The 57,671-nt window shown below is 57.9% G+C and carries 48 protein-coding genes and 1 pseudogene (2 of these 49 cut by a window edge); 12 read left to right on the top strand and 37 right to left on the bottom strand.

Annotated features, from left to right (window positions below):
* Nucleotides 1-661: the start of an MFS transporter gene (locus AB4P90_RS26010; RefSeq protein ID WP_130926026.1), read on the bottom strand. Its footprint begins 980 nt before the window's first position; only the first 661 of its 1,641 coding nucleotides appear in the window; the start codon lies at nucleotides 659-661; the stop codon falls past the left edge of the window.
* Nucleotides 658-1,710 (bottom strand): HlyD family secretion protein, encoded by a 1,053-nt coding sequence (locus AB4P90_RS26015; RefSeq protein WP_010562373.1) that lies wholly within the window; start codon nucleotides 1,708-1,710, stop codon nucleotides 658-660. The genes AB4P90_RS26010 and AB4P90_RS26015 overlap by 4 nt, the downstream gene beginning before the upstream one ends.
* A 982-nt stretch (nucleotides 1,711-2,692) precedes the next feature.
* On the opposite strand from AB4P90_RS26015, the gene AB4P90_RS26020 reads away from it, so the two are divergent.
* The 3 genes from AB4P90_RS26020 (at nucleotide 2,693) to istB (ending at nucleotide 5,421) form a co-directional block, all read left to right on the top strand.
* Entirely contained in the window at nucleotides 2,693-3,022 is a 330-nt protein-coding gene (locus tag AB4P90_RS26020; RefSeq protein WP_395605476.1) for a hypothetical protein, read from the top strand.
* Between the two features lie 103 nt (nucleotides 3,023-3,125).
* Nucleotides 3,126-4,625, top strand: coding sequence for an IS21-like element ISPman1 family transposase (istA, locus tag AB4P90_RS26025; RefSeq protein WP_170040466.1), 1,500 nt, complete (start codon nucleotides 3,126-3,128; stop codon nucleotides 4,623-4,625).
* A complete protein-coding gene (istB, locus tag AB4P90_RS26030; RefSeq protein ID WP_010466203.1) occupies nucleotides 4,618-5,421 on the top strand; it encodes an IS21-like element helper ATPase IstB in 804 nt (267 codons plus the stop codon). The genes istA and istB overlap by 8 nt, the downstream gene beginning before the upstream one ends.
* 157 nt (nucleotides 5,422-5,578) lie before the next feature.
* Here istB and AB4P90_RS26035 read toward each other — a convergent pair whose 3' ends face one another.
* From AB4P90_RS26035 to AB4P90_RS26090, 12 genes and pseudogenes are all read right to left on the bottom strand, one after another.
* Nucleotides 5,579-6,136: a nuclease-related domain-containing protein gene (locus tag AB4P90_RS26035; RefSeq protein ID WP_395605477.1), complete on the bottom strand. Its 558-nt coding sequence runs from the start codon at nucleotides 6,134-6,136 to the stop codon at nucleotides 5,579-5,581.
* Nucleotides 6,137-6,573: 437 nt separating this feature from the next.
* The gene (locus AB4P90_RS26040; protein ID WP_395605478.1) at nucleotides 6,574-8,886 is read right to left on the bottom strand and encodes a DUF1998 domain-containing protein; all 2,313 of its coding nucleotides are present in this window, start codon (nucleotides 8,884-8,886) and stop codon (nucleotides 6,574-6,576) included.
* 153 nt (nucleotides 8,887-9,039) lie between these two features.
* Complete coding sequence (locus AB4P90_RS26045; RefSeq protein ID WP_004577240.1) at nucleotides 9,040-10,002, bottom strand: IS30-like element ISPpu17 family transposase; 963 nt, start codon at nucleotides 10,000-10,002, stop codon at nucleotides 9,040-9,042.
* A gap of 91 nt (nucleotides 10,003-10,093) precedes the next feature.
* Nucleotides 10,094-13,906: a DEAD/DEAH box helicase gene (locus AB4P90_RS26050; RefSeq protein WP_395605479.1), complete on the bottom strand. Its 3,813-nt coding sequence runs from the start codon at nucleotides 13,904-13,906 to the stop codon at nucleotides 10,094-10,096.
* 9 nt (nucleotides 13,907-13,915) lie between these two features.
* Nucleotides 13,916-17,215 carry an STY4851/ECs_5259 family protein gene (locus tag AB4P90_RS26055; RefSeq protein ID WP_010562361.1) on the bottom strand — a complete coding sequence of 1,100 codons (3,300 nt, stop codon included), beginning with the start codon at nucleotides 17,213-17,215 and terminating at the stop codon, nucleotides 13,916-13,918.
* 68 nt (nucleotides 17,216-17,283) lie between these two features.
* Nucleotides 17,284-20,472, bottom strand: a complete 3,189-nt coding sequence (locus AB4P90_RS26060) for a type I restriction endonuclease subunit R (protein WP_010562360.1) — start codon at nucleotides 20,470-20,472, stop codon at nucleotides 17,284-17,286.
* A 229-nt stretch (nucleotides 20,473-20,701) separates the two neighbouring features.
* A complete protein-coding gene (locus AB4P90_RS26065; RefSeq protein ID WP_010562359.1) occupies nucleotides 20,702-22,168 on the bottom strand; it encodes an ATP-binding protein in 1,467 nt (488 codons plus the stop codon).
* Nucleotides 22,169-22,238: 70 nt separating this feature from the next.
* Nucleotides 22,239-23,186: a GIY-YIG nuclease family protein gene (locus AB4P90_RS26070; RefSeq protein WP_010562358.1), complete on the bottom strand. Its 948-nt coding sequence runs from the start codon at nucleotides 23,184-23,186 to the stop codon at nucleotides 22,239-22,241.
* Entirely contained in the window at nucleotides 23,183-24,517 is a 1,335-nt protein-coding gene (locus tag AB4P90_RS26075; protein ID WP_236202538.1) for a restriction endonuclease subunit S, read from the bottom strand. Before AB4P90_RS26075 ends, AB4P90_RS26070 begins: the two co-directional genes overlap by 4 nt.
* Nucleotides 24,514-26,439, bottom strand: a complete 1,926-nt coding sequence (locus AB4P90_RS26080; protein WP_010562356.1) for a class I SAM-dependent DNA methyltransferase — start codon at nucleotides 26,437-26,439, stop codon at nucleotides 24,514-24,516. Before AB4P90_RS26080 ends, AB4P90_RS26075 begins: the two co-directional genes overlap by 4 nt.
* Nucleotides 26,440-26,600: 161 nt before the next feature.
* Complete coding sequence (locus tag AB4P90_RS26085; protein WP_010562355.1) at nucleotides 26,601-27,548, bottom strand: inovirus-type Gp2 protein; 948 nt, start codon at nucleotides 27,546-27,548, stop codon at nucleotides 26,601-26,603.
* 337 nt (nucleotides 27,549-27,885) lie between these two features.
* Nucleotides 27,886-27,984: pseudogene (locus AB4P90_RS26090) on the bottom strand (AlpA family transcriptional regulator); the annotation flags it as partial.
* A 51-nt stretch (nucleotides 27,985-28,035) separates the two neighbouring features.
* Between AB4P90_RS26090 and AB4P90_RS26095 the strand changes: the two are divergent.
* Complete coding sequence (locus tag AB4P90_RS26095) at nucleotides 28,036-28,260, top strand: helicase-related protein (protein WP_231998196.1); 225 nt, start codon at nucleotides 28,036-28,038, stop codon at nucleotides 28,258-28,260.
* On the opposite strand, the gene AB4P90_RS26100 is transcribed toward AB4P90_RS26095, so the two are convergent.
* The 3 genes from AB4P90_RS26100 to AB4P90_RS26110 all read right to left on the bottom strand — a co-directional run bounded on the left by AB4P90_RS26100 (nucleotide 28,179) and on the right by AB4P90_RS26110 (nucleotide 32,608).
* A complete protein-coding gene (locus tag AB4P90_RS26100) occupies nucleotides 28,179-29,606 on the bottom strand; it encodes a UvrD-helicase domain-containing protein (RefSeq protein WP_010562354.1) in 1,428 nt (475 codons plus the stop codon). The two genes, AB4P90_RS26095 and AB4P90_RS26100, sit on opposite strands and share 82 nt — an antisense overlap.
* On the bottom strand, nucleotides 29,596-31,323 hold the full coding sequence (locus tag AB4P90_RS26105; protein ID WP_010562353.1) for an ATP-dependent endonuclease: 1,728 nt from the start codon (nucleotides 31,321-31,323) through the stop codon (nucleotides 29,596-29,598). Before AB4P90_RS26105 ends, AB4P90_RS26100 begins: the two co-directional genes overlap by 11 nt.
* Nucleotides 31,324-31,457: 134 nt before the next feature.
* Nucleotides 31,458-32,608, bottom strand: a protein-coding gene (locus AB4P90_RS26110) for an IS3 family transposase (protein WP_395605474.1) whose coding sequence is annotated in 2 segments (ribosomal slippage) — nucleotides 31,458-32,374 and nucleotides 32,374-32,608 — 1,152 coding nt in all. Because the reading frame shifts where the segments join, the coding sequence is not laid out codon by codon here.
* A 768-nt stretch (nucleotides 32,609-33,376) separates the two neighbouring features.
* Here AB4P90_RS26110 and fic point away from each other — a divergent pair.
* A complete protein-coding gene (gene fic / locus AB4P90_RS26115) occupies nucleotides 33,377-34,498 on the top strand; it encodes a protein adenylyltransferase Fic (protein WP_032904192.1) in 1,122 nt (373 codons plus the stop codon).
* Nucleotides 34,499-34,562: 64 nt separating this feature from the next.
* On the opposite strand, the gene AB4P90_RS26120 is transcribed toward fic, so the two are convergent.
* Nucleotides 34,563-34,799, bottom strand: a complete 237-nt coding sequence (locus AB4P90_RS26120) for a hypothetical protein (RefSeq protein ID WP_003194531.1) — start codon at nucleotides 34,797-34,799, stop codon at nucleotides 34,563-34,565.
* A gap of 505 nt (nucleotides 34,800-35,304) precedes the next feature.
* On the opposite strand from AB4P90_RS26120, the gene ycaC reads away from it, so the two are divergent.
* Complete coding sequence (gene ycaC, locus AB4P90_RS26125; protein WP_014720109.1) at nucleotides 35,305-35,937, top strand: isochorismate family cysteine hydrolase YcaC; 633 nt, start codon at nucleotides 35,305-35,307, stop codon at nucleotides 35,935-35,937.
* A gap of 137 nt (nucleotides 35,938-36,074) precedes the next feature.
* On the opposite strand, the gene AB4P90_RS26130 is transcribed toward ycaC, so the two are convergent.
* From AB4P90_RS26130 to AB4P90_RS26170, 9 genes are all read right to left on the bottom strand, one after another.
* Nucleotides 36,075-37,232, bottom strand: a complete 1,158-nt coding sequence (locus AB4P90_RS26130) for a glutathionylspermidine synthase family protein (RefSeq protein WP_014720110.1) — start codon at nucleotides 37,230-37,232, stop codon at nucleotides 36,075-36,077.
* A gap of 11 nt (nucleotides 37,233-37,243) precedes the next feature.
* Nucleotides 37,244-37,951: a DUF1190 domain-containing protein gene (locus AB4P90_RS26135; RefSeq protein ID WP_198833161.1), complete on the bottom strand. Its 708-nt coding sequence runs from the start codon at nucleotides 37,949-37,951 to the stop codon at nucleotides 37,244-37,246.
* An 18-nt stretch (nucleotides 37,952-37,969) separates the two neighbouring features.
* On the bottom strand, nucleotides 37,970-38,398 hold the full coding sequence (locus tag AB4P90_RS26140; protein ID WP_003194539.1) for a DUF350 domain-containing protein: 429 nt from the start codon (nucleotides 38,396-38,398) through the stop codon (nucleotides 37,970-37,972).
* A 15-nt stretch (nucleotides 38,399-38,413) separates the two neighbouring features.
* Complete coding sequence (locus AB4P90_RS26145) at nucleotides 38,414-39,088, bottom strand: DUF2491 family protein (protein WP_020302431.1); 675 nt, start codon at nucleotides 39,086-39,088, stop codon at nucleotides 38,414-38,416.
* Nucleotides 39,075-40,109 carry an ion channel gene (locus AB4P90_RS26150; RefSeq protein ID WP_019818834.1) on the bottom strand — a complete coding sequence of 345 codons (1,035 nt, stop codon included), beginning with the start codon at nucleotides 40,107-40,109 and terminating at the stop codon, nucleotides 39,075-39,077. Before AB4P90_RS26150 ends, AB4P90_RS26145 begins: the two co-directional genes overlap by 14 nt.
* Nucleotides 40,110-40,181: 72 nt before the next feature.
* Nucleotides 40,182-40,742, bottom strand: coding sequence for a rhomboid family intramembrane serine protease (locus tag AB4P90_RS26155; RefSeq protein ID WP_019818836.1), 561 nt, complete (start codon nucleotides 40,740-40,742; stop codon nucleotides 40,182-40,184).
* 156 nt (nucleotides 40,743-40,898) lie between these two features.
* Entirely contained in the window at nucleotides 40,899-41,597 is a 699-nt protein-coding gene (locus tag AB4P90_RS26160; protein WP_014720114.1) for a PspA/IM30 family protein, read from the bottom strand.
* An 18-nt stretch (nucleotides 41,598-41,615) separates the two neighbouring features.
* Nucleotides 41,616-42,197 (bottom strand): YjfI family protein, encoded by a 582-nt coding sequence (locus tag AB4P90_RS26165; protein ID WP_019818839.1) that lies wholly within the window; start codon nucleotides 42,195-42,197, stop codon nucleotides 41,616-41,618.
* Between the two features lie 228 nt (nucleotides 42,198-42,425).
* Nucleotides 42,426-43,457, bottom strand: coding sequence for a YhcG family protein (locus AB4P90_RS26170; RefSeq protein ID WP_130175053.1), 1,032 nt, complete (start codon nucleotides 43,455-43,457; stop codon nucleotides 42,426-42,428).
* Between the two features lie 174 nt (nucleotides 43,458-43,631).
* On the opposite strand from AB4P90_RS26170, the gene AB4P90_RS26175 reads away from it, so the two are divergent.
* From AB4P90_RS26175 to AB4P90_RS26200, 6 genes are all read left to right on the top strand, one after another.
* Nucleotides 43,632-44,276 (top strand): NAD(P)H-dependent oxidoreductase, encoded by a 645-nt coding sequence (locus tag AB4P90_RS26175; RefSeq protein ID WP_014720117.1) that lies wholly within the window; start codon nucleotides 43,632-43,634, stop codon nucleotides 44,274-44,276.
* On the top strand, nucleotides 44,215-44,592 hold the full coding sequence (locus tag AB4P90_RS26180; protein ID WP_395605480.1) for a MerR family transcriptional regulator: 378 nt from the start codon (nucleotides 44,215-44,217) through the stop codon (nucleotides 44,590-44,592). The genes AB4P90_RS26175 and AB4P90_RS26180 overlap by 62 nt, the downstream gene beginning before the upstream one ends.
* Before the next feature lie 156 nt (nucleotides 44,593-44,748).
* Nucleotides 44,749-44,991, top strand: coding sequence for an exodeoxyribonuclease VII small subunit (locus AB4P90_RS26185; RefSeq protein WP_003194556.1), 243 nt, complete (start codon nucleotides 44,749-44,751; stop codon nucleotides 44,989-44,991).
* Nucleotides 44,988-45,875: a (2E,6E)-farnesyl diphosphate synthase gene (gene ispA / locus AB4P90_RS26190; protein ID WP_014720119.1), complete on the top strand. Its 888-nt coding sequence runs from the start codon at nucleotides 44,988-44,990 to the stop codon at nucleotides 45,873-45,875. The genes AB4P90_RS26185 and ispA overlap by 4 nt, the downstream gene beginning before the upstream one ends.
* A gap of 110 nt (nucleotides 45,876-45,985) precedes the next feature.
* Nucleotides 45,986-47,884 (top strand): 1-deoxy-D-xylulose-5-phosphate synthase, encoded by a 1,899-nt coding sequence (gene dxs, locus AB4P90_RS26195; protein WP_014720120.1) that lies wholly within the window; start codon nucleotides 45,986-45,988, stop codon nucleotides 47,882-47,884.
* A gap of 137 nt (nucleotides 47,885-48,021) precedes the next feature.
* Nucleotides 48,022-49,896 carry a TonB-dependent receptor domain-containing protein gene (locus AB4P90_RS26200; RefSeq protein ID WP_038451662.1) on the top strand — a complete coding sequence of 625 codons (1,875 nt, stop codon included), beginning with the start codon at nucleotides 48,022-48,024 and terminating at the stop codon, nucleotides 49,894-49,896.
* A gap of 90 nt (nucleotides 49,897-49,986) precedes the next feature.
* Here AB4P90_RS26200 and AB4P90_RS26205 read toward each other — a convergent pair whose 3' ends face one another.
* The 10 genes from AB4P90_RS26205 to ribD form a co-directional block, all read right to left on the bottom strand.
* Nucleotides 49,987-50,772, bottom strand: a complete 786-nt coding sequence (locus AB4P90_RS26205) for a cobalamin-binding protein (protein WP_020302437.1) — start codon at nucleotides 50,770-50,772, stop codon at nucleotides 49,987-49,989.
* Nucleotides 50,769-51,188, bottom strand: a complete 420-nt coding sequence (locus AB4P90_RS26210; protein WP_014720123.1) for a hypothetical protein — start codon at nucleotides 51,186-51,188, stop codon at nucleotides 50,769-50,771. The genes AB4P90_RS26205 and AB4P90_RS26210 overlap by 4 nt, the downstream gene beginning before the upstream one ends.
* Nucleotides 51,185-51,802, bottom strand: coding sequence for a GTP cyclohydrolase II (gene ribA / locus AB4P90_RS26215; RefSeq protein WP_005791841.1), 618 nt, complete (start codon nucleotides 51,800-51,802; stop codon nucleotides 51,185-51,187). Before ribA ends, AB4P90_RS26210 begins: the two co-directional genes overlap by 4 nt.
* A 129-nt stretch (nucleotides 51,803-51,931) precedes the next feature.
* Entirely contained in the window at nucleotides 51,932-52,654 is a 723-nt protein-coding gene (locus AB4P90_RS26220; RefSeq protein WP_019818851.1) for an ABC transporter substrate-binding protein, read from the bottom strand.
* Between the two features lie 54 nt (nucleotides 52,655-52,708).
* Complete coding sequence (gene thiL, locus AB4P90_RS26225) at nucleotides 52,709-53,674, bottom strand: thiamine-phosphate kinase (protein ID WP_395605481.1); 966 nt, start codon at nucleotides 53,672-53,674, stop codon at nucleotides 52,709-52,711.
* Between the two features lie 18 nt (nucleotides 53,675-53,692).
* The gene (gene nusB / locus AB4P90_RS26230) at nucleotides 53,693-54,193 is read right to left on the bottom strand and encodes a transcription antitermination factor NusB (protein WP_014720126.1); all 501 of its coding nucleotides are present in this window, start codon (nucleotides 54,191-54,193) and stop codon (nucleotides 53,693-53,695) included.
* Entirely contained in the window at nucleotides 54,190-54,666 is a 477-nt protein-coding gene (ribE, locus tag AB4P90_RS26235) for a 6,7-dimethyl-8-ribityllumazine synthase (RefSeq protein ID WP_003194576.1), read from the bottom strand. The genes nusB and ribE overlap by 4 nt, the downstream gene beginning before the upstream one ends.
* 88 nt (nucleotides 54,667-54,754) lie before the next feature.
* Complete coding sequence (gene ribBA / locus AB4P90_RS26240) at nucleotides 54,755-55,846, bottom strand: bifunctional 3,4-dihydroxy-2-butanone-4-phosphate synthase/GTP cyclohydrolase II (RefSeq protein WP_003194579.1); 1,092 nt, start codon at nucleotides 55,844-55,846, stop codon at nucleotides 54,755-54,757.
* Nucleotides 55,847-55,861: 15 nt separating this feature from the next.
* Nucleotides 55,862-56,524, bottom strand: a complete 663-nt coding sequence (locus AB4P90_RS26245) for a riboflavin synthase (protein ID WP_014720128.1) — start codon at nucleotides 56,522-56,524, stop codon at nucleotides 55,862-55,864.
* 49 nt (nucleotides 56,525-56,573) lie between these two features.
* Nucleotides 56,574-57,671 carry the 3' portion of a bifunctional diaminohydroxyphosphoribosylaminopyrimidine deaminase/5-amino-6-(5-phosphoribosylamino)uracil reductase RibD gene (ribD, locus tag AB4P90_RS26250; RefSeq protein ID WP_395605482.1) on the bottom strand. It continues 30 nt past the right edge of the window, so only the last 1,098 of its 1,128 coding nucleotides appear in the window; its start codon lies beyond the right edge, outside the window; the stop codon is at nucleotides 56,574-56,576.

A 57,671-nucleotide genomic window follows, 5' to 3' on the forward strand; every position in this document is an offset into this window, starting at 1 on the left:
GAAGCAAAGGCCGCAAACGCAGTCTTTCGCGCGGCAGACCATAGAAACCCGCGATCAATGCGAATATGCCAGGCAGTAGGTTTGCGAGAAACAGTGCGCGCCATCCCCAGTGGTCGAGCAGCCAGCCTGTGATTGCAGCGGCCAACTGCGGGGCCAGAGTCGAGGCGGAGGTATACAGTGCCAAAGCAAGAGCACGATGCCTAGCCGGTAGAGTTCGCAATAGCGCAACTATCGCCATCGGTAATAGGACCCCGCCGGCCATACCCTGTGCAAAGCGAACGATGACCTGAGCAGCATAAGGAGGGCTGAACGCCATTAATACCGAGGTAGCCATAAAGAGCAACGTTGCCCCTAACAACACCCGTCGAAGTGATAACGCAGTTGCCAACCAGCAGCCAATCACCACGCCGACGACATCTCCAGCGGCATAAGCTGAAGAAAGCAAAGTACCTTCGTCAACCCCCAGGCCTAAACCACCCCGTACATCGGCAAATCCCAGCACAACGTATCGGGCACCGAGCACGGTCATCCAGGCTGCAGCAATAGCGGCCACGCAGGCCGAAAAACGCCGACGATCCCATCGAATCAAAGATCCGGGAAAAAGTCGCGACTTCAGCCGACTATTCACTTCTGATACGGCAGGGCCTAAAGAGTCACTCACACCCGCCCTCGCAGCCAGCCGGTTAACCAATCAATAAAATTTCCTGAACTCAGTCCGGTTGATGTGTGAATGGTCGTAGTAACGGACATACCCGGGAGCAGAGAGGACTGCGAATCCTGACTCGGGTCAAGTGTGATCTTCACCGGAAAACGCTGAACTACCTTAGTGAAATTACCTGTCGCATTGTCGGCTGGAAGCAAAGCAAACTGCGCCCCGCTGGCAGGCTGAAGACTGTCAACCTTACCTTCGAATGCTTGGCCAGGCAGACTGTCAACCAAAATAGTAACGCGCTGTCCTGGGCGTATATGCGTTATCTCGCTTTCCCTAAAATTTGCGACCACCCAAACATGTGGCAGCGGAACTACATCGGCGATCAGCGTTCCGGTGCGCACATACATACCAGGACGCACATGACGCTCGCCAATGACGCCATCAACCGGAGACGTGATACGTGTCCAGCCAAGATCTATATTGCGCAGATTCAGACTCGACTGTGCAGCCTGAAGATTGGCTCTCGCCTTGTTTATACTCGCATTGCTCATTTTCTCCCGCTGTTGCGCCGCCATCCACTCGGCGCGCCTCTGGGCAAGATTAGCGCTCAAACGCTTAACGTCTGCATCAATACCATCAACCTGCTGGCGAGACACCGATCCACTTGGCAGTAAAGCATGATAGCGACTGTGATCAGCAACTGCGCGATCCAACTCAGCCTGTAAAGCCCGTAAGGATGCCGCAGCCGCTTCTACTTGAATCTGTTGATATTGCTTTTGGCTGCGAGATTCGACCAGCGCGGCAGCGGCTAAATCAGCCTTAGCCTGAGCTTCGGCAACCTTTTCTCGATAATCAGTATCCTGCACTAATGCCAACAAATCGCCAGAGCGCACTCTCTGATTGTCGCGGATCGGCACATCCACGAGATATCCTTCAACGTGTGATACTAGCGGGGTCAGATCGGCCCGGACGTAGGCATCATCAGTAGTCACACTATCCCTGTAAGGAATCGGGTACCAGACTGCCACCGCAGAAGCGAACAGCACGGACGATGCCATAGCAAAGCGCCTTGACATTCGCACTCTGGTTGTAACAAGCGGCCAACCCACTATTAACGCCCATCTACTTTTTATTCTGCGACGAGATCTGCACGTCGCATCCCCACTTTTTGCCGCAGATTGTCGGAGCATCTACAACCACCATTAATTACCATTTGGTAATTATAGGTCTTGAGATCGGCAAGTCAACCCAAGTTCAGTTACCGCAAGCACCAGCTGTTACCGATCGAAATCACATCCGAAAATATTTCAGATCTATTTCACCTCCGTGAACGCCCCACGGTATCGACTGCTGTCGGGGATTTGGCGTGCTCACTTTTGGCTCAGCACGCTCATCACTGGAGAGGATCTGCGTATGTATGGACACGCGAAAAATTCAGGCGCTGGACAGCGCTGAGTCGTTACCTGAACGACGGCACGGTGCCGATAGGCAACACACGACTGTAGACGGCTAGGACATAAGAATTGGTTTTGTGTGTCACGAAGGAGAAGTCATGACGGCATGAAAATGGTGGCGTGACAATCCATGTTCCAAAATGGATGGAGGTCGGCCCTCCGGTCAGGGCGTACAGGCGCACTGACCAAACGACCCGATGCTGCGAGCATGTTCAGCATGCTGGTGGTGAGCGATTCGGGTAAAGGCAGAGAAACTACTGTCACGTAAGGCTCAGGTAGTTGAACGCAAGTGAACTGACTGATGAAGCGACGAAATCTTAGCTGGTGTCAAAACGGGCTTGTAAAGCCGGGCCCCGAGAAGTGCAGAGGACACCTGTCTACCGACTGCACGGCACCCGTTGTTAAGGCAGCAAGAACCTGAGCCAAGCCATTTTGGGGAACGTGAGAACCTATCCTCGGCACGTATCGCAGGGATAGGGACGGACTCACCCGTAGTAGTGACGAAGGGCCTGTAATGGGACTGGAGCGAAGGGGTGGGGATCACTTTCGTTGTGCAGGACACAACTCGAACGAGGATGACGTTTTAGTGCAGCGAAAAGCATTCGAAATACCGAAGTCGCTGGTGTGGATGGCATATCAAGATGTACGTCGTAACCGTGGTGCGCCGGGCTGTGATGGTCAGACGCTCACGGACTTTGGTCGGCAACGAGATCAAAACCTTTACCGCATCTGGAACCGGTTGTGCTCAGGATCGTATTTCCCGCCATCTGTGCGGGAAAAACGCATTCCGAAAGACAACGGCAAGGAACGCATCCTTGGCATCCCAACTGTTTCTGATCGGGTAGCCCAAGGCGCGGTGAAAAGATACGTGGAGGCTGTGATCGATCCGATTTTCCATGCTGACTGTTGCCGCTGACCGAAAACTGACCCAGTAAAGGCTGTTCTGCCGACTGAAAACTGACCCAGGTGTTCAACTGCTTCTGCTCACTTTTCGAGCAGGAGAACACAGGGTGATCAGCATGGAAATGTTGGGAAAAATCCGGCGGATGTACTTCCGCGACAAGCTCTCGCTGCATCAGATAGCCAAGCGTACCGGACTGTCGAGAAACACCATTCGAAAATGGGTCAGAGCACCCGAAGCCACCCAGCCGGCGTACCAACGGTGCGCAACCTTCAACAAACTCAGTCCATTTCACGAGACGCTGGAGCTGGCGCTCAAGGCCGATTCGTTTCGGGCAAAGCACAACCGCAGGAGTGCCAAAGCACTCTTCGAACAGATCAAGGCCGAGGGCTACGACGGCGGCTACAGCCAGCTCACCGCCTTCATCCGTGCGTGGCGCGGCGAGCAAGGCAAGTCTTTACGGGCCTTTGTGCCGCTGACCTTTGCACTCGGGGAGGCCTTTCAATTCGACTGGAGCGAAGAAGGTCTGCTGATCGGCGGCCTGTTCCGACGCATCCAGGTCTCCCATATGAAGCTGTGCGCCAGTCGCGCATTTTGGTTGGTTGCGTATCCCAGCCAAGGCCACGAGATGTTGTTCGACGCCCATACCCGCTCGTTTGGCGCGTTAGGTGGGGTGCCGCGTCGCGGCATCTACGACAATATGAAAACGGCTGTCGACAAGGTCAACAAAGGCAAAGGCCGCACAGTCAATGCCCGGTTTGCCGTCATGTGTGCCCACTACCTATTCGATCCGGACTTCTGCAACGTGGCCTCCGGCTGGGAAAAAGGCATCGTTGAAAAGAACGTTCAAGACAGCCGACGGCGCATCTGGCTCGATGCTCAAAACTGCATGTTCCATACCTTCGAGGAATTGAATGCCTGGCTCGGCCAACGCTGCCGTGCGCTCTGGGACGAACTGGTGCACCCGCAGTACAACGGGCTGACAGTGGCGGACGTCCTGGAGCTGGAACGCGCCGAATTGATGCCGATGCCGACTGCCTTTGATGGCTACGTCGAGCGCACCGTACGGGTCTCCAGCACCTGCCTGATCAGCGTGGCGCGAAATCGCTACTCGGTGCCGTGTGAGCGGGTCGGTCAGTGGGTCAGCAGCCGTTTGTATCCCACACGGGTGGTGGTCATCGCCGATGAAACGATGATTGCCAGTCACGAGCGCCTGTTTGATCGAGATCAGGTCAGTTTTGACTGGCAGCATTACATCCCGCTCATCGAACGCAAGCCCGGTGCGCTGCGCAATGGCGCTCCGTTTGCCGATCTGCCGAAGCCGTTGCAACTGCTAAAACGCGGTCTGAGGCGGCACACCAATGGTGATCGCGTCATGACTCAAGTACTGGCGGCTGTTCCCATCGCCGGGCTCGACGCCGTATTGGTGGCTGTGGAGTTGGTACTTGAATCCGGCAGCTTGAGTGCTGACCACATCCTGAATGTCCTGGCTCGACTGACATCGACAGCAGCCCCTCCGTCCGCCGAAACCAGCCTTCAACTCAAGATAGCGCCTGTCGCCAATACGGCACGCTACGACCGGCTCCGTACCACCGATGAGGAGACTCGCAATGCGTGATCTTATGGCGGAACTCAAAGAACTGCGTCTGCATGGCATGGCCAGCGCCTGGGAGGAACTAGCCTCGCAAGGAGAAGCTTCGACGGCATCCTCGAAATGGCTGCTCGAACATCTGCTTCAACAAGAACATGCAGATCGAGCAGTGCGCTCAGTGAATCATCAGATGAACATGGCCAAACTGCCCATGCATCGTGATTTGGCCGGCTTCGACTTCAGCGCTTCCAGCGCAGATGCCCGCCTGATCAGGGATCTGTCCAACCTGGAGTTCACCGATACCGCGCAGAATGTCGTGTTCATCGGCGGGCCTGGAACAGGCAAAACACACCTCGCCACCGCCTTGGCCGTTTCCGGGATCACGACGCATCACAAACGCGTGCGCTTCTACTCCACGGTGGATCTGGTCAATCTGCTGGAGCGCGAAAAGTACGACGGCAAGACGGGCCGCATCGCTCAAGGGCTGCTACGAACAGACCTGGTGATACTCGATGAACTGGGGTATTTGCCCTTCAGCCAGAGCGGTGGTGCCCTGTTATTTCATTTGCTGTCCAAGCTGTACGAGCACACCAGCGTGGTGATCACCACCAACCTCAGCTTCTCGGAATGGTCGAGCGTGTTTGGTGACGCCAAGATGACAACGGCGTTGCTGGATCGGCTGACACACCACTGCCACATCGTCGAAACGGGCAACGAGTCCTACCGCCTGCAACACAGCAGCTTGGTCGCCCAGACCAAGATCAAATCACGTGAACGAAAGCGCAAAGACAATGATGGTGCCGAGGACGATGAGCTGTTTTGATCCGCACCGAAAATACCCTGCCGCATGCCCACATGCGGTGGGGCTTTAATGCCTCTTCCACCGGGACACGACTGCTAAGCTTATCCACAATTGCTGATGCCAAATCAGCAATCCGCCCTGGGTCAATTTTCAATCGGCAGGGTGGGTCAGTTTTCAATCAGCGCCGACAGGCCATTTCCAGAAAGTCGTCCAGCACCATGACGTGCTGCATCTCGACCTCGGGAAGATTCAAAGTGCATTTTCCGGTGAGCACAACGCAGAAGTCGATCCAAGGCTCTTTCCCGCCAGGCAGCCGAGACTTGAGACCCTTGATTCGTTTCCTCAACTCATATGTTTTCCTACGGGTTTTGTCTACCGGGGATACTTCTGTTTCCTTCCCGTCCTGGTGCCATTTACCGCCGTGGTTGGTGATCTCACCGCGCCAGTGCTTAAGTTCGACAACAAGAACGAGGCTGTGGGTAACGATGACGAGGTCGAACTCCCCGTCTGCCCCCCGCGAGTTCGCGAAACGAAAACCTGCGTAGCCGCGCCAAGGCCATACGCCATGGCCTGCCTCAGGCTTCTTCAATTGTTTCAGAACGTCAAACGACTTCCCTTTCGTAGAGCCTGCCACCGGTTCCGGAGGAAGCTCTTTGGGCCCAAATGCTTTGGCCATCTTGTCGATAGCGTCGATCTCAAAAGAAAGGAGACCTCCTTCCCAATAGCGTACGTCCATGCAATCCCCGAAACGTTTTTATGATGGAGTCAATCTGCCATACGTTAATGGAAATGGCGGCGCACTGAAATGTAAGATCGGGTGATTTAGCGATTTGGGATCCGTTTTTTTGGGATCCGCCCAACCTACAGTCTTCGCTTTCTTGCGACTCACTTCAACTTAACCCGCGCTCAAAGCTCGGCGTCTTGACGATGTCAACGGCTAACTGCGCCACGATCCCTTCACTCCCCACTGACGGGCTAAGCGATCGCTAGATCCGGCAACTGACCATCCCTAGGGCCGTCTGCTCTTGGCTGACTTTTGCCTTTCGCCACCGTTTGCTTTGGGTCGATTCCAGCCAGTAAGGAGATCATGCGCACTGGTCAAGTCGAATGCAAAAGGGTGGTCAAGTCCATGCAATTACCCACAATTCCGACCGCGCAGATATTTAGTAACAATCAATCAATGACGCAACTGATATAAGTCGGCCACTCTCCCCCCTGATGCATATGCGCATTTGAATATTTTTCAATCATCTGCCTGGCCTGTTCGTGGTGTGAGGTACCGAAGTCGAAATTCATTTGATCCCTATATGGCATGCGGCCTCTCCAGTAGCCCATACCCTGATCCAGCAAAATCTTGCTGACCCTACCCGACGCCCAGCTCACCGTGATAACCCGGCAGTGAAGCAAGTCACGGGGGCTGCTCATGATGTTGATGTTGATGTTCGGGACGATATCAAACTGGCTCTTGAGCCAGAGCTCGAGAATGGCCTGCTGATTATCCGCCCGCATCCAATCATGGCTGAGCAGATAACTTGGCTGGTTACCGCTCGGCGCCAGAGTTTGTACTGATAACGATTGCAGATAATCACTACGGAACAGTTCCAGGAAGCCGCTTAGCAGCATCAGAGACCACGGCGACTTCAGGTAGCGATCCGAGTAGCTGATGGACACTGCCTGATCATTGGTAATCAGGGTGGCCAGCTCCGGCATCTGGGCGTCGATCAGGGTAGTTAGGCGTCTTCTCAGAGTGTTGACTGGGCCATCGAGCTGCGAGGTGATTTCAACAATGCGCGCTCCCTGCTTGCGTTGGTTCCAGCCACTGCTGTCGATGGTATTTCCTGGCACTGCTGCCATCAGTCTGCTGGTGACCCAGACCACATCAGAATGACCTTGTAGCCAATCGCCCCCGGGAACTCCAACACTGTTCATGCTGCTATACAGGCTTCTGACGCCTGCTTGAGATGACAACTGGGCAATCAGGTGGGGAGCTTGCAGATTTGTAGCATCCAGCTCGAGTAGCTCAACGCCCAAACGTGCAAGCAATGCTAGGGTTTCCTTTTGCTCGGCACTCAACAAAGCGGAATCGGTAATGCCGATCCTGACTTTGAGCCGCTCGGCGATTGCCCAGGTAAGCACCTGCTCCCTAAAACGTGGATGGTCGAGATCCCAGTTCACATGGTCGCCGTGTAGACACACTAGGATCGATCCTGTTTGATCACGGCGATCCAACGAACTAACGGCGAAACTCAGCTCACGCAGCGGGCCAACGGAGCAGTGGCGAGCGCCATGGATGTTTACGAATACATCTGGAAGCCCAAGGTGTTCAACCAGTTGAGACTCACTCAGCCATTGCAGCGCCAGTTTGCGGTCCAGTTCCTCGCGCTCGACACGGCTATCTTGGCTGGCTAGGCAATGCGAGCAGACATTCTCGCAGTCGACTGGGCAGCGCAGGCGCTCCAGCGCCTTATTCAGTAGCAGAGCGAGATCGCTCAGGCCGGCCAGAACGAAACCGGCACCACCGCTGACTTCATCGAACAACTGGATGACGGAGCGCCCTTGCCTGCTGTCTCTGTCGCGATCCAAACGATAGCTGAAACCCATCTCTCCGCTGGCAATACCGAGTCGGTCGGCGATCACATCGCGCATGGCGACGCCGATAGTCGCGGCGATCAGACGCCCCTTGATTGAGTCAAGTAGCCATTCTCCAGTGAGTGGGTTCCTGAGGAATATTTCCAATACATCGGTGCGAATCTGATAACCAAGATGCAGACCAGCCTTGACCGCTTCGCCCGAACAATCTCTCTCCTTGCGGCTGCCGGCAACTCCGCCAACCGGGCGGTGGGCTTTATCGGGCTGCAAATCCTTAGGCACTTCGCCCGAGGCGAGGATGGACTCGGCACGTCCACAGGTCATGCAGACGGCATAACCTTTTTCATGTTCGCCGGATGAGTGATGGAAAACACTGCCTTCATGACCAAAGCGCACAAAGCCGCAGCGTTCATCAGGCAGCGCAATGCTTTCTCCAATCAGCTGGATGCGCGGTCGCTCGACGCGGATGAACTTTTGCGAAGTGACGTCGTTGGTGGTTTCCTCGTAAAAGTCGGTTACGAAGCCGCCCGGACGAAGCACCATGCGGCGCTCGCTGGATGGAATCGGCGTCGTGCAATGCGAGCAGCACAGCCCTGCGTCGTTTGCATAGGCGTTTTCGATCACCCCAGTGCTACCGCACTCCGAGCAGCGCCAGGCGATATCGAACTTTTGTGCCTCGTTGACCTGTCCATCAGCATGCCACTGCAGGCTGACACCGGCGGAACGATAGACGCGTCCATCGATCACTACCTGTGCGCCGGGAGCATATTCACGAATTGCGATATTCAAGCTGCGTGATGGCATTTCCTTGTTGTCGAAGATGCTGTCTTCGCGACTAGCATCCTCTTTTCTATGTTGATGCAAGAAGTCTTCGACATTGTAAGTTTTGAGGCTCACTACATCCGTAGGAAAGCCATATCCAGGCAGGAATGCAGAGGACGCCAGATAGCGAAGCAGGTACTCATTCTCGTGGCGCTGTTTTTCCAGTGCCAGTGCCTTCTTGTAAGGCCCGTCGCTGGCGGCCTGAAGCTTCTGATTAATATCCTGAATTCAACACATAAGTGCAACGCTCACCCCTGTATGCACTTCGTACGGCGTCTTCCAGCCCAAGCGCTTGCGCGGGCGTAGATTGATCCTCGCTACTGTCCGATTGACGGCTTCGACGGTCAGCTTGCTGAAGTCGCTGCCCTTGGGGAAATACTGGCGGAGCAGACCGTTGGTGTTTTCATTGGTGCCACGTTGCCAGGATGAATAGGGGTCTGCAAAAAAGACCTGGCACTGGCTCCGTAGCGCGATGCGTTCATGCCCGGCAAACTCCCTTCCGTTATCCAGCGTCAGCGTGTGAGCGGCATGGCCCTGAAGCATCAGATTGATCGCCCGCGTTACCTGCCGGCGCGTTCTGCGCTTGACCGGATAGGCGCTCAGATAGCCGCTTTTGCGATCAACCAGGGTCACCAGGTTACCGCCCAGTCCATGTACCGTATCGCCCTCCCAGTCCCCCAGGCGCTCGCGGCTTTCGACCTCGGCTGGGCGTTCACTGATTGACACGCGATTACGCAGCTGCCCGCGCCGATCGTGGCTTCCATAGCGTTTCCGGTAGCGCTTTCGGCGATGTCGCAGATAGGTATAAAGCTCACCACCGGCGCGCTGTTCGGCGGCAATGAACCGATAAATCCACTCATGGCTGACCGCCCGGCTTGGCTGCTCCTGCTTCAACCGCTGGGCGATCTGCTCCGGACTCATGCCATGCTTGAGCCACACCGGGAGATGATGGCTGAGCCATGTCGCCGGCTTGCAAAACTTGCGCGCACCCGCTCGACGAGCATCACTTTCATGGGCCGCAGAAACAGCCTTGTAGATATTCTGGGTGCTGTTGCGGCGAACCTCGCGACTGATCGTCGAGGGATGCACGCCGACCCGCTTTGCAATGCTCGCCTGGCTCTCTGCGGCGCTCAAGCCAGCCTCAATCTGGTAACGTTGTCCCTGAGTCAGCTGCCGGTAATGCGTAGTCATCTGCGCTTGAATCCTTCGGTGTGAGAGCCTGGATTCTACCGGTGGCTGGCTCTCTGCCTCTCGTTTCAAGCGTTGCGCTTATTCTATGAATTCAGGTATTACGATACTCACCTAACCAGCGTTCCTCGAGATCGTGCAACGCCAGTCGGGCTCCACCAGTGATTGAGCTGAGCGAGCGGCCCTCCAAACAGGTGCCACGCACCAGTTGCTTCACCGGACTACCATATTCCTCGGCGCTCGCCGTTAGCCAGGCCTTGAAGTGTTGGCAGGGCGAGTCGTCCGGGGCGAAAAACCAGTGCAGGGTAAGCTTGGTACGATCGCCATCATTGCTGCTGTGCATGCGCAGGAATAACGCCAGCAACATAGAGTTGACATGCCGCTGCACAATACGCGCTGAGCTGAGCGTAATGATTGGGGCCGGAATGGCGGTTACGAACGGCCACTTAGGATTGGCGAAGGCTCGCTGATTATGTGGGTCGGCCTTGCAAAGCGTATAGGCAATAGCCCGCGCTTCCTTGCGTCGTCCGGCCCGGCCGGCGCGCTGCAGATAGTTGGCTGGATGTGGCGGTAGGTTATTCATCACCACGGCGGAAATGCCGCCGATATCCACCCCCATCTCCATGGTGGTGGAGCAATTCAGCGCGTTGATGTCGCCACGCTTGAACTCCTCAACATAGTTATCCAGCCGTTTTGCCGACTGTTGGGCCGAGTGTTCAGCTGTCCGATAGTAAAAACCACCCTCGACTGTACGGTCGCTGATATCAGTCCACAGTGACTCCTGACGTAACTGGGCAATTATTGGATCTTTTGCGACCAATTGACGGATCTGCATTTGCTTGCGCAATGGGCTGCCATCGTCCTTGAGACTACTAAAAGCTGGTAGCTGGATCTTTTGGCAACGGTAATCCTGGCTCTGTATTTTTTGCGGCAGATAGGGCGTCAGACCACGGAAGGTGGTGTCGAAGATACGCCGAGTCAGCGGGCAGACCCAGCCCTCGGTAGGCAGCGAGAAGGTAAGAGTTTCCAGGCGCAGACGATGGCCAGTATCGGAGGCCTCCAGAATGCCTGCACTGACTAGTGCCGTCCATGCCGCCTCTAGCCAGCTGTTGATCTTGTCGGCATCCGCACTCAGGTTGCGATCAAGGCCGGTTGCCAGCTCGAGCAGCTTGATCAGACGATTCGGCGTCCCAGGCTTGATCTGTGGCCATTTTCTGATGGTGTTGCTTTCCTGCACGTCCTCCCTCTTAGGCGAATAGAGCGCCTTTGGGCTGAAGCGGCTGCCCATCCAGCGACGCATTTTGGTTTCCATTGGGATGAACGTGTTTTCCCGGACGTAGAAATCGAGGGCCACTTTCAGGAAATCGCGCCAGTCTTCCGGTGTCAGAGAGCTTCTGGGATCATTAGCATCGCCTTCTGCGAGAGTGGCCCGAGTATCGACCCACAGCGGCGGAGGCGCCGAAACCTTGTTCAACCCCTGGTAGCCAACCTTGACTAGCCCCAGCGTTTCTGTACTGTTTTGATTCTTGGGCCGCCGGGCGTATTCGCGCGCCAGCAGTAAACGCGCCATAGTCAGACCGCCTTCATAGCCATCAAATAACGCCGGATTGGCATAGCGGTTGTAGCGCAAAATGAATTGGTCAATATCCTTCGCTGCTGCAATGGTTTGGGCCATCTGCTGCCAGGGAATAACTCTGGCCGGGCTTACCAGAGAGGCGCCGCTCTGCAAAAGCTCAGCTTTTTTACGCAGATCTGCCGCCGTACCGGCCAAGCCCTGTTTTTCCAGGCTGTCTGCTAGAACGAGCATTTCTGCAGGACTGCCGCTAGGAGTGTCTTTGGGAGCGGCGTCGACCTTGGCTTGCTCATTTCGCAGACTTTCGAACACCAGCCCCCGTAGCCGTGAACGCTCTGCCTCCTGCTGCATTCTGACTGCCATTCGCGCCGTGCCCTGGCGGCTGTCAGTGAAGGTGATCAGCTTGCGTCCGCGCCCCGGCAGTTCCTCGGGGGAACGGCCATTGCAATCTTCCTTGTCAGGATCGGGGCAGAATTCCAGAACCGTCGGTACGGCGTTGGCAACATAGAAGGGCGCACCGAGGTATGCCTTGCGTATAAAATCGTTGGTGCCAAATGATGAGTGATCGCAATTGCTGCAGCAGGAGTTTGCCTCCTCTACCAACACGATGCCGATATTGCGGGTAGCGTTCACGCCACCCAACTTCTGACTTTCGAGGTCCAAGTTGTACGAGAAATAGGGGTCGTGTGCTGCCTGCATCCCAGCAATGATCAGCCCCTTACTGCCGGCGTCGATTCTTGCCACTTCGGCAGGTGAGTCCTCGCCGCCCTGTTCGTGGTTGAGAGCGAACTCGTCACCCGCATAGGGACTAGGCTGGTGCAACTCACCGTTGCGATCCTCGGCCAGAAGGTGAGGTGTCTTGCAGTCATCACAGAAACCCAACTCATACACCGGGGCATGGCACTCGCAGCGTGCTCGCTGGTTCACATATACGTTACCGAACAACCAGTCCTGCAGATGACTGGATTTCGCTCTGCACTGTGGGTCGACACAAGCCCAGAGGCCATGAAGCATGCGCTGGAACAGGTGAACCCGAAGCTTGAGAAACGGAGGCTGGCTTTTATCCGGGTGAGTACCGGTCATGGTGTCGAGCCAGTCGAGCACCTCCCGCTGCTGTTCGAGCCGGGTGCCTCCCTGCAAATGCCCAGCAACCTCAGCTATCAGGTCGTTAAGGTCAAGTGGCGTGAGAGCGGTGATCACGACGTGACGCAGGCGCCGAGCAATGTTGCTCTGGCACAATGCCTCAAAGCGCGTAGGAGATACTTCGGCGTCCGGATCGATATCGCAGATGGTCGTAAGGGCGATGTCTTCGCCTGGCGAGTCGAACGCAAGATCTGGCCAAACGCGCGAGCCGCCTATGACCTCAACCTGATCAAGTGCAACACCTGCAAGGTTTGCCAGATAGTGTTTCAGTCGCTCTTCGGCATCAGCGCCAGCTATAGTGGCCGAGGTAGCGATGAAACGAATTTGCTCGGACTGCATTCCAAAAGCCTGGACTACCCGGCGAAGCAATAGGGACAGTTCGGCTGCTTGGGAACCCACGTAGGTATGAGCCTCGTCGAGGACGATCCAGCGTAGTGACTGTTGCTGCTTCGAGATCTCCAGAATCGGGCTGTCGACCTGGCGTACCAGCATGTACTCCAGCATAGTGGCGTTGGTCATCAGGATGGGAGCGGGCTCCCTGCGTAGCAGTTCCCGCGACAGGATCTGATTGGGCTTCTGTTGCTGTTCCTTGCGGACTTTGTCGGCGCGCTCTTCGGTCTTGCCGTTGTAAAGGCAGAAGCGGATGTTATCGCTGTACTTGCGAGTCCAGGCGTCAAGGCGCTCCTGCTGGGAGTTGATCAGGGCATTGAGTGGGTAGAGGAATAGAGCGCGGACGCCCACCAGGGCTGCCGCACTGCACTCATGCTCGCGAACCAGATCTTCTAGGATCGGCACCATGAAACATTCGGTCTTGCCCGAGCCGGTGCCGGTAGTGATGACGGCCGAGCGCGGTTTTTCGTCGCGCAGGGTACGCCAAGCCTGCACTTGGTGAACGTAGGGATGTGCAGTTCTCGGGAACTGGTAAGCCGGCGCATTCTCCAATGTATCAAGCAGGCAGGATGACAGTAGCTGCTCATCCTGCAGATCCTGCAGGCGCAGCTTGGACTCCTTCCAGCCAAAAGTGTGCTCGAACACTGGTGGGGCCAGGAAACAACCGTCGGCCCCAAGCTCGTTCACCATACTTTGACTCAGATGCTGACGAAGGCCCGGATGATTGATGCCCAGAACACCCAGCGTCGCCTCGCGGGTACGTTCAAGGCTTTGCTGAATCAAATCCCTAAAAAAATGCATTGCAACTCCTTATGCCTCGTTCTGCGAGGCGAGTAAATAGGACACCACCAAGGCATGTACCGGTATGAACCAGCCTTGGCGGTCGAAGTCGGCAACCAGACGGATAGCAAATTTCAAATAGGCCGGCGTTGCTGGCAAGTCGGTGATTTTGGCCCGTCCAGCGGTGACAAAAGCCATGAAGATCGGTAGATAGGCCACTGCATCGGTGAACTCCGCCAGCGAAAGAGCTTTCACCAGAGGCGGCAGCAACTGCCTGTCAATCCAGCTGGAAAGTTCGCTGCCCAGCAAGGTAGGCCAGTTCCGATTGGCTTCATGCAGGTGCCTTAGGCCCTGATACCAAGCCGGCAGAACCTGCTCCAGAGGTAGCTTCTTTAATGAGCTGCAATTGCCAGTGCTTAGGTAGTCCCCAAGGTAATCGAAGCCGGAAACGATGCAACGCAGTGCCTCGGCGCGCTTCGAGACGAGAGTATTGACCAGTGCGTCAGGAAGTCCGGTCAGTCGCATATAGTCGTGGAACAGTCGATAGGCCTGTGCCCACAGTGGAAGCGGGATGGTTTCCCAGATGACGGAGAGTTCATCGCGGATGCGTGCGCAGAACGACTCATCCATCTCAAGGCGAAACACCGAGAAACTCAACGCCTCTTGATTGCGCGAAAGAGCCTTCCAGGTTTCGAAGGAAGAGAGTGGCAGGTGGCGGTAGTTCTGCTTCAAGTCAGCCAAGTACTGCCAGCCGCTGTGGTTGAAATCGTACGCCATGGCTGCAATCTGTTGGTCGATGGCATGCGGATTGTGCTCAGGGTGAAAAACCTCTGCAGCACGGTGCAGTGAGCATATTTCAGCGGCGGTATCCAAGCCATTGACAGGTACCACGTATAAAGCCGGGCGAAAGCGAATGCTTGAGGATTCTGCCGGGTAGATCAGCCACGGTCCACGGGGCTGCATGGCTTGCGGTATCTCAAAGCTGCCGATGCCAACGGCTTCGCTGGTCCTCTCGGTCAATTGCAACGGGGTACGCTTGGGGTCGGATAGGAGCATGGCTTCAGCCTGCACGCCATCCAGTACGGAGGTATTAGAAACGCCACTCACGTAGAAGGCATGCCGTCCCTCCCACTGCAGCTGGCCACCATAGCGGCGTATATCGAGCTTCAGCAGCGGTTGTTCGGTTTCCAGAGAAAATCTGATGTAGGCATCCTGTTCATCCACTGCCCCCAACATGTTCTGCATGTCGCCTAAGTAGCTGAACAGGTTGAGCATTACAGGTGCTGAGCCTACCCGGATGCTGTATGTCCGCTGCGGATGCGGCTGTTCCGCGCATATCAGCTCCAGCTGCATATGGAAGTTCTGTCCCTGGGTAAGACCTGAGGTCAGTGAAATGCGATGGCCCATCAGATCGGCCAATATCAACTCCCTGGCTCGCGACGGATTGCCATATTGATCCAGCAGGCGTGCCCCCTGGTAAGGATAGGGCAGGTGAAGCTGGAGAGACGGCAGTCCTTGGCCTAATTCGAGAACAAAGGTCGAAGGGGGGGCCTCACCTTGGTGGCGCATGTAAAGTGAATTTTCGTCCCGTTCCACTACCAGAGCATTGCTGACGACGTGTAAATCTAGTTGTGCAACCCCTTTGATCTGGAGACGTGCAGGCTGTTCTCGTACTCCCGGGAATAGCGAAAGATTGAAATCTCTGGGTAGGACACCGAAACGGCGCTGCAATAGTGTCTTGCCCGAGCGGGTGCGTAAGGTATAACGAGCTGAGCCACAACGGCTGCTACGTTGACGGTCCAGTAGCTCGCCATTGACGAACTCAAGCAAGTCCTCTCTGGCATGAGGGTAGCCTTCAGGCAGTTCTAGGTTGGGCCAGCCAAGGTAGACCATCGCAGGAGAGCTTTCGTAAAGTGCAAATATACCCGTGAGAGTTGGTTTAGCGTCATCGTTGTCTGCCTGATTCAGCTCGACCTGATAGTGGTCATCCCCCCTTACCAGAGATAGGTTGACGTTTGCCTCCAGCCAGAGGCCGTTCTCCTGATCCTCGAGCAGAAAATTTGCAGCGCCACCTTCGCAATTGGTGGCAAAGCCCGGGGGGACTCGGAGTCGAACCAATCCGGATGACAGCGAGCAACTGGACGAAGCGACCAGTTGCCAGCGTTCGGAGCGATTCTCGAAAATCAAGGGTATGTCGTGGTAGTCGAGGGCACTACCATCGAAGAACTGGCAATGAACCATTCGCCCGTTATCCAGCAACCGAAGGCTCAGCGGCTCGTCAAGTCTGCGACGTTCGAGTGTGACCTGAGGGTTGGAGAAGCGGACCTTGAAGCCTTGTTCAGTGAGCTGGCCGTAAACGGCGGGACCTCTGGCCAAGAGCCTTTCACCTTCGTAATAAGCCAACTCAAGGCGGGTACTGCCCAGACTCGTCGGATCGACTACGAATGTTGCCTCCTGAGGCAGGATCAATTCGGTGCGGATCAACCACTGAGGCAATGTGCCATACAGAAAATGCTCGCAAGTGAAGACCCTGGCCTTCTCTAAGGCCTCCTTGCGCTCCTGACGTTTCTGTCCTGCATCGCGTAGCCAATCATTGAGCAGCGTGCGGGAGTTGCTTTCATCCAGCGGAATTGGGAAGGCATCCGTCCAGCCTGGTGCGACCTTATCTAGGTAGTTGGCTGGATCCTGTTGATCCTTCAAGGGGTAGTGCTCGACCAGATACATGAGCTGATCAACGATGCCCGCCAGCAGCCGTCGCGTTTCCAAGTTGCGGAAGATGAGCGGTAGCTCATTTTCGAAGTCCGCCATCAAATCCGCTGTTGTTCTGCGGTTACCTTCAGTGCGATAGAAGTGCTTGATCCCCCTGCGCACAGCCCGTCCAAATCCGTGCGACTCACTTTGCACCAGTGGCCAAGGAAGGCCGCCTTCGGCAAATAGAGAGCCGAGCCAGTCGCGACTATTCTCACGAAAGCGTATCGGTCTACTCCAGTACGCCAGCCCGCTACTTGTCAGGCTGGCATGCTGCTGCGGGGACAAGGAGATCCCAAGTATTGTTTCCGGCCCCGACCATGACCATGAGCTGTTGTAGTCGCGCCGATACTGCTCACTGACAAACAGGCAAAAGCAAGCAGCCAGGTGAGTTGAGTAGTTTTGTACTGAGCCTCTTCTAAAGTAGCTGCTCAACATTTCAATTAGTGACCGATACTCAGACTCAGTAACGTGATAGCTGTAGAGTGGCTTACCGTCAGGACCTTTAAACATAGTCCGGATGAACAGGAGTTCACTTAGCCATGCCTTAGCAGCAGTGGTGGCAGGTGCGTTCAATTCCATCGAAAACTCCTTTTATGTTCTCTGGCTCTACGCAGACTGCATGCCAGGTCCTGCCATAACTTTTTTGGTTAAATGCTCGTTCTAGTCGAGCTCAACAACTCTATTCCCGCATCCTTCTTCAGCAGCTCATACACGACCGTCAGGAACACATCTCGCGTGGATTCGTCGCTCAGCAGCTTGGTCGCCATGCTAGTGTGACTGCTCATTGCACTGGCAATGGCCTGGATGGCTTTGCTCGGCAGGTCAGCCTTCATCGCCTGGTCCATGGTGTTGTTCTGCACCTGAGCCATGACCACGGTATCGCCACGCAGCTTTTCGGACACATGCACCGCGAATGCCACTTGATCTGTATCGGTGATGTCTTTGCCGAAAGCGTTATTGAGCTTTTCGATCAGCTCGGTGAGGTATTTTTTCTCCCGGTCGCGGGCGTCGCGCAAGCCGTTATCGGTGATGCCATATAGCTCAGGTGCCTCACCCACGGCTGAAAGCCCTGCCAGCCCCTCTCCTTTTTTGATCTTGTAGTGGCTGAGTTTGAGATCATCCAGATCCACCTGTTCGGCGCTGACGCCCTTCAAGCGTTTACGCAGCAGCCGAGCGTAGCTGGCGAAAGCTTCCAGCGCAGGGTCGCCGAACTCCACCAGTTGAGCAATGTACTCATAGGTGCGGACGAACTTGGTCAGGCTCTCGCTGAAGATCATCAATTCATCACGACCCATGCAGTACTCCGCCCGTTGTACGTCGGAGTACTCCATCCCCTTTTCGTCACCGTTGTCGTGAGCGGCCTCCCAGGCCTTTTCCCACTGGTCGATGCCATCGTTGAGGGTCTTTAGCTTGCCATTGAAACGGTCGGTGGCTGATTGAGTCAGCGAATAAAGCTTCTGGTGAGTGACATTGCGATTCACGATGGCTTCGCCAAACGCCTCGACCTCAGCGGCTTCATAGATGAACATGCCATCCAAGCGCTGCTTGATGTCGTAGACAATGTTCGGGTCCTGAATATCTGCCACTTGAGCATCACGGTAGAAGGTCTTGAACGCTGCCAGGATCTCTTCTGCCTCGTTAGCAAAGTCGATGACGTAGGTCTTGTCCTTGCCGGGGAAGGTTCGATTCAACCGCGACAGCGTCTGCACTGCCTCCACACCCGAGATTTTTTTGTCCAGGTACATTGCCACCAGCTTGGGTTGGTCGAAGCCGGTCTGGTACTTGTTGGCAACGATCATCACCCGGTAATCCGGGGTGTCGAACACCTTTCGCATATCGCGGCCATTGAGGCCGGGGTTTAAGTTGGTCTCGCTGAACTGGTGATCCGCAGGCAGGCCGGTTTCCTGCACATCGCTATTGGGCACCTCACCGGAGAACGCCACCATCGCCTGCACGTTGTCGTAGCCCTTGCGCTGGCAGTAGTCCAGCAGCGCCAAGTGGTACTTCACCGCAGCGGCACGCGAGCTGGTCACCACCATGGCCTTGGCCTGACCACCGAGCAAGTGTGCAACGTTCTTGCGGAAGTGCTCGACGATCAGCTCGACCTTCTGCCCCACGTTCACCGGATTCAGTGACAGCCACTTGGCCAGCTTGCGCCGGGCACTCTTCTCGTCCACACGTTTGTCGTCGACAAACTCGCTGCCGATTTTGAACGCCACGTTATAGCCGGTGTAGTTCTTCAGCACATCAAGGATAAAGCCTTCCTCGATGGCCTGCTGCATGGTGTAAAGGTGAAACGGTGCCGGAGGATTTTCCTGGTTCACCGGCTGCGCCGCATTTCGCGGGCGGCCAAACAAACTTAGAGTCGAATGCTTGGGCGTGGCGGTAAAGGCAAAGTAGCTGGCATTGCCCGGTCGGCTACGCGATGACTGCCATACCGATAAACGCTCCTCTTTGCTCAGTCTGTCCCACTCGTCCTCACTCTGCCCGGTCAGCACATAGCGCAGGTCATCGGCGGTACTGCCGCCAGTGGAGCTGTGCGCCTCGTCGATAATGATGGCGAAACGACGGTCACGCAGGCTGGTTTCACCTAGAATGGCCTTCTGTGCATAGGGAAAAGTCTGCAGGGTACAGACGATGATCGGCACGCCGTCTAGCATTGCCTTGGCCAACTGCTGGCTCTTGGGGAGGCTGGATTGCTGACGGTCGATGGCGCACACCACCCCTGCCTGGTGCTCGATCTGCTGGATGGCATCCTGCAACTGCTGATCCAGCACCTGGCGGTCAGTGACCACGATCACGCTATGGAAATACGGCTCGCCATCCGGGCGACGCACGCGGATCAACGAATGCGCCGTCCAGGCAATGGTATTGGTCTTGCCCGAGCCAGCGCTGTGTTGGATCAGATAAGGCTGCCCGGCACCCTCGATGCGCACCGCGTCGATCATCTTGGTTACGCCTTCCCACTGATGGAAGCGCGGGAAAATCAAACCTTCCTTGAAGTAGGTCTTGCCGTTCAAATCCTGGGCTTCCTTGCGCTCCTGAAGCACGTAGCGATGGAAGATGTGCAGCCAATTATCCTTCTGCAGCACCCGCTTCCAAAGGTAGCTCACCGGGTAGCTGTCATTGTCGCCGGGTGGATTACCCGCCGCGCCATCGTTTCCCCGGTTAAACGGCAGAAAGAAAGTCGAATCCCCGGCCAGTTTGGTGGTCATGCGGATATCGCTGTCGCTCATGGCGAAGTGCACCACTGCACCACGCTTGAAGGTCAGCAGCGGTTCAAACCCGCCACTCTTGCGCTCCGGCTTGCGGTCCATCCGGTACTGCTGCATGGCAGCCTGCACCGACTGGGTGAAGTCGGTCTTAAGCTCCACCGTAGCCACGGGAATACCATTGATAAAGAAGGCCAGGTCGATCTCGTCGGTCTTGTCCAACGAGAAACGCAGCTGCGGTACCACGCGCAGGCGGTTGCTCGCATAGCGCTGAATCACCGTCTCGTTGCGATCATCCTCCGGTAACCCCTGGCTCATGGCTAAGGTGCCGCCACCGGCCACGGCGAAGCCGTAACGCAGCACATTCACCGTTCCGCCATCGACCTTGTTTTCCAGTTGTTTAACCAGCCGATCCAGCACCACATCGCGAGTGCCAGTACCGTTCATGGCATGCAACTTGGCCATGGCCTGCGGCTGGCTTTCCTCCAGCCAACCGAGCACATCATCAGGGAACAGCGCCCGCGCCGCGTCATAGTCGGCGGACTTGCCGACCAACCAACCAGCAGCAGCCAGTTGCTCGACGATATGGCGTTCGAGTTCGCATTCGTGGTGGATGTGGCTCATGGGGCGATCCTTCGTCTGGCCCGCCCCTATCTGAGAGAGGCAGTTTGTCTAAAGTTGGTCTTGAGTTCGTCTAATGCTCGGTGCCGACAAGCTGAGCCACCAGTCAAATACCCATCAAATACAAAAAACATCAGGCTAACGCCGCAAGCGTAATGATTTAGAGGCTTTAGCCTTGAAAATATGCCGCCCAACAGACGACGAATCAAATACCCGTCAAATACAACGCCACTCAAGCCCAGTAGGGCAGATAGCGTGAGTTTTTGTTGGACTGTCCCTCTTCATAGGGCTTGATAACCTGTACCTCTTTTGCGTCCCGAATAATCCGCGATGCCATCGCACTGTTTTTGGCATCGATTCCAAAGCGTTCACGCAGCGTCGTATTAGTCATCGGGTCACGCAGCACATAACGCAGGCAAGCATGCAGATAGCAGGCATATACCCGCTCCTGCTTGTCCATGTCCTTGAGTGCTCGGTGAGCGAACAGTACGACCCGTAGAGAGCCATCAGGGCGCTCCCAGCGCGGCGGTGGTAATTGATAGAGTTCCGTATCGGAAACCACCTTGTCCACGCCGCTACCCCGTTCTTCACAGATGCCGACGCGTCGCATAAAAGAGGCCAGCGCCTCATTGCGTGAGCGAGGCGGACTATCGAGAAAACGATCAACATCGACCAGAGGCTCACCGGGATTGGTGATCTCAAGGCGGTCATCAAAAATCTCCACCATAGGGCCTGCACCCGACACAGAGAAATCCTGATGGATCAGGGCATTGGCAATCAGCTCACGCACTGCCAAGTCCGGGTACATCGGCACATCCTTGCGCAGGGCCTTTCCAATTACCTCATTTCGAGGTAGCAGTGCACTGAGAAAATCAATCAACCCCTCGAAACCGCTGGCATAGCCCTTGTGCCCCTGCTGCTCACGTACGGTTTTCAGACGCCCCTTGCCTTCATAAACAATCAGCCGCACCGCCTTGCGCGCTAGCCCTTTGAATTTCTGCAACTCACGGGCAAACAAAATCGCGCCGAGGTTGGTGATCTCCCAGCGCTTGGCCGCATCACAACGCAGCATGCCATCTTCTTGCAGACGGCTGAGAATACCGCTCTGATCCGTAGGCAGTGGAAGCCCCAGCAATTGGAAATAAGCAGGGTAATCAAGTAAGGCCAAAGCCTCAGAAGCATCCAGATTGCTTGCCGCCGACAGCTCCTCGAAGGGGGTTCGGTCGAATACTCGCCAGAGCGCACGCTCTTGTTCAGGGAAGTCTTTCAACGGTTTCTTGTTCGAGCCAATCCGGATTAGCTCACGCCCCTCAAAGGTCGTCGGCTTACTGTGTGCGCTGGGGATTTCCAACAAAACCAAAGGTTTGCCGTCGACTTCGAAGGCATGAAAACGAAAATGCAGCCGAGGACTCAGCAGTCGCAGCAGCCAGCTTTCGAGCTCCTCGTTACCTTTCTTCGCGCTGTGCGGTTTGAAAGTAGTACCGACAATCTCATGGGTCTTGTCACTCACACCCCAGACCAGATAGGCATTGCTCTTGCCGTCCAGAGCTGCCGCATTGGATAAAGCAGCTAGGTACTCACCAATTTCCTGTGGATCGGCGTTGTTGTGTTTGAACTCCAGCCACGGGGTTTCGGCCGGGAGCTTACACAGCTCCCTGACCAAGCTGATCAGGTAATCGGCATTACGTTCCAAGGTCATGACGCCCTCCTAAAATTATGGGTGCCCGACAACTGACTCGCTGAGCTGCACAGAAAAGTGTCTGGCTTGCTCATTCTGCCTCCGGTTCGGGGGTAACGCTGTTTAACTGCTGATCCTGCCAGGCTGCGTAGGTTTGCCCCGTGCCCTCAACCACCCAGGAGGTGCGCCCATTGGCGGAACGGCCACACACCACGGCGGCGGCAGCGCTGGGGCTGCTGAAGGCATAGTCGTCGCTAAACACCAGGTTATTGCTGCCTTGTGCGACCATGACGCCTTCGCCGACCAGTTGCTTGAATAATCCCTGGTAGCCACGCTCGGTACCCACCCACTCGGCGCGGGCCTTAGAGCCCTTGAGCACAAAGAACTCGCCGTCGATTTCCTGCCCTTGCGCGCTGATGCTGTAACGCGGCACCTCCAGATTGAAGCGCGGCGAGTGGCTGACTGGAATGGCCGGGCTGGTACTGACGGCAGCGGAAGGCTTGGTCAGCTCACGCAGAAAGTCGAAGCCCAGCACCGGCAGCACGGTACGGATCTGCTCTAGGAAGAAGGCCATATCAGCGCGGTCGGACTCCGGCAGACTGCCATAATCATGCGCAGTGCCATTAAGCAGCTCGCAGCGGCCGACTTGGTTAGCGATGCTGATCAGCAGGCTTTCCAGATACTTCACATGGGTCTTGGTCAAGTTCTGGTCCTTGCTGGTGACCAGACAAACCTTTTCCCAGAAGTCTTTGCCGCCCGCCGTACCCTCGGAGGCCTCCGGGCGGTTGTGCTGTTTGAGGCGCTTGGCCACGTCATCCGACTCGCCGATATACACCTTGGAGCGCAGATTGTTATCCGGGTCGGGGCCGACCAGAAAATACACGCCGGTTCGCCCGCACTCGGGACGCTGCACCAGCTCGGCCAGCTTGCTGCGCGGGCCGGTGAGAACATGGCCGGTCCAGTTCATGATCTCGGCAGTAAGAAGTCCATTGGGCGTACCGTCCACCAGAAACAAACGGATGCTGCGGCCTGGGTTCATGTGGCCTCCCGCAGGTCGATTTGGCCGGTGACGGCGGCCGTGATTAGGGCGGAGCGGCGTTCTTTGAGTAGAGCAATGCTGCGCGCGGTTTTAGTTAGCAAAACATCAAGGCTATCGGACTCAATGCGAACATGATCTGCAATTTCTCGCTGCTCACGCTTTGGCGGAAAAGCAAACCGGTATTGGCGAAACTTCTCAGCTGGCAGATGCGCAATAGTTGCCTTGGAATCCGATTCCTCAAAAACCCCGCGCTTTTTTGCGGTAAGAAGTGAAAAGAAGAAAAATTCTGCCGTATCCGTGTTTTGTAAGCGCGGACGCAAACGATGTAGAGCTTTCTGGTAGCCGAAAACAGAGCTTTCACCCCTCCAGATAGCTGCACGCCCTACATCCCCACCTTCGCAGACCATCAAATCCCCATCCATGACGGTATAACGTTCAATCTCCGCCGGATGAATATCCATTTCAGGAAGATTTTGGATATTGATGGCCCCCCATTGCACATCCTGATTTCTAAGGTAAGGAACCAGGCTAGTCTTGGTGAGCTTTTTCTCGTCGAGCATTTTCCCTAGCTCAACTGAGTATCGGAAACTCAGCTTGCAGACGGCCCAATGCTCAGGCACCTCTCCCAGCCACTCTACGCCGGAGTCTTTCATCTTCACATTCGGATCGAGACCCTTCGTGACGGCATGGGTGATCAGCGCCTGGCGCTTTTCGCGCAGCAGTTCGATAAAGCGGGCTTTCTTCTCCACCAACGCGTCGATGCGGACGGTTTCGCGATCGAGGTGGGAAAGAATTGCGCATTGCTCCTCGCTGGGTGGAATTGTGAGCTGCATGGATGTCCATGCCTCCATACGGAGAGCCTTTGTTCCATGCCCGGCCTCCTCAAGACGGCACAGCGACTCATCTGCCAAGCCTCTGAGCAAATGAGCCAGAAATCTCCCATCCAGCTTCGACGACGCATGCAGAGCCTTCAAATCTTGATTGATTGCCATCGGCACCATGGCTTCAGCCACCGGAAATATCCGCGCCAGAATCATTCCCCTGACCACAACCAAAACGCTTCCTGCAGGAACCAGAGATGCAGCACCAGATGTAACCGCCAGCTCTGTCAGATGATCTTGCGTGTCCTCAAGCTGTTCCTTTTTGAGGTCTTTGGCCGAGGCCCAAGGGATATCGCCATCCCAAAATTCCTGCTTGTCTTTGCTGGGAGTGCCTCCGCTACGGAAAGTCACGACGTACTTGAGTGGCGAGACAGCCCAATGCCCCGGCACCTGCCCCAACCACTCCACCCCGGAATCCTTGTACACCGGGTACGGCTTGTAATGACTCACGCCGTCACCTCACCCAGCAGCGCGGCAATCTCCGCCTCCACTGCCTTCAAGTCGGCATCGATCTCAGCCAGCGCACGCGGTGGCTGGTAGACGTAGAAGTAGCGGTTGAAGTTGATCTCGTAGCCGACGATGCCGACCTGGCCGTCCTTCGCATCAAGCTTGCCGGTATCGATCCAGGCATCCGACACGTGCGGCAGCACTTCACGGGCGAAGTATTCGTCGATGGACTGGTTGAGCGGCACGTTCTCGAACTCGCGTAGGTCGCTGTCCGCCTGCATATTGCCTTTGTCGTCCAGTACCGGTTGGGCTTCGGCAGCACGCTCGCCGAAGCAGGCCAATGCGGCTTTCAGCGCGCCTTTGCTGAGTTTCTTGATGCCAGCGGCGTTGAGGAAGGCCGGCAAGTTATCGAAGCTGCCGGAAACGTTAGCGAACTCTTCAACCTGATCGGCACCCTTGGTGGCCTGGTAAGCGGCGAGCTTGTCCGGCGTGACCGAGAAGCGCAGGCGCAGCGGGCGCTCGACGGTGATGCGCCGGTAGCCGAAGTCGGTGGTGGCAAACACCTTGCTGTTCGAACCGTTCTTACCGGCCTCATGCAGCTTGGCAATTTCTGCGATCTGCTCCTCAGCGAGAAACTTACGCTTGCTGCCCAGGCTTTTACGCATGGGCGCGTGCATGGCGGTGGCGTCGATCAGTTGCACCTGGCCTTTGCGCGCGGCTTCCTTATGGTTGGACAGCACCCAGATATAGGTGCCGATGCCTGTGTTGTAGAACAGGTCGTTGGGCAGGGCGATGATCGCCTCCAGCCAGTCATTCTCCAGAATCCAGCGACGGATCTCCGATTCGCCGGAGCCCGCACCGCCATTGAACAGCGGAGAGCCGGACAAGACGATACCGATCCGTGTGCCACCCTGCTCTGCCGGCTTGCGCTTGGACAGTAGGTGCATAAGGAACAGCAGTGAGCCATCGCCCACTCGTGGCAGGCCGGCACCGAAGCGCCCGGCGAAACCAAGACTGGCCTGCTCGTCCTGCACCTGCTTCTGCACCTTCTCCCACTTCACGCCGAACGGCGGGTTAGCCAGGCAGTAGTCGAACTGCTCATGGGGCAACAGGTCGCTGGAAAGGGTGTTACCTAGCTTGATGTTCTTGGTGTCATAACCCTGAATCAACTTGTCCGCCACCGAGATGGCGTAGGTTTCCGGGTTCAATTCCTGAGCGTAAGGCACCAGGCGGGCATTGGGGTTCCACTCAGCCACCTGCTCGATGGCTGAGGAGAGGAAGCCGCCCGTACCAGCAGCGCAGTCATACACGGTGCGCACCACGCCTTCGCCATTCAGCGCCTGATGGTCGGGTGCGAAGATCAACGTAGTTGCAAGACGCACCACGTCACGCGGGGTGAAGAACTCTCCGGCGGTGTCGTTGGCGGACTCAGCGAACTTTCGGATCAGATGCTCGAACACCAGACCCATTTCGTGGTTGCTGATAACGCTGGGATGCAAATCGATGCTAGCGAACTTCTGCGTCAATAGGTACAGCAGGTTGGCGGTTTCCAGTCGGCTAAGCCAATCAGCAAAATTGAAGTGCTGAAATACCTGATGGGCATTGGCCGAAAATTTGGCGATGTAATTTTCCAGATTGGCGCGGGTGCTGGTGGAGCCGACGCTTTCCAAAGCAAACTGCGAGACGTTATAGAAGGTAGCCCCGGCGGTGGTAGGCAGAATCAAATCCATATCCACGCCGCTGGCGTGCATTGCCAGAAACTGGCTGCGCACCTTGTCGCGGGTAGGTTCCAGCACGCACTCCAGACGACGCAGCACAGTAAAAGGCAGGATGATGCGACCGAACTCGGACTGCCTGAAATCGCCACGTAGCACATCGGCCACGTTCCAGATGAAATCGGCGAGATTTTGCTGTTGCTGGTTCACGCAGGAATCCTTTAAACGGGTGAACGCAGGGAGGTTTGTCAGGCGATGATCGCCCCGGAGCCTCCTTGCGGTGGTGGTGTTGCTGATGGCAGAACCTTAACCGGTCAGGGAGCTGAGAACCAGCACGAGGGCTGCGACTTGTAAAGATTTCAGGTAGATAGCTACCGTCGCAATCCTTTGCGCAGGCACTTGCCACGGAGCGGCTTCAACCGTAATTGCTGAGCGTCCTTGACCAGGTAACGCACCGTTTTATGAACATTGCGCCGAATCGTTCGATCGCTCCGCAGGATCATGCCGATACCACACTTGTCTCCGTACTTTTCCTTGTCGTGATTGCAGCTATTGAAGTAGCCCTGCCCCCGCGTAATCCGCTCCCACAGCTCACCAATCTGCTTGGCTTTATAGATGTCTCCGCGCACTTCATTACCGTTGAAGAAGAAAGCCGCATGGATGTGGTATCCCCGGTCTTCACCCTGTTCAACACTGCAGATGTAACCAGTCTCAAGGTCGAAGATCGGATTGCGCTCACGCTCAGCAATCAGCCGATCCAGGTCGTCGAATACATGCTCGACACGTAACCTTGCCTGCGCTTCCGAGAGGTAGTACAGATTGACCCTGACTATTGTGGTGCGAGAGTAACGATCAAGCACAGCATCAACGTAATCGGTGACGCTTCCCTCCTGCTTCTTAGCCTGGAGGCGGAGGTCATCCTTCCTGCGGAGATACCATCGCTCACGAGTCAACTGACGGATCCGAGCAACCAAGACGTTCATGCTGTGGTGGTGGTCGAGCCAAGCCGTACCCCTTTCATTCAAGCAGACAGGACCATCAGGATGACGCTCCAGTCCAATGTCCTGGCATGCTTCCCAAAACGCTCGCAGGTGCTCGCTGTAGCGGTATTCAACTCGGTCATCGAACAGATCCATCATCTGCCGGATGTGAGTGAAGTATCTGGAGAGCCTGGTCTCCTCAACTCGCTCATAACCTGTGCGGGTTTGCCTGAACCGAAAGGCTGGGCTGTCATGCTGCTCGATGGCCTGGACGAGTCGTTCAATCTGAATGGCGATGTCGGACTGGGAAAGGTAGGTGTAGGTGTTGCGCTTGGTCATGGTGGTGTACCTGATTGGTTGTTCGCATATCAGGTACGTGCTCTGTGTACTTTTTAACCGAAGACGTATCGCTAGTCTGAGCAGTAGGTGCTGTGTAGCTGGATCATACTGCCTATTGAATTTTATGTATCGATAGTTAATAACTATATAACTAGAAGCAGCACCGTCTCAGATGGCTCCTCACGGCCAGACGGGGAGATGAGGAGCAACATTCCCAAGCCTACCAAGAGATTTTCCAAACCACCTTTTGGGGGAGTTAGCTGAGAAGACAGGCTTTCCCAAAGCGGCATAAACGCCATGACCAGCTACAGGCCGGTCATGGCGCAGTGATTAATTTTTAGCTGGCCACATTCAGACGACCAGATCGGGCTGAAGAGCTCTCTGCTAGGCCGCGCTCTTCAATTCTTGCCAGTATCCAGTCGTGCACCTCGCGTTCATCGACCGTGAAACCCTCAAGCGCATCGTGCCAGATCGTAAGCTTCGGCTAATGGTCGCCACCGATGCAGCCTGTGAGGGACTGCACCTGCAGACGCTGGGCGTGCTAATCAACGTTGACCATCCATGGAACCCGACCAAGCTTAAGCAACGCATACCAGTCTCCTGCCAATTACGCCCTGATCACGAGACAACTCAGCCGTTTCGCACCGGCGTGAGTATGGCCGTGGGAGAGCACACAACTACTTGCCTTGCGCCCCGTGTGAGGGCGACATAAAGGTTTTGGGCTGTCATCAACTCAGGATACAGAACCACCGAGACGTCCGCCTCCAGGCCCTTGAGAAGTAAAGTGCTGCCAACCGAACGTCGTGCAATCGGTCGACCAAGATGTCGATTGCGTTCGCGAGCTTGAATCGCTGCAGTCAGAAAGTCGGATGCCCCTCCTGCCACTGCTTGCATGGCAGAGCGACAGCAGTGCAGGACTTCTGGTCGGAACACGCGTGAGTCAGGCTGGTCAGCGAGGGCATTGAGCACACGATGCGCTCTGTCAAGCGTTGGCTCCGCGACGAATGCAACGGCCTCGGCCTCAGCCGGGGTCGGAGGCGTTCGGGCCCGTCCTCCACGAAGAGACTCGACACGCGTTCGTAGGTTTGCGGCACCAACCCCGGTCATCACGTTTGAAGCGAATTCGGCGAGCTGAGCCAGAGGATTGACGCCTTGCAGGTCGAACTGCCTTGCGAAGTTGACTAGATCTCGTAGGTCGACAGCTTCGACGGCCATGGCCCCTGGTGTCTGGCTCGTGAGCTGATGGCGGCCTTGCACGTTCATAGCGTCCCCGATGATGAGGACGCTGCCCTGAGCGTTGGGGGCCTCAGTTCTCGCGGCCACTAGGCGCTGCTGGACTTCGGTTCCAGCGTTCAGCTGAGCCCAACGTACTTCTGCCGGAGCCGTGCGTAGGTCCACCGGCTGGCCAGCCTGAAGTTGTTGCCGGATGGCGAGTAACCACTGCCCAAGGTTTTCAGCACCGGCCAGTCGCCAGCGCCACGGAATCCTCAGTTCACCCGCCGCCGGGAATTGGGGCTGAACTTCGTTCGCCCAATGCACCAGTCGATTGCCACGGAAACCGAAGATGGCTTGCATGGGGTCACCAAGCACGCAGGTCGGAAGCACCTGGGCCAAACCTGACACGATGGCATGCTGGACGACATTGCAGTCTTGGTACTCGTCGACAAGCAACCGTGCGTAGCTGGCACGGAGAGGCTGGGCAAGGTGGCCAGCGTGCAACAACTGCCCGGCGGCCTCTCGAATTGCAGGGTAGTCCGCGTTGGGCTGATGGAGCTCCAAGATTTGCGGGTTGTGGCCGCTTCGCGCCGGGAACCTGGCGATGAGACGCATCGAGAACCCGTCGATGGTGGAGACCCGATACGCGGAGCTAGGAACGCCTGCACGTCTCAGGCGTGCGCGCAAAGCCGCAACACCAGCGTTCGTGTGCGTTAGGACAAGGATGGGCTTGCTCTGCGTATGCGCGATGAGCGTGTCAGCAATCAGCTGCGTCTTCCCACAACCTGCGGGGGCTGTTATTGAGCCACGCTCGATGGCGAAGATGTCGATTTCAAGGGGCACTTGTGAACGTCCAGAGCTGGTTCGTGACGGCCATGAAGCCCGCTTCGGCCGTCTGCAGAGACGGGCCAACGATGTCCCTCGCGACTTCCTGGTAGGTTGTCAACGACTTGAACCACCCGCTGTTGCGGATACGGGATGCGGTACCCAGTAGCTCTCGCTTCGCGGGTGAGTAGCCATCCACGAGTCTTTCACCCTGGATGTCGTTCAGCGTCACGCGCCCTTGGGACCTAGTCTGAATATGCTCGTTCATCAGTTCGACACCCACTATCGCTTCGGCTTTCGCCAGAAGGGCATCAAGTGCTTGGTCACTGAGATGGCGGAAGATCTCATCCTCCAAAGTAAGACCCGGACGCCAGGTAAGAATTTGCCCACCTGCGGCCAAGAATGCTTCCGCAAGTCCTGCGGTAGACGGCTTGTCGGCGTCCACAAAAACCAACACGCGATAGCCTAGGTTCCGAAGTGCGGTTCCGCGGATAAGGCTATTATCAGGACTTCCCCCGCCAGCGTTCACGTAAGCACCTCCATGAGCCAGAAACGAGGTGGCCCCAAGGCTGACCCACCATTGGTCAAGGCCACGCGCGAAACCTACCTCACTAGCCCCCTCGCAGACGATGATGGATTTGGCGAGGAACGCCTCCGGGTCGGTCCGAAGAGTGCTCTGTACTTCATTGGCTCCCCCTGCCGTCATAACGCTGTGGCGTTCAGGCCCTGATCGAACAACGAACAGCTGGCTGCCGGACAGCTCGCGAAGCGCGACCGGCGAATGCGTCGTCATGAAGACCTGCAGCGGAGCTACAGCGTCCTTCGCGCCGAGAGAATCTAGGAAACGCATTAGCCGATGAGGTTCGAGTCCATATTCCACCTCATCGACTAGAGCAATTGGCGCGGCGCTGGCCGCAGCCCTCTGAAGCCCAGCCACTAGCAGGCGTGACGAACCCGTACCAAGGGAGCGTAGCGGAATGCCTGTCTCGCTGTGCAACGCGATGGCCCCCTCGCCAATCGACACAGAGTGTGCATCAAGGAGTGCCAGTGGCATCGCCCCGACCGAAACGCCGAGATGCTGCGCTGTCTGCTGCACGACCTCAAGCGTCTGGATTAGATGTGAGGCCGCTTGATTGCCAAAGTTCGCTCTTGCCTGCCTGGCGGCGCGCGCTAGTTCGGCACCAAGCTCCGCTCGTTCATCAGTAAGTCGATTGAGCACCGAACCACGACTCCATGACAGGTTCGAACTCGCAAAGCTACCAATGCGGGCGGGAGCTATTGCCGCTCGCTCTTTCCAGGGAAGGGTGCGCTCAAGCTGCTGCAGTTCCGCGCGCTCAGAGAAAAGCGTCCAAGAAGGCTCCAAATCGGCACCAACCTGCAGAAGCAATGTGATGACAGTCTCAATACCCACCCGCGGTTCATCTTCGACCGCTCCCGTTTCGGGATTGAATCCACGCAGGAAGTCGCCGTACAGGTCAATGTCCATCAGCGATGTAGGGAGATCGCCAAGCGTCACGCTGATGGTGATGGGCACTTCGACGTTCAGAGCGAAGAAATCCATATCGCCGAATGAGCTGCTTCGGCGAGCGCCAAGGCAGAGGTCAATCGCGTCGAGGATGGTGGATTTTCCGCTGTCGCCAGGGCCTATGAGGCAGTTAATGCCGGGGGAAGGCACCCAATCCAGCGCTTGGATAGACCTGAAGTTGCTGATTTTCAGTCGGCGAATGCGTGCCACAGTGACTCCTCAAAGGTTAACGGCGGTCAGTGCTCTAGCGACAGAGCCAGAGCCAGAGCCATAGCCATAGCCATAGCCATAGCCATAGCCATAGCCATAGTCGATAGTATGCCGCCTGAATCGCCCCGGGTTTTCTAGACACTCTCCAGGCTCGCTGCGTAACGCTTTTCAAACTCTACCGGTGACAGCTGATTGTTGAAACTGTGGCGTCGTTTTGGGTTGTAAAACATCTCGATGTAATCGAACACATCATCCCGAGCATCCTGGCGTGTAGTGTAGATTTTACGCTTGATCCGTTCCCGCTTTAGCAACTGGAAAAAGCTCTCCGCTACAGCGTTGTCGTGGCAGTTACCTCGACGACTCATGCTGGCTATCAGGTTGTTAGCTTTCAAGAAGCTTCGCCAGTCTGAGCTGCTGTACTGACTTCCTTGATCTGAGTGGATCATCACCTCTTGCTTCGGCTTACGTCTCCAAACCGCCATCAGCAGTGCATCAATGGCTACGTCGCTGGTCATCTGCGACTTCATTGACCAACCAATGATCTGGCGTGAAAACAGATCGAGCACCACGGCCAAATACAGCCAGCCTTCATATGTTCGGATGTAGGTAATGTCTGTGACCCAGACTTTGTTGGGTTCTCTGACATCGAATTGGCGCTTCAGTAAGTTCGGTGAGGCAACGGCTGGTTTACCGCCATATTTTCCCGGCCTCCGTCGATACCCAGTCTGAGAACGTAAACCTTCAAGGCGCATCAACCTAGCCACCCGGTGACGGCCACAGCTCTCACCGACCTCTCGCAGGTCATCATGGATCTTGCGATAGCCATAAACGCCACCGCTTTCCAGCCAGGAGTGTTTGATCAATCCAAGCAGTCGCTGATCGTCCTTGCCTCGCGCAGATTTTGGTTCTGATAGCCACGCGTAGTAGCCGCTGGGATGAACCTTGAGCGTCAGGCAAAGCCGTCGAATCGCGTAGTGACCCGCTTGCTGCTTAATAAAGGCGTACTTCAGCCGCACTCCTTGGCAAAGTACGCGGCGGCCTTTTTTAAGATGTCTCGCTCCTCCGTCACCCGTTTCAGCTCGGCACGTAAACGACGAACCTCTGCGCTCTGATCATTCTCCTCAACGCGCTGTTCCTGGGGCTTGGTGTAGCGCTTAACCCAGGCATAGAGGCTGTGCACGGACACACCCAATCGTGCAGCCACCTCCGAGACAGGAAGCTGCTTTTCGGTCACTTGCTTGACCGCCTGGATTTTGAATTCTTCGGGATAACGCTGGTTGCTCATGGCACCTCCTAATGGGCCTCATTTTAAGGCTTGGAGGTGTCTACGAAACTAGGGGCGATTCAGCCTCTTCATCAAGGTGCAGGGTACTTCAATCAAGTGGTGACTGTTTTTTTGACCACCACTATCATCCTGGGCTGGAACTTGAAAAAACCCAAGCAGCCGTTTAAGCAACTACCCTTGAACGGTGCTCTTGGCCGATTTTTGCCTAAAGCGTATGGCAGAGATCATTGAAGCTGCATCCAGGCTCATCTGACCGAGAGAAGCCTATGTCCGTTTGCGACCACGAGCCAAAGCTTGAGCATTCAATGTCACGCGTCGCAGGCATGGGGGGACAGATGAGGGGACAAACAAAATAAAAAATAAAAATACTATACAAATTAATAACTTAACAAACATAAAAAGCCGCCCACAAGCCGGCTTTTTAATCCCCCCCTTAAACATCAATCACGTAGCCTTAAAGATCCACTCTGCCCCCCCTGAACATGTCTCTGGTGCAATAGGCAGCCATTCAAAGGCCAGTGGGCTCCAGCAATATCAAAATGACTCGACGCAATCTAGGTGTATTACCCCTTCTTCATTGCTTCACCCAAATAGTCAGCGACCTGATCGATATCCAACATGTCGCCAACAGCGACGCGAGGATGAAACATGTCGCAAAAATACAAAAATAACGACACGTTATGCACACAGGCTTACACTAGCGACATGACAAGGGCGCTTATAAAAGCGGCCTTACCTTTAACTGGACGTCCTAGTGAGCGTGCGCCCATGACTAACCCCCAACGGCCTTGGCAGGCGGATAGACCCTATAACCAGCTTCCACCCTTGCCGCCAAAGGCAGAACTGGAAACCCGAGCAGTCCTCAAACGCTGCATCGAAGCTCGAGCAGCCTTGGCCGAATTGAAACAAGCAGCCGAGCTGATTCCTAACCAGACGATGCTGATCAATACGATCCCGCTGCTGGAAGCCAAGGACAGCTCCGAGATCGAAAGTATTGTCACTACTACAGATTTACTATTTCAGCATGCCCAGGATTGCGCCAATCATGCAGATCCCGCGACCAAAGAAGCCCTCCGGTACCGCAAGGCTCTACATAACGGTTTCCAGTCTCTGGCTGAACGTCCACTCTCTACCGGCACAGCAGTAGAGATCTGTCGAACGCTCAAGGGTGTAGACATGGACATCCGTCGAGTGCCAGGCGTCCAGCTAGCCAATGATCGGACCGGAGAAATCATCTATACCCCACCAGAGGGCGAAGATCGCTTACGCGACTTGCTCACCAACTGGGAACGTTTTCTACACAACGAGACAGACCTCGACCCGCTGGTTCGCATGGCTGTCGGACACTATCAGTTCGAGGCTATTCATCCATTCACAGACGGCAACGGTCGTACCGGGCGCGTGCTAAACACCCTGTATCTGATCCAGGAAGGTCTGTTGAATCTACCGATTCTTTACCTTAGTCATTTCATCATTGCGCATAGAGCCGATTACTATCGACTACTGCTTGATGTCACACGCGAACAGGCCTGGGAGCCCTGGCTGCTGTACATGCTTACTGCCGTGGAAGAAACCGCTCGCTGGACCAGTGCAAAAATTGCCGCCATTCGCAGCCTGTCCGAGCACACCAGCCAATTTGTTCGCGAACGTTTGCCGAAAACCTACTCACGCGAATTGGTGGACGTGATTTTTGAGCAGCCCTATTGCCGTATTAGCAACGTCGTCGACAAGCAGATCGCTCAGCGCCAGGCTGCTTCTCGCTACCTCAAAGAGCTGGTCTCCATTGATGTTCTGCAAGAGGTTCAGGTCGGAAAGGAAAAACTGTTCATTCATCCAAAGCTGATGCAGTTGCTGATTCGCGACAGCAACGAATTCAAGCCCTATTTCTGAGCCGAAATTAAGGAAATCGTGAATAAGTCGCCTGGACGATCAAAACCGAACAGGCGACGTCATATCACCTAGGCTGCAAACACTCCACAGCCCTATCCGCCACCATCTTCGCCATCTCCACCAAATGCATCACCGCCCTCTGTGGCGCAGCCACTGACTCGCCGATCACCTGCGACGTAGCCAGCGCACAATGCAGCAGCTCAGCCACCTGCACCCAGGCATCCTCGAAGCTCAGTTCTTCATTGACCGTAAATGGGTTGGTTGCGCCTGACGACGGCGAATCCGAAACAACGTTATCCATAGCAAAACTCCAATCGATAATTTGAAGCTGCCAATTACGCGACTAAACGAAAGGTGGCAGCTGTACGCAGGTTAGTCGACCGGTCGATTGGAACCCGGCGCACCCGAAGGTGCCCTGCGCACAGCCACCATAAGATGCAGGCGATGAGGTGCCTGACTCATGAGTTGCATATGCGCCAATCGAATCCGGGCGACTAAACCCGATCACTGAATTAGCAGTGACGGTCAGCAGCCTAGTCACCCAATTCCACTGGCGCAAGCGGTTGGGATTCTCTCGGAAACGTCCTGCAAAGGAAAGGGATCGGACCTGCTAGCTACTCAAAATCAGGCAATTCACTCCTGGTCTGCACAGCGACCCGGAGGCCTGAAATCGGGTGCCAACTATTGTCCACTTTAAGTTGACAGTAAGACTCCTTCCACCCGATTTATCCCTCGTCACCTACCCATTAATCTGTGCTCATGTTGAACGCAACGCCCAACCAACCTAAACAAAAAAGGATTCAACCATGAGCACTGCAACCTACAACCGCTTGAACAAAGACGACGCCATTGTTCTGCTGGTCGACCACCAGACCGGCCTGATCTCGCTGGTGCAGGACTTCTCCCCCAACGAGTTCAAGAACAACGTGCTGGCCCTGGCTGACCTGGCCAAGTTCTTCAACTTGCCGACCATCCTCACCACCAGTTTCGAGCAAGGCCCTAACGGCCCGCTGGTGCCGGAGCTGAAGGAGATGTTCCCGGACGCGCCGTATATCGCTCGCCCTGGTCAGATCAACGCCTGGGACAACGAGGATTTCGTCAAGGCAATCAAGGCCACCGGGCGTAAGCAGATCATCATTGCCGGTGTGGTGACGGATGTGTGTGTGGCGTTCCCGACCTTGTCGGCGCTGGCAGAAGGTTTTGAGGTGTTTGTGGTGACGGATGCATCGGGCACGTTCAATACCACCGTGCAGCAAGCGGCGTGGAGCCGGATGACGCAGGCCGGTGCGCAGTTGATGAACTGGTTCTCGGTGGCGTGTGAGTTGCACCGCGACTGGCGCAACGATATCGAAGGGCTGGGGAATTTGTTGTCCCAGCGGATTCCTAACTACCGCAATTTGATGAACAGCTACTCGGCCCTGTCTGCTCGCCAGAGCTAAGACTGCCATGCTCCGTATTGAGCCTGCCTGAAAAGGCAGGCTTTTTTATGGGTGTAGATTGAGAGGCGTGCGGGTGACGCGGAGCGTCACTGGATGCGTTACCACGCGGAGCGTGGGAACGAACCCGTCAGACGTCCCTAATCCAGGATCAAGTGCGGCAGAAACCGGCTTGAATCCTTGGTGATCAAGCTATTGTCCTCGCGCACACCGATGCCGGCGGCCTGGTCGCCAATGACCCAAGAGCCGATCAGCGTGTAGCTGTCACCAAATTTTGGCAGCGGTGCGAACTCTTGAAGGATGAAGGGCGCATCCGTGTAGGGGCCGTCTTCTTTTACGGTCAGGCCTTCGGCGGTTTGCAGTTCGATGTTGGCGCCTTCACGGGAGAAGAACGGCTTGCGCACCCAGCCTTTTGGCACGGCTTTGCCTGGGTCGGTGTCCAGGTGGGACGCGAGCAGGTTGGGGTGGCCTTTGTTGAATTCCCACAGCAGCGGCAGGATGCCTTTGTTGGAAATAATGGATTTCCACGCGGGCTCGAAGAACTGTGTGTCGCTCTGGGCAATCGCGGCACCAAAGGGTTCGTGGAAGATGAACTCCCAGGCGTGCAGTTTGAACAGGTGGGGAATCCAGCGATCTTCAAGGTCGACGAAGCGGCCTTCGCTGTTCAGGCCGATGTCTTCGATGTCGATGTGGCGCGATTCGATGCCGACCTTTTCAGCGACCAGGCGCAGGTAGTCGGTGGTGCCTTTGTCTTCGATCGAGTCTTTCATCGAGGCGAAGTAGAACGGCTGGTTGACCTGCAGTTGCGCGAAGGCCTGGTGCAGTTTGGTGTCGATGCTATTGAACTGGTCGGCGTGCTTGGGCAGCAGGCCGCGTTCGATGCATTGTTCCAGCCAGCCCCACTGAAACGCGGCTGCTTCGTAGAGGCTGGTGGGGGTGTCGTAGTTGAGCTCCAGCAACTTGGCGGGCCCGCTGCCGTTGTAGGAGAAGTCCATGCGCCCGTAAAGGTGCGGGTGGCCTTCGAGCCATGAGGTTCGGATCATGTCGTAGAAAGGCGCGGGGATGCTCAGGCGTTCAAGCAGTTCTTCGCTGTGGACCACGCGGGCGACGAGGTCCATGCACATGTCATGGAGCTCGGTGGTCGGGTCTTCGAGGTCGCGCTCGATTTGCTTGAGCGTGAACTGGTAGTACGCGCTTTCGTCCCAGTAGGGTTCGCCGTCGATGGTATGGAACAGGAAGCCGAGGCTCTCGGCGGTGTGTTTCCAGTCATGACGCTCTGCGCATTGGATCTTCTTCATGGCCGGTTTCCTTAGCTGCTCGACCCGCCGCCCCAGCCGCTGCGTGCGCTGGCTTTGCTGCCGAAGCCGCCGCGGGAGGTGGCCGATGAAACCGAGCTCGACTTAGGTGAAGAGCGCAGCGTGCTGGTGTAATTGCTGCTGCCGTAGCGGGCTTGGTTGGAACGGCCAAAGGTCGCGCCATTGGACACGCGTTGGTTGAGCGTCGAGTTACCGTAGTTGCCGCGATCATCGCGGTAGCGGTACACCGGCTCGGAACGGTAGCTGTTGCGGTTGTTGCTCAGCATGTTGCCGATCAGCAAGCCGGTCAGCAGGCTGCTGGTGGAGAAGCCTGAGCCGCCGCTGGCCTGAGCGTTGGCCGCTTGCGCATTGGCAGCGTCGACTTGGGATTGGGTCACCTGGCCGTCGGCGGTCAGTTCGAAACCGCCCAAGCGCGGGATGAATTTGCCGGTGGAGTCTTGCTGGCACCAGTCAGCGACAAAGTCGGCGTCGCAATCGGCCTGGCTGTCATACACCGGCGCAATGCGGCGATGCTCGGCCATGGCCGTCATGTAGGCGTCCGAGCAGACGTCTACCGGAAGTTTTTCATCGGCGCATTGCTGTACCGATTGGAAGTTGTACTTCTTTTGCAGGTCGTAGGTTTTTTCCGTTGGGCCACAGCCGGATATCGCCATGGCGACCGACGCTGCCAGCGACAGCTGGACGTACTTGCTTCGTTTCATCGGGAGCTCCGTGGGCAATCAGTTCGAGGTGGGCGTCATGCACGCGGCATTCAGCATGCCGACGCTGATGGCCACCGCGGCCACGTAGATACCGGCCGCCAGTTCGCCCTTCTTGATGCGCTCGGACGTGCCTTTGAGCACCAGGCTGGTCAGCAGGAACGCCAGCAGTTGGACGACGGCGGCGATCACGGCCCAGACGATGAAGTCGAGAACGTTGATCGAGTAGGCAATCACATTGCTGGCCGGAATGGCGAAACCGACGATGGCACCGCCCAGGGCGACCGCTGCGGAGGTGTTGCCCGCACGGATCAGTTCGAACTCCTTGTGCGGGGTGATGCGGGTGTAGATGAACTGGAACAGCGCGAACAGTACCGCAGCCCCCAGGATGTAGAGGACAAAGCCGAGCACCGCAGCTTTGTTGAGGGAGATGGAGAGTGCTTCTAGCATGGACGGCTTCCTTTTTTAGAGCGTAGTCAGGTCGGTGGTGTACAGCGAAATGCCCAGGGATGTGCTCAGGCTGATGGTGCCTTCGGCATCTTCTTCGACGGAGAACAGCAGGAACTCTCGGCGGTCGGTCAAGCCGGTGTCGCGGGCGTATAGCATCGAACGGTGCTCGACGCTGTAGGTGGCTTCTGGGCTGATGACCTGTTCGCTCATCGCCACCAATTCGGTCTGGCCATCTTCGCTGCCCCACTCCCGGAAGAACTCGACGCCGTCGTGGGTGTAGGTCGGCAGACCGATCAGGCTTTGTGGGCCCGCGAGCCTGCTCAGTTCCGCTTCACTGCTGATGGTGACGTAACTCAGGTAGTTGAACAGAATCACTGACTCGACCTGGCCCGCTATCTGGCCGGTGGTGTGCACCTGCAACCAATAATCTTCGTCGTTCATGTAATAGCGCGACAGCCAGGTGGACTGGCCGAGGTCGATGGTGCCGTTGCTCCAGATTTCCTGGGAGCCGGGGATCACCACGTTGGTTTTTTCATCGAGCAGCAATTTCAGAGTCGTGTCAAACATCACGCCCTTGCCCGGCGCCAGGCCCAAAGGGCCGGTGGCAGGCAGGCTTGGGCTGGCGGTTCGGCTCGAGTCGGTAGTGGCTTTTGGGGCCTCAAGCCCCATCAACTGTTTAAGCCATCCCATGAAAGATTTCCTTAAGGCGAGTGGAAGCGATGTAGAAGAGTTCGCCGCCTTTGACCGCTGTGGCACTGGGCGGGTTGATCGACGGCTGCTGAACACCTTTGGCGCGATAGCCAATGAGGGTGGCGTTGTGGCGCTCCTTCATCTGCGTGTACAGCTCGCCGAACGTTGCCTCAAAGGCGTCGGGCAATTTCATCAGGTATTGCGTGGCGCCCTGCCCCACGCACAGCAACTCATTGATGACCACCGACGAGCCCGGATCCTGAGAGGCGCGCACCAGCATTTCGATCGCCATGCTGGACGTGCATTCCAGGCGCGGGGCGTAGGAGCTGGCCAGTGCAGCGATTTCACTTTCGTTGAAGTGGGCGACCACATGCCCGACGGGGCTCAGTTGATTCACCGCCAGCACGGTGGCCAGCGTCAGGTCATCAGACGGGGTCCGAACCAGCACACGCTCGGCACCGGGCACACCGGCACGCAGCAACAGTGCGGTGGAAGACAGGCTTTCGCCGCGGATGAACGCTGCTTTGCCCGGCATCGGATTTTCTTCAAGGCTGCAATCGCAGATCACGATCAGGTTGTCGTTCGAGGTTTCGTCTTGCAGCAACAACTCAATCACCCGCTCGCTGGACGCGCCCTCCCAGCCGATCAGCACGGTATGGCCGACCTTGCCGGTGAAATCACCTTTGCCCTTCATGCCCTTTCTCCATGCATCGATAACACTGCTGGTGGTTTTGCCGATGGCTGCCGTGAGCAGCGCAATGCCCCCGAGCATGACCCAGGCCGCCACGAAAATTCGCCCAGCAGAAGTCTGCGGTGCGAGGTCGCCATAGCCGACGGTGAGTGTGGTGGTGAGATAGAAGTAGATAAACGTGGCGGCAGCGGTGAGGTGTTGTTCGCCCAGCAACACCAGGCCCAGGTAAGCGGTGCTCAGGTGGACACCCAAGGCAACGATCAGGCCTGCCCAACCGAAGCGATGAAAGAGGGACGAGGCGTACATGCGTAACAGTAGGAAAATCGACATTTAGCCCCTGGCTCCCTGGGTACTTGAATCCTGACGACAGCATCGCCTCGACGTCTGGATGCTCAAGTGCGTTCACCCGGCATTAAACCCGCTGCGCGGCGTGGATAGAAGTACCTTGGCTGCAATAAATCCGGCGAGCGCACCAAACAGATGCCCTTCGAAGGAAACGCCCTGCCGCGGAAGGAAGCCCACGACCAGTCCGCCATACAGCAAAGCCACAACAGCGGCTGTTAGCAGGTTGCCCCAGCTTCTGTGAAACCAGGCGCGAGACAGCAGATAGGCCCATAGCCCGAACACCCAGCCGCTGGCGCCGACGTGTACGCCTGAAAAACCGAACAGCCAGACCAACAAGCCGCCCAGCAGAATGACGATGGCACTGACGGCGATGAACCGGTTGACCCCTTCGATGATGACCAGAGAACCCAGGATCACAAAGGCAATCAGGTTGGCGCTCAGGTGGGCGAAGGAGGCGTGCAAAAACGGTGATGTGAGGATGCCGAACAGACCCTGCATCGTTCTCGGGATTAGCCCGAATGCCATGAGGCTGTAACCGGTCACCACATTGAGCAGTTGCAGCGCGACCATGAAGAGGGCCAGGCCTGCGATTGTCTTGAAACCCTTCAAGGCGTTCATCCTGACCTCAACATACAAAAGAAGAGCACTGCGACTGTGGCGAGGGAGCTTGCTCCCGCTGGGGCGCGAAGCGGCCCCAAAAACAGGACTGCTGCGCAGCCCAGCGGGAGCAAGCTCCCTCCCCACAGAGTTGCAGGCTTAACTGACCTGCGTTGATTACTCAGCCGACTTTTGCTTCAGACGCTCCAGAATCGCATTGGCACTGCCTTCGTTCGGCGTGATGCCGGCATCGCGCAGTTTGCGTTCCAGGTCTGTCCCCGTCGACGCTTCAGCCAGCTCATCCTGGGCTTGCAGCTCAGCGGCGCGTTGTTGCTGTTTGGCCTGCAAGCGATTGAGCGTACCGACGGCGGTTTCCAGCTTGCCGTTGGCACCGCCGCTGGCAATGGAGGCACTGACCTGGGCCTTTTGCACGCTGTCGCGAGCCTTGGCCATGTCCACTTGCTGGCGCAGGCTTTTGATGCGGCTTTCGGCCTTGGTGATGTCTTTGCGCATGCTCTCAGCGTACCCACCGAACTCGGTGGTCTGCTTTTGCTCAACGTCCCGCTCGTTGGTCAGGGTCGAAATGGCTTCGGCCACTTCCAGGGCGAGGTCTTCACGGTTGGCCTGGATAGCGGCCATCGCCTTGGATTCCAGGTCTTTGATCTTGGCGTCGTACTCGCCAACACGATCAGCCGCCAGTTTGTGCTTGGCCATGATGCTCACCAGCTCACGCTTGGCGTTGGCCAAGGCGCTGTCTGCATCGCGAATTTCCTGGTCAAGGATGCGCAGGGCCTGTTGGTCGACGATCGATTCGCCGACTTCGCTGGCACCGCCACGCAACGCGGTGAACAATTTGCTCCAGATGGACTGAGTCATTGGGTTTTTCCCGAATAATTAAATGAAGAAACGTTCGAAGGCTTCGCTGGCGCGCTGCACGTTATCAACCAGGGTTTTCACCTCGGTCACGATGTTGGTCAGGCTGGAGTCGGAGCTGAGCGCACCGAACATGTTGTAAACCACCTGCCCGTTCGGCATGGACTCGATACCGATCGACGACAACGGGAACATCTCCCGGCTGCGCAGCACGGCGTCATTGAAGGCCGGCACGTCGTTGATGGACTCGGCGTCGACCAGGACGGTATCCACGATGATTTGCTCGCCCACCACCGCGATGTAAATCGGCAAGCCACCAAAGTCGTTCATTTCCAGCTTGATGCTGGACTCGGAGCCTTGGACGAGAGAAAGCGTAATGTCATTGGACGTCACGTCATCCAGCGCCTGAAGAGCACTGTAAAGACGATCGATATTCCAGTTAGTACCTGCGCTCATGAAATTCTCCGACATGAATGAGCCAGCCAGGATCGGTTGGCGTAGCTGTTTCTCCATTTGCTTGAGCAGGCTTCGGTTTTCGGGAAGCACCCAAGTCTCGTGTTTCACATAACCGGCCGCCGCCAGCCCCGCACGCATCTGCTTCATGTAAAAGCTCGACGGCTTTTTTGCGGACGGCTTCAAGCGCTCTCCCTTGAGGCTTGTTGAATCGGTATCGGGCCCAGTTGATGGGCTCGATGGAGAGCTGCTGTTCATGGTACTGACCTCGCTGTGAAAAACTCACGCGTGAGAAAATCTACAGGCAATCCGCAAGGTACTCAATAGCTCACGCGTGAGATTTTTCCTTACATTTTTCAGCCACCGAAAAGACCCAGCCTACCCCGCCAACTCCCGCTCGATTTGCTCGATGCTAGGCAAGCTCGATTGCAGTTCGGCTGGCAAAGACTCCATCAGTTGATATTGCGCCACACCAATAGGCCGGTTGTTATCGCGCAGTGCGTATTCAGCCACCACTTCATTTTTACCCTTGCACAACAAGAGGCCGATAGTCGGGCCATCCTGTGGGTGCTTTATCTCGGCATCCACCGCCGCAAGATAGAAGCTCAATTTGCCCAGATGCTCGGGCTTGAACTTGCCTGCCTTGAGTTCGATCACCACATAGCAACGCAGCTTCAGGTGATAGAACAACAAGTCGATGAAGAACTCATCGCCGCCTACATTCAGCAGCACTTGCCGGCCAACGAAGGCAAAACCTGCGCCCAACTCCAACAAGAAGTCAGTGACATGCTTGATCAGGGCGTTTTCGATTTCGCGCTCTTGTGCATTCTGACCCAGGCTGAGGAAATCAAAGCGATAAGGGTCCTTAAGAGACTCGCGAGCCAGGTCGGATTGCGCTTTGGGCAGATGGCTTTCGAAGTTGCTCACTGCCTTGCCACTGCGCTCCAGCAGGCGATTTTCAATGTGCATCACCAAGGTGTTGCGCGACCAACTATGCTTGATCGTTTGGATGGCGTACCAACGTCGCGTTTCAGGGCCGGGAAGTTTGTCCAGAAGCGCGATTTGATGGTACCAAGGCAATTGTGCAAGCACCTCTTGCACAAATTCCCAATCCGGCCACGCCTCGGCAAAAGCACGCATGTATTTCAGATTGCGCGGCGAAAAACCCTTGATGTCAGGAAAGGCCGCCCGCAGATCTTGCGCAAGGCGGTCGATCACTTTACTACCCCAACCTTGAGCGTGCTGACGCGCCAAAATATCGTGACCGAGCTGCCAGTAGAGCAGCACCAGCTCACGATTAACGGCAATTGATGCGCGCTGTTGCGCCTGATGGATACGGCCCTTGAGGTCTGTCAGCCAATCGCCGTAGCCCTCAGGAGGCGCGATCAACCCGATAGAAGTTTCGCTCATGCCTTTTTTACTCTGGTGTTTTCGGCAGGCTAGCCAGCCGACAGTACCGTCACAAGCATTCGAGAACAGTTCAGGAAGGGTCCTGCGTACCTCACAGAAAGGTCCTGCTGGCACTTGACTCTCCCCTATACGGCACCCCCTACCCTGAATGCCCTTTTCTCAGAACTTATCACCATGAGTCAGCGCATTCTGGTCATTCTCGGCCACCCGTCCGCCGATAGCTTTTGTTCCGCCCTCGCGCACACTTATATCCACGCTGCTAAAACGGCCGGTCACGAAGTCCGCGTCCTGCGCCTGGGTGATCTCAGGTTCGACCCCATCCTTCATCATGCTTACACCCAGGTTCAAGCGCTGGAACCTGACTTGCTCAGCGCCCAAGCCGACATCCTTTGGGCCGAGCATCTGGCCTGGGTTTTCCCTGTCTGGTGGGGCGGTATCCCGGCACTGATGAAGGGCTTTATCGACCGCGTTTTCCTCCCCGGCTTTGCCTTCAAGTACCGCGCAGGCAAGGCATTCCCAGACAAGCTGCTAAAGGGCCGAACCGCGCACTTGTTAGTGACCCTCGACACGCCGCCGTGGTATTACCGCTGGGTTTATCGCATGCCGGCCATCCACCAAATGCGGCGCACCACGCTGGCGCTGTGCGGCATCGCGACGAGCAAGACGCTGCTGTTGGGGCCGGTGCTGGGCTCTTCGCTGACGCAGCGGGCCAAGTGGCTGAAACAGGCCGGCGCACTATTTGAAAAAGGGAGTTTTCATGTACATCGGCAAAGCCGCGCAGTTGTCCGGCACGACCATCAAGGCGACTCGTCACTATGAGGCAATCGGGCTGATGCCAGCGCCTGCGCGTCGGGGCGGTTATCGCGTTTATACCGAGCAGAGTGTCGAGCGGCTGATGTTTATAAAGTGCGCGCAACAGCTGGGGTTCAAGCTCAAGGAATTACAGGAGATTTTGCAGGGGTACGAGGGTGATGCGCTTCCCTGGGACAAGGCTGACCAAGCCATCGCCAATAAGAAGCAAGCGTTAGCCATGCAAATTGTGGCATTGCAGAATATGCATCAGGGTTTATTGGTCTTCGAGGCCCAATTGAAAGCGGCGCAGGGGGAGTGCTGGGTCGCCACGAAGACAAGCTGAGACTCGGTGAGCCGAATAAGGTCGCTAATCGGCTCATGGGGTGAGCCGAATAAACCCATCAATCGGCTCACATCACCGTGTGTGCGCCACTCATTTGCCCCAATCCCCCATGTCTGCTAGTGTCGCGCCGGTTTACCGTCTACCGGAATTGCCGCCATGGCCCGCAAAAAAGTTGCACTCGATTTCGAACAATCCCTCGCCGACCTGCAAGCCCTGGTCGAGCGTCTGGAGAACGGCGAGTTGTCGCTGGAAGACTCGTTGACAGCGTTTGAGCAAGGCATCGGCCTGACCCGCGACTGTCAGAGCGCGTTGGCGCAGGCGGAGCAGAAGGTCCAGGTGTTGCTGGAGCGTGACGGGGAGTTGGCCGAAGAGCCTTTCGATGCGGAACAGCCGGAATGATCAGCGCATACCAGGCCAGTAGCCAAGCCCGGGTGAATGCCGCGCTGGAGCCCCTGTTTGTTGCGCCAAGCCCGGAAATGACGCGCCTCTATGAGGCCATGCGCTACAGCGTGATGAATGGCGGCAAGCGTGTGCGCCCGTTGCTGGCCTATGCCGCCTGCGAAGCTCTCGGGGCGCCGGCAGCCGAGGCGAATGGCGCGGCCTGTGCGGTCGAGTTGATCCACGCCTATTCCCTGGTGCATGACGACTTGCCGGCAATGGACGACGATGATTTGCGTCGCGGCCAGCCCACCACCCACAAAGCCTTCGATGAGGCCTATGCAATTCTGGCCGGAGATGGCTTGCAGAGCCTGGCGTTCAGCGCATTGCTGGACCCGACGCTAAGCAGCGTCAACGCCGAGATCCGCTTGCGCATGGTCACCGCCCTGGCCCATGCAGCGGGCCCGGCTGGAATGGTCGGCGGGCAGGCCATCGACATGGGCTCGGTCAGCCTCAAGCTCGATCAAAAAGCCCTCGAACACATGCATCGCCACAAGACCGGTGCGCTGATTGAGGCCGCCGTGCAACTGGGCGCCCTGGCCAGTGGCCGTGCCGACGCCGAGCAATTAGCGGCGCTGCAGACCTATTCTCGCGCTGTCGGCCTGGCCTTCCAGGTACAGGACGATATCCTCGACGTGGAAAGCGACACCGCCACCCTCGGTAAACGCCAGGGCGCCGATATCGCACGTGACAAGCCGACTTATCCTGCCTTGCTGGGGCTGCAAGCCGCCAAGGCCTATGCCATCGAGCTGCGTGACCAGGCTCTGGATGCCCTGCGACCTTTCGACGCGGCGGCCGAGCCACTGCGTGACCTGGCGCGGTATATCGTCGAACGTCGCCACTGACAGCCGCGGCCATTTGCGCTGCATATCGGCCAAGTTCGGCCCTCTGCGTGGGCAGTTTGCACGGCTTGAGGTAAACTGCCGCCTCTTCTATACCTATAACGATTCGCCTGATGCCCACGACGTTTCAAGAGATTCCCCGCAAACGCCCGTCTACGCCCCTGCTCGACCGTGCTGCCACGCCGGACGGCCTGCGTCGACTGGGTGAAGCCGAGCTGGAAACCCTGGCCGATGAGCTGCGCCTGGAATTGCTCTACACGGTCGGCCAGACCGGTGGGCATTTTGGCGCCGGGCTGGGCGTGATCGAGCTGACCATCGCCTTGCATTACGTGTTCGACACCCCGGACGACCGGCTGGTGTGGGACGTGGGCCACCAGGCGTATCCGCATAAAATCCTCACCGGCCGTCGCGAGCGCATGGCCAGCCTGCGCCAGAAGGACGGCCTGGCCGCCTTCCCACGCCGTGCCGAGAGCGAGTACGACACCTTTGGCGTCGGCCACTCCAGCACGTCCATCAGTGCAGCACTGGGCATGGCGATTGCCGCCCGCCTGCAAGGCAGTGAGCGCAAGGCGATTGCGGTGATTGGTGATGGCGCGCTGACCGCCGGCATGGCCTTCGAAGCGCTGAACCATGCGCCGGAAGTGGACGCCAACATGTTGGTGATCCTAAACGACAACGACATGTCGATTTCGCGCAACGTGGGTGGCCTGTCCAATTATCTGGCGAAGATCCTCTCCAGCCGTACCTACGCCAGCATGCGCGAAGGCAGCAAGAAAGTGCTGTCGCGTCTGCCTGGCGCATGGGAAATTGCGCGCCGCACCGAAGAATATGCCAAGGGCATGCTGGTACCCGGCACACTGTTCGAAGAGCTGGGCTGGAACTACATCGGCCCTATCGACGGCCACGACCTGCCCACCCTGATCGCCACGTTGCGCAACATGCGCGACCTCAAGGGCCCGCAATTCCTGCATATTGTCACCAAAAAAGGCAAAGGTTTCGCTCCGGCGGAAGTCGACCCGATTGGTTACCACGCGATCACCAAGCTCGAACCCCTCGATGCCCCCGCCGCCGCGCCGAAAAAAGCCAGCGGGCCGAAGTATTCCGGGGTGTTTGGCGAATGGCTGTGCGACATGGCCGCCGCCGACCCGCGCTTGGTGGGTGTTACCCCGGCGATGAAGGAAGGCTCCGATCTGGTGGCGTTCAGCGAGCGTTTCCCGCTACGTTACTTCGACGTGGCGATTGCCGAACAACACGCCGTGACCTTCGCGGCCGGCATGGCCTGCGAAGGCGCCAAGCCAGTGGTGGCGATCTATTCCACCTTCCTGCAACGCGGTTATGACCAACTGGTTCACGATGTGGCGGTGCAGAACCTCGATGTGCTGTTCGCCATCGACCGTGCCGGCCTGGTGGGCGAGGACGGCCCGACCCATGCGGGCAGTTTCGACCTGTCGTACCTGCGCTGCATCCCCGGCATGCTGGTGATGACCCCGAGCGACGAGAACGAACTGCGCAAGATGCTCAGCACCGGCCACCTGTACAACGGCCCGGCCGCTGTGCGGTACCCGCGCGGCACCGGCCCGAACGCCGTGATCGAAAAAGACCTGGAGCCGATCGAAATCGGTAAAGGCATCGTGCGTCGCCAAGGCAGCAAAACTGCGTTCCTGGTGTTTGGCGTGCAACTGGCTGAAGCCTTGAAAGTCGCCGAGAAGATCGACGCCACCGTGGTCGACATGCGGTTCGTCAAGCCACTGGATGAAGCGTTGGTACGCGAAATTGCCGCCAGCCATGAGCTGCTGGTGACCGTCGAAGAGAACGCCATCATGGGCGGCGCCGGTGCGGCGGTCAGTGAGTTCCTGGCGCGGGAGAACATCCTCAAGTCGGTGCTGCACCTGGGCTTGCCAGATGTATACGTCGAACACGCCAAGCCGGCGCAGATGCTGGCTGAATGCGGGCTGGATGAAGCGGGTATCGAGGCGTCCGTGCGCGAGCGCCTGGCGCTACTGAATCTGTAATCAGCCCCAACTGTGGGAGCTGGCTTGCCTGCGATGACGGCGGCACATTCGCTAACAATGTGTCAGATACACCGCTATCGCAGGCAAGCCAGCTCCCACAGTGGTTTTGCATGACCTTCGAATGCTATGGACAGCCCATGAAACGCCTGTGCCTTGCCCTGCTACTGCTTCCCTGCGCCGACCTGCTCGCCGACACCCGCGACCAGGCCCTGAAGCTCTCCGACGTGGTCATCAGCGCCAACCGCCAAGTCCAGGCGCGTAATGACAGCAGCGCCGCCAACACCGTCTTCACCCGCGCCGACATCGACCGCCTGCAACCCACCAGCGTCACCGACCTGCTCAGCCGCGTGCCGGGCGTGCAAGTTGCGCCGACCGGTGGGCGTGGCAGTTTGCCGGGGATTTTCATTCGCGGCACCAAGTCGGCGCAGAGCCTGGTGCTGGTGGACGGCCAACGCATCGCCAACACCACCTCCGGCGACAGCGGCTTGCAATACCTCAACGTCGATCAGATTGAACGGGTGGAAGTGCTGCGCGGTTCACGTTCGGTCATTTACGGCAGCGATGCGATTGGCGGGGTGATTCAGGTGTTCACCCGGCGCAATGCCGAGCAAGGCTTGCAGCCGCGCCTGAAACTTGGCTTTGGCAGCAACCAGACCTGGGAACGCAGCCTGGGCCTGTCAGGCGGCGATGAACACACGCGCTTCAACCTGGGCGCGAGCCTGGATGAAACCGCCGGCATCAACGCGAGCCACGCGTCGTTCCCCAGTGACGGCGACCATGATGCCTACCGCAACCAGTCCGTCAGCCTGAACCTCAGCCACTCGTTCAGTGATGAGCTGGAGGTGGGCTTCAATCTGCTGGATAACCGTGGCAAGTCGGAGTACGACAACAGTTATGGCCGCTACGACGGCGCCACCGGGCAAAGCCTGGGCCAGAAACCCTACACCGACTACACCGTGAGCAGCGCCAGCGGCTATGTCGATGCCAAGCTCAATGACAGCTGGCAGTCGCGCCTGGAGCTGGGCCACAGTGAAAACCGCGACACCAAGCGCGATACCCTCAGCGATGATTACAGCGCATTCAACACCTACCGCGACTCGGTCAATTGGCAGAACGACCTGATCCTGGATGAGCAAAACAGCCTGATCGTCGGTGGCGACTGGTATGAAGACCGTTTCCACGGTTCCACCACCTTTACCGAGAACAGCCGCTGGAACCGGGCGGCCTTCGTGCAGCACCGCTTCCAAAGCCAATGGTTTTCCACCGAGCTGGGCCTGCGCCGTGACCAGAACCAGCAGTTCGGCGGCCAGAACAGTTGGAGCGGCACCCTGACCTTGCCGGTCAACCCCGACAATGACTTGCTCTTGAGCTACAGCGAAGGCTTTCGTGCGCCAACCTTCAACGACCTCTATTACCCCGACACGCAGTACAGCAACCCCAACCTGCAGCCCGAGACATCAAAGAGCTACGAGCTGCAATGGCGCAGCCAACTGACCGACAGCACACGCCTGGAAGCCTCGCTGTATCGCACCGACCTGAGCGACGCGATCATCCTTGACGCCGGCAAGCCGCAAAACGTGGCGTCGGCGCGGATCAACGGCTTTGAAGCGGCGCTCAAGCAAGAACTGTTTGGCTGGCAGGGCAACCTGGGCCTGTCGCTTATCGACCCGCGTGACCGTGACAGCGGCCACACCCTGGCACGTCGCGCACGGCGAACGGTGAACCTGGATCTGGACCGGCAATTTGATCAACTCGGTCTCGGCGCCAGCTGGCAAGCGATCAGCAGCAGCTACGACGATGAAGCCAACCGCAACCGTCTGGGCGGTTATGCCTTGTTGGGGCTGCGCAGTAGTTGGGCGTTGAACCGGGAGGTGTCGTTGTCGCTGAAGGTGGATAACGCGCTGGACAAGTCTTATGCACGGGCGAAGTACAGCTACCTCGGGGAAAACCAGAATTATCGTGAAGAAGGTCGGGTGTGGATGTTCGGGGTGACGTGGACACCTGAGCTCTAAGTAGCCTGATCCGGCGTCATCGCAGGCAAGCCAGCTCCCACAATTGAAATGCATTCCCCTGTGGGAGCTGGCTTGCCTGCGATAGCGTTGTCACAGGTTCGGCGCAATCACCTGGCACAACCGCCCCACCGCCTCCAACATCTGCCCGCTGGGCCGCTCAAGGCCCTTGTCCGGCACTAACCGCACCCGAGCAGCCATCGCCGGCCATGCCGTCCAGGCCTCCCTCTGAGCCTGATCCCCCACCAGGATCACCTCGGGGTCTCGCGCCAGCACCGATTCGATATTCACCTGCGGCGCCGGCAACTTCAGGTCATCGAACACATTGCGCGCCCCGCACACGCTGAGGGCATCGCTGATGATCTGCCCACCGCCCACGGTGTACAGCGGCTGGTTCCACACTTGGTAGAACACTCGCAGCGGCTCGGCCCGCTGGTAGCGCTGGCGCAACTCGGCCAAGCGCTGGCGCAATTGTGCCGCGCGCTGGTGCCCGGCCTCGGCGCGGCCCAATTGCTCGGCAATGGCCTGCACCTGCGCGGTCAGTTGTTCAAGGCTGTGGGGTTCGGCGACGTACACCGGGATATTCAATCGTTGGAGCTGCTCGCGCTGGGCCGGGCCGACGCTGCCAGGCCAGAGCAGGATCAGGTCGGGCTTGAGGCTGAGCAGGCGCTCCATGTCCAACTGGCCGTAGTGCCCGACCGAGGTCACCTTCGCCAACGCCGCCGGGCGGTCACCACCATCAAGCATGCCGACCAGCAAGTCCTCGGCACCCAGCTCAAGCACGATTTCAGACAGTGACGGCGCCAGGCTGACAACCCGCTCGACCGGCCAGCCCTGGGCACTGAATATCAGCAGCAGCGCCAGCCAATAGCGCTTCATCCCAACTGACGCGGTATGCGATAGAGATAGAACAACACCAGCGTCGACAGCGCCAACAGAAACAGCGGCACTGCCTCCAGGCCGACGAACACCGCCAGCGCGCCAATCCAGGCCGGTAACGCTGCAACCAGCAACGCCGTGCGCCGACGCGCCGCCAGGGTGATCCAGGCTGCGGGCTCTTGAGCAGTATCAAGGGCTTTGGAGGTGGCGATCAGCGCGTGTTTGTAGGCGTGAAAATAACGCAGGCTGAGAAACATCGAGGCCACGCCGGCGATGAAGAACGGCATGGCCAAGACGGGCAACAAGGATTCAGCCCGGCCAAACAGCAGGTTGATCACGAACAACGGCAGCAATGCCAGGGCCAGGTACTGCCACCAGTTGAAGGACAGTCGCCGTTTCACCTGGCCACGGGTCACGCGCGGTCGACCTCGCCCTGGTGCTCGTTGCCCATCATGTGATCGAGCTTGCTGGCTTTGGTGGCCAGGTAGAGCTTGTTGTGCGGGTTGTGCCCGGTGTGCAGCGGCACGCGCTCGGCCACGGTGATGCCCATCTCGGTCAAGGCTTTGACCTTGCGGGGGTTGTTGGTCATCAGGCGCAGGGATTTGACCCCCAGGTGCTCGAGCATCGGCAGGCAGATGGCGTAGTCGCGCTGGTCGGCAGCAAAGCCCAGGCGCTCGTTGGCCTCGACGGTGTCGGCGCCGCCGTCTTGCAGTTCGTAGGCGCGGATCTTGTTCAACAGGCCAATGCCGCGGCCTTCCTGACGCAAGTACAGCAACACGCCACGGCCTTCACGGGCGATGGCTTGCAGTGCAGCCTCCAGTTGCGAGCCGCAGTCACAGCGCTGGCTGAACAGCGCATCGCCGGTCAGGCACTCGGAATGCACACGCCCCAGCACCGGCGCGCCATCCGTGATGTCGCCGAGGCTGAGCACAACGTGCTCGCGCCCGGTGGCTTCTTCAAGAAAGCCGTTCATGGTGAACGTGGCAAAAGGGGTAGGCAGCTTGGAAGCGGCGACGAAAACGACGGGCACCGTGTGCTCCTGATTTCAGATTTCACAGAGGCGGGCATTGTAACAGCACGTTCCTACAGACGCTTAAGCTGAATTATCGCTGATAAAGATCAATAGGTTCGATTGGCCTTTGAGTCAGTTCTATGGGCGTCAGAACGGATACGGCTGTTTCCAGCGTTCGAAAATCGCTTTCAGCTCACCGGTCTGGACCAGGATGCCCAAACGCTGGTCATACATGGCCATCAATGCCCTGCCGCGCGCGGTGTCGGCAAAGCCTACGTAGAGCGGCAGTTCAGCAATATGGGTGAGTTTGAACAGCGCCGGGTCTTGCGCCTGGCTGAGCACGTATTTGGCTTCGGTGAGGGCGTCGATATAAAAATCGGCACGGCCGTGTTGTAGCATCGGCAGAATGCCGCTGCGCCGCTCGATCTGGTTGAAGCGGCGCACGGTGGGCAGGTATTCCTCGTATTTATAGCCGCGCACCCAGGCCAGGCGATAGTTGCCCAAGGTCGCCAGGGTCGGTGTCGGCGCAGTGGCCAACCCGAGGGCGTAGACATGATCGGCGTCGAAGTTCCTGCGGGGGTACAACACACCGCTGGCCTCATCGCGATAGGTGCCGACACAACCATCCACCTCACCACGCTGGGCCAGGCCGACCGAGCGGGTATAGGGTACGCTGCGGATGTGCACGGTGATGCCAGCCGGTTCAAAGACTTGGCGCAACAGGTCCCAGGCCAGGCCGCTGCCATCTTTGTTGGTGTAGTCGTTCCACTCCTCACTGGCCAGCACGATTTTGCCGGGCATGGGAGTGTCCGCCTGGGCCAGGGAAGCGAAGGTACACAGCACGATCAGCAGCCAGCGGCATGCAGCCATAGTCACGGCCTCTTACTTGGGATAATCGTATAAAGGGTAGCGCAGACCGCCGGCTTAGGGCGTCTGGCGAAAATGCTGGTAGCCGCGCACAGCCGGGGTGATGTCTTGGCCGTGGACGTCGAGCAGCGTTACGCCCTGCCCCGCTTCGACCCGGCCGACCACATGCAACGGCCAGCCATCCGCCTGCAACGGCGCTAACTCGGACGGTGGCAAGGTGAACGCCAGCACATAGTCGTCGCCCCCACTCAACGCCGCCACGTGAGCCTGGTCTTCACCAACAAACGCCAGCAAGGCCTCGGACAACGGCAACCGGTGGCGCTCAACCACCAGGCGCACCGCTGACGCCTTGGCGATATGCCCACAGTCGGCCAACAGCCCATCGGAGATATCCATCGCTGCTGTCGCCTTGCCCCGCAGCGCAAGCCCCAGGGCCAACTGCGGTTGCGGCGACCAGTAATGCGCCAGCAGCGGCTCGGCGATTGCTGCGTCAGCCGTGCGTTGCCCCAATACCAGCGGCAACGCGCCAGCGGCATTGCCTAACTCGCCGCCGACACACAGCAGGTCGCCCGGCTGTGCACCGCTGCGCGTCAAGGCCTGGCCAGCCGGCACGCGGCCGAACACGGTCAGGGTCAGGCTCAGCGGCCCACGGGTGGTATCGCCGCCCACCAGGCCCACGCCGCAGTTTTGCGCCATGGCATTCAAACCTTGGGCATAGCGTTGCAGCCAATCGGCTTCGACGCTCGGCGTGGTCAGGGCAAGGGTAAAGGCGAGGGGGTGGGCGCCCATGGCGGCCAGGTCGCTCACCGCCACGGCCAGCGAGCGCTGGCCGAGCAGGAACGGGTCACAGGGGTCGGCAAAATGCACGCCAGCCACCAGCGTATCGGTGGAGACTGCCAGTTGCTCCCCGGCGGGAAGCGCCAGCAAGGCGCAGTCGTCGCCGATCCCCAGGGCAATGCCTTCGCCACCTTGCGCACAGGGCGCGGCGGCGAAGTATGTGCGGATCAGCTCAAACTCACCCATTGAGGAATCAAGCGCAGATTAGCGCTTGTGTTCCTTCACTTCGGCTTCACGCAGGCGCGGGGCCAGCTTGTCGAGCACGCCGTTGACGAACTTGTGGCCGTCGGTCGAACCGTAGACTTTCGCCAGCTCGATGCCTTCGTTGATCACGACGCGGTACGGCACGTCAACGCGCTTGAGCAATTCCCAGGTAGACAGGCGCATCACGCACAGCTCAACCGGGTCGAGCTCTTCGATGGTCAGGTCCAGGCATGGCGCCAGGGCTGTGTCGATCTCGGTCAGGTTGGCGTGCACGCCGTGCAGGATGTCGTGGAAGTAGCTCTGGTCGGCGAAGGTGAAATCGTTATCGACGCGAAACTGTGCCTCGATTTCGTTCAGCGAAGCGCCCGCCAGGTGACGCTGGTACAGCGCCTGGGTCGCGAGTTGACGCGCCTTGCGGCGCTTCTCGCTCTTGGACGGTTTGCCGGCATCGGCAGGACGCGGGTCCTGAGGGTTGAACTGATCGCTTTCGTCGGAAATCACTTGGCCTCCAACTGCGACAGCAGGCTGACCATTTCCAGGGCGGACAAGGCAGCTTCAGCGCCTTTGTTACCGGCTTTGGTGCCGGAACGCTCGATGGCTTGCTCGATGGAATCAACGGTCAGTACGCCGAAAGCGACTGGCACGCCGAATTCCATGGACACCTGGGCCAGGCCCTTGGTGCATTCGCCGGCCACGTATTCGAAGTGCGGGGTGCCGCCACGAATGACCGCGCCCAGGGCGATGATCGCCGCGTATTCACCCTGCTGAGCAACTTTTTGCGCAACCAGTGGAATTTCGAAGGCGCCAGGCGCGCGGATAAGGGTGATATCGCTCTCGCTCACACCGTGGCGAACCAGGGCGTCAACCGCACCGCTTACCAGGCTCTCAACCACGAAGCTGTTGAAGCGGCCAACCACCAGGGCATAGCGGCCTTTGGGGGCGATGAAGGTACCTTCGATGGTCTTCAGGGTCATTCGACAAATCTCTTAAAGAGCCGGGACGCGAAAAGTGCGTCCCTCAGTGATGATTTAACCGCGAACAAGGGGCAAGAATCGCCGGCCTTTATTCGGAGGGCACGTATTCTACAACTTCCAGGTCGAATCCGGATATCGCATTAAATTTCATCGGTGCGCTCATCAGGCGCATTTTGCGCACCCCCAGGTCGCGCAGGATCTGCGAACCGGCACCGACGATGCTGTAGGTGGTCGGTTTTTTCACCGGCACGGCGTCAGCGGTTTCGCGGATATGCGCCAGCAATACATCACCGTCCAGCGGGTGGCCGAGCAACAGCACCACACCGCTGCCAGCCTCGGAAACCGCAGCCATGGCGGCGCGCAGGCTCCAGCGACCGGGCTGCTTGACCATCAACAGGTCACGCAGTGGGTCCATGTTATGTACGCGTACCAGGGTCGGTTCTTCGGCGCAAATGTTGCCCAGGGTCAGGGCCATGTGCACATCGCCTTCCACTGAATCACGGTAGGTCACCAAATTGAATTGGCCCAGTTCGCTGTCCAGGGGCTGCTCGGCAATCCGCTGAACGGTACGTTCGTGGATCATGCGGTAGTGAATCAGGTCGGCGATCGTGCCGATCTTGAGGTTGTGCTCGGCGGCAAAGGCTTCGAGTTCAGTACGACGGGCCATGGTGCCATCGTCGTTCATCACTTCGCAGATCACCCCGCTTGGCTCGAAACCGGCCATGCGCGCCAGGTCGCAGGCGGCTTCGGTGTGGCCGGCACGGGCCAGGGTACCGCCCGGTTGGGCCATCAGCGGGAAGATGTGGCCGGGGCTCACGATATCTTCGGCCTTGGCGTCTTTCGCGGCGGCGGCTTGCACGGTGCGGGCGCGGTCAGCGGCGGAAATGCCGGTGGTGACGCCCGTGGTGGCTTCAATGGATACGGTGAACTTGGTGCCGAAACCCGAGCCATTGCGCGGCGCCATCAACGGCAGCTTGAGCAATTCGCAGCGTTCGCGGCTCATGGGCATGCAGATCAGCCCACGGGCGTGCTTGGCCATGAAGTTGATGTGCTCGGGCTTGCACGCTTCGGCGGCCATGATGATATCGCCTTCGTTCTCGCGATCTTCGTCATCCATGAGGATGACCATCTTGCCTTGGCGGATGTCTTCAACCAGTTCTTCGATGCTATTGAGCGCCACGCGGCACCCCCTTGGTCAGGATTTCAGGTAGCCGTTAGCGGCCAGAAAACTTTCGGTGATGTTGCCTGATGCAGGCTCTGCGGCCTTTTCGCCCAGCAACAGGCGCTCCAGGTAACGGGCAAGCAAGTCCACTTCCAGGTTCACCCGGCGACCCGGCTGGTACGAGGCCATGATGGTTTCGCTGAGGGTGTGGGGAATGATGGTCAGTTCAAATTCGGCGCCATTCACGGCGTTCACGGTCAGGCTGGTGCCGTCGACGGTGATCGAGCCTTTGTGGGCGATGTACTTGGCCAGCTCTTTGGGCGCGCGGATGCGGAATTCCACCGCGCGGGCGTTTTCGCTGCGGGCCACCACTTCGCCGACGCCGTCGACGTGGCCGCTGACCAGGTGACCGCCCAGGCGCGTGGTGGGCGTCAGGGCTTTTTCCAGGTTGACCGGGCTGCCGGCCGCAAGATCGTTCATCGCGGTGCAGTCCAGGGTTTCCCGGCTGACATCGGCAGCAAAGCCGTTGCCCGGCAGCTCGATGACGGTCAGGCACACGCCGCTGACGGCGATGCTGTCGCCCAGCTTGACGTCGCCGAGGTCCAGCTTGCCGGTTTCAACCAGCAGGCGGACATCCCCGCCTTTGGGGGTCATTGCACGGATGCTGCCGATGGATTCGATAATGCCGGTGAACATTTCGTTCTCCTGAAAACGAGGGGGCTGACGCTCAAGCGCAGGCCGGGAATTATACGCTCACTGCTGGGACGGGGATGGCAGTGACTCGCCAGTCGTCGCCCACAGCGCGCATTTCGGTGATCTTGAATTGGGGAGCATCGGCCAACTTATCAAGCGGCCAGTCCAGCAACGGGCGGGCAGCGGAGCCGAGGAACTTGCCGGCGATGAATATCACGTATTCATCCACCAGGCCTTGTTGGGCAAACGCGCCGGCCAGGCTTGGGCCGGCTTCCACCAACACATCGTTGACGCCACGGGCAGCCAGGGCGACCAATGCCGAGCGCAGGTCAACCTGGCCCTCCACACCTGGAACCACAAGGCACTCAGGGCCGCGGGGGAACTGGTTTTCCGGAGTCACGCAGGTGATGACCAATGCCGGGCCGGCCTTGAAGAACGGTGCGTTGAGCGGCACCCGCAGGCGGCCATCGATCAGCACGCGCAACGGCGGGCGCGACATGGCCAGGGCGGTGGTTGCGTCGTCCAGGCCCAGTTCGGCGGCGCGTACGGTCAAGCGGGCACCGTCGGCCAGTACCGTGTCGGCACCGGTCAACACCACACTGGCCTCGGCACGCAAGCGTTGCACCGCAGCACGGGCGGCGGGGCCGGTGATCCATTGGCTTTCGCCGCTGGCCATCGCCGTGCGGCCGTCCAGGCTCATCGCCAGCTTGACCCGCACAAACGGCAGACCGTGCTCCATGCGCTTGAGGAAGCCGGGGTTAAGCGCCCGCGCTTCGGTTTCCAGCACACCACTACGAACCTCGATACCGGCCTGGGCCAGGCGTTGCATGCCTCGGCCAGCCACTTCGGGGTTCGGGTCCTGCATGCCGGCCACCACCCGCGCGACGCCGGCGGTCACCAGCGCATCGGCACAGGGCGGCGTACGGCCATGATGGCTGCACGGTTCAAGGGTCACGTACACCGTCGCGCCACGGGCCTTGTCGCCAGCGGCGCGCAGGGCATTGGGCTCGGCATGGGGCTCGCCGGTGCGCTCATGCCAGCCTTCGCCGACAATCTGCCCGTCACGCACTATCACGCAGCCAACCCGCGGGTTGGGGTGGGTGGTGTACAGGCCCTTGCGCGCCAATTCGAGGGCGCGGGCCATGTAGTG

Origin of the sequence: Pseudomonas sp. B16120, assembly GCF_044218845.1 — a bacterium.
Taxonomy (GTDB): Bacteria; Pseudomonadota; Gammaproteobacteria; order Pseudomonadales; family Pseudomonadaceae; genus Aquipseudomonas; species Aquipseudomonas paracarnis.

Coding starts and splice junctions, on each gene's coding strand:
- AB4P90_RS26015 (WP_010562373.1), bottom strand. CDS start 1,710: ATGGCATCGTCCGTGCTGTTCGCTTCTGCGGTGGCAGTCTGGTACCCG.
- istA (WP_170040466.1), top strand. CDS start 3,126: ATGGAAATGTTGGGAAAAATCCGGCGGATGTACTTCCGCGACAAGCTC.
- istB (WP_010466203.1), top strand. CDS start 4,618: ATGCGTGATCTTATGGCGGAACTCAAAGAACTGCGTCTGCATGGCATG.
- AB4P90_RS26035 (WP_395605477.1), bottom strand. CDS start 6,136: ATGGACGTACGCTATTGGGAAGGAGGTCTCCTTTCTTTTGAGATCGAC.
- AB4P90_RS26045 (WP_004577240.1), bottom strand. CDS start 10,002: ATGACTACGCATTACCGGCAGCTGACTCAGGGACAACGTTACCAGATT.
- AB4P90_RS26050 (WP_395605479.1), bottom strand. CDS start 13,906: ATGCATTTTTTTAGGGATTTGATTCAGCAAAGCCTTGAACGTACCCGC.
- AB4P90_RS26055 (WP_010562361.1), bottom strand. CDS start 17,215: ATGGAATTGAACGCACCTGCCACCACTGCTGCTAAGGCATGGCTAAGT.
- AB4P90_RS26060 (WP_010562360.1), bottom strand. CDS start 20,472: ATGAGCCACATCCACCACGAATGCGAACTCGAACGCCATATCGTCGAG.
- AB4P90_RS26065 (WP_010562359.1), bottom strand. CDS start 22,168: ATGACCTTGGAACGTAATGCCGATTACCTGATCAGCTTGGTCAGGGAG.
- AB4P90_RS26070 (WP_010562358.1), bottom strand. CDS start 23,186: ATGAACCCAGGCCGCAGCATCCGTTTGTTTCTGGTGGACGGTACGCCC.
- AB4P90_RS26085 (WP_010562355.1), bottom strand. CDS start 27,548: ATGACCAAGCGCAACACCTACACCTACCTTTCCCAGTCCGACATCGCC.
- AB4P90_RS26095 (WP_231998196.1), top strand. CDS start 28,036: ATGGTCGCCACCGATGCAGCCTGTGAGGGACTGCACCTGCAGACGCTG.
- fic (WP_032904192.1), top strand. CDS start 33,377: ATGACTAACCCCCAACGGCCTTGGCAGGCGGATAGACCCTATAACCAG.
- AB4P90_RS26120 (WP_003194531.1), bottom strand. CDS start 34,799: ATGGATAACGTTGTTTCGGATTCGCCGTCGTCAGGCGCAACCAACCCA.
- ycaC (WP_014720109.1), top strand. CDS start 35,305: ATGAGCACTGCAACCTACAACCGCTTGAACAAAGACGACGCCATTGTT.
- AB4P90_RS26130 (WP_014720110.1), bottom strand. CDS start 37,232: ATGAAGAAGATCCAATGCGCAGAGCGTCATGACTGGAAACACACCGCC.
- AB4P90_RS26135 (WP_198833161.1), bottom strand. CDS start 37,951: ATGAAACGAAGCAAGTACGTCCAGCTGTCGCTGGCAGCGTCGGTCGCC.
- AB4P90_RS26140 (WP_003194539.1), bottom strand. CDS start 38,398: ATGCTAGAAGCACTCTCCATCTCCCTCAACAAAGCTGCGGTGCTCGGC.
- AB4P90_RS26145 (WP_020302431.1), bottom strand. CDS start 39,088: ATGGGATGGCTTAAACAGTTGATGGGGCTTGAGGCCCCAAAAGCCACT.
- AB4P90_RS26150 (WP_019818834.1), bottom strand. CDS start 40,109: ATGTCGATTTTCCTACTGTTACGCATGTACGCCTCGTCCCTCTTTCAT.
- AB4P90_RS26155 (WP_019818836.1), bottom strand. CDS start 40,742: ATGAACGCCTTGAAGGGTTTCAAGACAATCGCAGGCCTGGCCCTCTTC.
- AB4P90_RS26160 (WP_014720114.1), bottom strand. CDS start 41,597: ATGACTCAGTCCATCTGGAGCAAATTGTTCACCGCGTTGCGTGGCGGT.
- AB4P90_RS26165 (WP_019818839.1), bottom strand. CDS start 42,197: ATGAAGCAGATGCGTGCGGGGCTGGCGGCGGCCGGTTATGTGAAACAC.
- AB4P90_RS26170 (WP_130175053.1), bottom strand. CDS start 43,457: ATGAGCGAAACTTCTATCGGGTTGATCGCGCCTCCTGAGGGCTACGGC.
- AB4P90_RS26175 (WP_014720117.1), top strand. CDS start 43,632: ATGAGTCAGCGCATTCTGGTCATTCTCGGCCACCCGTCCGCCGATAGC.
- AB4P90_RS26180 (WP_395605480.1), top strand. CDS start 44,215: ATGTACATCGGCAAAGCCGCGCAGTTGTCCGGCACGACCATCAAGGCG.
- AB4P90_RS26185 (WP_003194556.1), top strand. CDS start 44,749: ATGGCCCGCAAAAAAGTTGCACTCGATTTCGAACAATCCCTCGCCGAC.
- ispA (WP_014720119.1), top strand. CDS start 44,988: ATGATCAGCGCATACCAGGCCAGTAGCCAAGCCCGGGTGAATGCCGCG.
- dxs (WP_014720120.1), top strand. CDS start 45,986: ATGCCCACGACGTTTCAAGAGATTCCCCGCAAACGCCCGTCTACGCCC.
- AB4P90_RS26200 (WP_038451662.1), top strand. CDS start 48,022: ATGAAACGCCTGTGCCTTGCCCTGCTACTGCTTCCCTGCGCCGACCTG.
- AB4P90_RS26205 (WP_020302437.1), bottom strand. CDS start 50,772: ATGAAGCGCTATTGGCTGGCGCTGCTGCTGATATTCAGTGCCCAGGGC.
- AB4P90_RS26220 (WP_019818851.1), bottom strand. CDS start 52,654: ATGGCTGCATGCCGCTGGCTGCTGATCGTGCTGTGTACCTTCGCTTCC.
- thiL (WP_395605481.1), bottom strand. CDS start 53,674: ATGGGTGAGTTTGAGCTGATCCGCACATACTTCGCCGCCGCGCCCTGT.
- ribE (WP_003194576.1), bottom strand. CDS start 54,666: ATGACCCTGAAGACCATCGAAGGTACCTTCATCGCCCCCAAAGGCCGC.
- AB4P90_RS26245 (WP_014720128.1), bottom strand. CDS start 56,524: ATGTTCACCGGCATTATCGAATCCATCGGCAGCATCCGTGCAATGACC.